The sequence below is a fragment of the Vibrio sp. 378 genome, from assembly GCF_033339435.1.
The window spans coordinates 230,686-288,356 of record NZ_JAWOUO010000004.1 but is presented as its reverse complement, the minus strand read 5'-3'; the positions used below and the strand labels follow the sequence as shown (position 1 = coordinate 288,356).

Sequence of the window (57,671 nt, the reverse complement as noted above, 5' to 3'; positions counted from 1 at the left end):
GAAGTAATTATGGCGTCTCCACAAACTGCAATTCATTCAAGCATTGCAACGCTGGCTAAAATGGCCGACGTTAGTGAGCCCACTGTAAACCGCTTCTGTCGTCGTCTGGACACCAAGGGCTTTCCAGATTTTAAGCTTCACTTGGCACAGAGCCTAGCCAACGGCACCCCTTACGTTAACCGTAATGTGGAAGAAGACGATGGCCCAGACGCGTACACCCATAAGATTTTCGAATCGACGATGGCGTGTTTAGATGTCGCTAAAAATAGCCTAGATCCAATGCAAGTGAACCGTGCGGTCGATTTGCTAACGCAAGCGAAGCGCATTTCATTCTTTGGCCTTGGTGCATCATCTTCTGTTGCCCGAGACGCACAAAACAAGTTTATTCGCTTTAATATTCCAATTACTTGTTTTGAAGATATTGTTATGCAGCGCATGAGTTGTATCAACTGCAGTGATAATGATGTTGTGGTTCTTATTTCTCATACCGGTCGAACAAAGAGTCAGGTAGAAATAGCGAACCTTGCTCGTGAAAATGGCGCAACGGTTATTGCGATTACAGCGAAGGATTCTCCTCTAGAAAAGGCAAGCTCGCTGGCCATCACGCTCGATATTCCAGAAGATACCGACGTTTACATGCCAATGGCAAGCCGAGTTGTGCAAATGACAGTGATTGATGTGCTAGCAACTGGCTTCACTCTTCGCCGTGGTACAGGTTTCCGTGAGAACCTAAAACGCGTAAAAGATGCGTTGAAAGACAGTCGCTATGACAAACTAAGCCAGTACTAAGCACTAAAGCTTAGTCAATACTTTATCTAGGGGAGCTCAAGGCTCCCCTTTTGTTTTAATGCAGCTAAGAAAGCAATCACCCTAAGTCGTTGACACTCGATAAGTCCGTTCTTGATTCCAGTACTTCAACAGAACTGACATGTTGTGCACTCTCAGCTGCGCACTCTCCGCTACAATCACAGACTTGCTGCAATATGTGTATCAAACGTTCCTGATTCAGGGGTAAAGGATTCCCTTTGATTGCCATTGATTTAAGCGCATCGTTCGCCACTTGCTCAAAAGAGGTTTGGCATACTCCAAATTGAGCCAGTAGCGGTAACGCTAACTTATCTAGCACCATATTTACCCAAAGAATTCCATCGTGTTCGTTAGCATTTACTCGCTCAGTGACTAATTGGGCCAGCTTGCGATAACGACTTATCACATCATTCCTACCCGCGAGTTTAGCGGCGTTAATGTTCTCCTGCATCACGTGCGGAGCTAGGCGAGCCGTAATAACGCTATGGGGGGCGTCTAACTTGCCTCCTAACGCCGATGCTAACCCATGAGCAGCACCTAATTTGGCATTAGTAATCGCCATACCACCAAGCAATGCAGCGAACGATAAATCAGAGCGCGCCTTATGATTATCTTGCTTACAAGCGGCAATCACTGAACGGCTTAAACGGCGTAGCCCCTCTTCGCAGACCATATCAGTAAGAGGGTTTGGCTCACCACACACATACGCTTCCATTAAATGAGTGAACGCATCCATTGCGCCACGTCCAGATGTGTATTGGTCGGTCCCGTAAGTAAGTGTCGGGTCTACAATGGCAACGTCTGCGAGCATATCAGGGCTTCGAAGACTCACTTTCACTTTATCTTGTCCAGATTTCAGCACAGCATTTCTGGTCACTTCTGAACCGGTGCTTGCTGTCGTAGGAATTGCAATAAAATGAAGAGGCTTTGCTTTTAAAGGGACGCTTCTTCCTACCACTTCTACGTAATCGTAAACATTGCCTTGATTGGGAATAATGGCAGCTAAGGCTTTGCCCATATCGATGACGCTGCCACCACCTATCGCAACCACCATATCAGGTTGGAATTTTCTACCGAGCACTGCGGTCTCTTCTACCATCGTGATGTATGGTTCTCCAACGATAGCTACGTGCTGGTAACGCATATTTTGAGCTTTAAGATATTGGATAATGGGGGCGGCTCGTTGGGTATCCTGCCCAGTAACCAGCAAAACACTGTAGCCAAATTGGTTAATAACGGATAATGAAGATTGAAGTGCACCTTCACCAAATATAATCCTTGTTGCAGTCATAAACTGAAACATACACACCCTCCCAAAAGAATATACCCAAATAACCTCTCGCCCTCTGATTTAACACTTATGTTAGAGTTGAAGTTATTTGCGTATAGCCAAAATAGATTGCTATTTTTTTAAACAAAAAAAATTGACCAATTCCACCTTGCCATCATTAACCCTTTAGAATGTATGTTTTTTATGCGTCACTTCACATACTTCAGAGCCGTAAAATAAGAACACGCGTTTAGTTTTTATTCGATAGATTTCACCTATAGAACCAAGAGGTAATTGCCGCTTTATTTCCGTATCTGGATCGGGCATAGTTACTCCAACAAAAGAAAGCGCACTCAGCCGCTATGTTTTGTACGCTTTCAAAAAAGAATAGATTTAGGAGAAATAAGATTATGTTCGTTGTTATCTTTGGTCGCCCTGCATGTCCTTTCTGTGTTCGTGCAAAAGAGCACGCAGAAACGCTAAAAGCAAAACGTGATGACTTCAACTACCGTTACGTTGATATTCACGCTGAGGGTATTTCTAAAGCAGATCTTGAGAAAACAGTTGGTAAACCAGTTGAAACCGTTCCTCAGATCTTTATCGACCAAGAGCACATCGGTGGCTGCGACGAATTCGAAGCATACGCGAAAGAGCACCTAGGTCTATTTGACGAGTAATAAAGACTGTTTTCAAAAAAGCCGCTTCATGCGGCTTTTTTATTATTTTTCAGCTGGTTATTACGTTAAGTCAACTAATGGTAAAACCTAAAAAAATTCACTTATCTTTTTGCTATATTTAGTTACAATTCACAGTTCTTAATCTTTTTTGGCACACACTCTACCGAGCCACACAGTGAACATAGACGTCGTATACCTTCTCGAGCAAAACCCTATCCTTCTAATCTTCGTCGTATTAGCCATTGGCCTTGCCATCGGAAAAATTCGATTTGGCAAATTACAATTAGGCAACTCTATTGGCGTTCTTATTACCTCTTTGGTAATGGGCCACCTTGGTTTCTCATTTAATGCAGAAGCTTTAACCATTGGCTTTATGCTGTTTATCTACTGCGTTGGCATTGAAGCTGGACCAAACTTTTTTGGTATATTCTTCAGAGATGGTAAGCATTATTTTATTTTAAGCATGACTGTTCTCGTGTCTGCGGTCAGCTTAACGTATGGCTTGAGTCACTATTTCGGCCTCGATTTTGGCTTATCCGCAGGTATGATGGCAGGCGCATTGACCGCAACGCCAGTACTGGTTGGTGCACAAGATGCTCTTAACTCTGGCCTTGCGACTATACCGCGGAATATGGAATTTTCTCTGGTATTAGAAAATCTATCCGTAGGCTACGCGATGGCTTATCTGGTCGGCTTAATTAGCATGATCATGTTTGCTAAATTGTTGCCAAAACTGCAAAAACAAAACCTTTCTGATTCCGCGCAGCAAATCGCACAAGAGCGTGGCCTTGGAAATTCAAGCCAGAGAAAAGTGTATTTACCCATTATTCGAGCTTACCGAGTGGGCCCAGAGCTAATTGACTGGACTGATGGTAAAAACTTGCGAGAACTGGGTATTTATCGTCAAACTGGCTGTTACATTGAACGAATCCGTCGCAATGGTATTCTCGCCCACCCAGATGGTGATGCTATCTTGCAAGAGGGAGATGAAATTGCACTGGTTGGCTTCCCTGACAGCCATGCTCGCTTAGACCCTAGCTTCCGTAATGGTAAAGAAGTATTCGACCGTAACTTGCTTGATTTGCGCATCGTTGAAGAAGAAATCGTCGTAAAAAGTGACGCTATCGCTGGTAAGCGTTTATCGGATTTGAATTTGTCTGAGTTTGGCTGTTTCTTAAACCGCGTAGTTCGCGCTCAGATTGAAATGCCTATGGACTTAGACATTGTGCTCGCTAAAGGGGACGTCCTTCAAGTGAGCGGCGAGAAAAGCCGAGTACATGGACTGGCGGAAAAAATCGGTTTCATCTCGATCCACAGTCAAATGGCCGATTTGCTCGCTTTTTGTAGCTTCTTTATTTTGGGTATTCTGTTTGGCCTCATCACAATGACATTCGGTCAGGTGTCTTTCAGTTTGGGTAATGCGGTGGGTCTTCTGTTATCCGGTATTACGCTTGGTTTTTTACGAGCAAATCACCCTACTTTCGGTTATGTCCCACAAGGGGCGCTGAATATGGTCAAAGATCTAGGGTTAATGTTCTTTATGGTGGGAATTGGTCTAAGTGCAGGTGGAAAGATGTTCGAGCACCTAACGCAAGTAGGTCCAAAAGTCATTGGTTTGGCATTTATTGTCAGTGTCGTGCCTGTAGTTCTGGCTTACTTAGTTGGCGCACACGTACTCAAGATGAACCGTGCCCTGCTCTTCGGTGCCATTATTGGCGCCCGTACTTGCGCTCCAGCTATGGATGTCGTTAACGACTACGCTAAGTCCACCATCCCTGCCCTTGGTTATGCGGGTACCTATGCGATTGCGAATATTTTAATGACGCTAGCTGGTACGATTCTGATAATACTAAGTTAATACTCACTTTGACTATGAAATACAAAAAGGCGCTCAATGAGCGCCTTTTGTTTATTGGTTATCTAGTCTGTGATTCGATTAGATTTGAATGAAGTCTGCTTCAACTGCTGGATTCACATCCGCTTCGTAATCTACGCCTTCAACGCCGAAACCAAATAGTTTCAAGAACTCTTCTTTGTACTCAACGTAGTCAGTCAGCTCTTTTAGGTTCTCAGTCGTAATTTGAGGCCATAGCTCACGACAGTGCTGCTGAATGTCGTCACGAAGTTCCCAGTCATCCAGACGTAGGCGGTTCATCTCATCAACTTCTGCCGCGCTACCGTCTTCTTTGTATAGACGTTGGCTGAACATACGGTAGATTTGTTCCATACAGCCTTCGTGTACACCTTCTTCGCGCATTTTCTTGAATACCATTGCGATGTACAGTGGCATAACAGGAATTGCAGAACTCGCCTGAGTTACAACAGATTTAAGTACCGCAACATTGGCACTACCACCTGTTGCTGCTAACTTGTCGTTTAGCGCTTTCGCTGCACGGTCTAGGTCCATTTTTGCTTTACCTAGTGCACCATCCCAATAAATTGGCCAAGTTAGCTCAGTACCAATGTAGCTGTACGCGACGGTCTTACAACCTTCAGCAAGAACACCAGCATCAGACAACGCATTGATCCAAAGTTCCCAATCTTCACCGCCCATTACAGTGACAGTGTCTTTGATTTCTTCTTCTGTTGCAGGCTCAACGCTAGCTTCGATGATCACATCTTTGTTGGTATCAACAGCCGTTGATGTGTAAGTTTCACCGATAGGTTTAAGAGATGAACGAACTAATTCACCAGTTTCTGGCATTTTACGTACTGGAGATGCCAGTGAGTAAACCACCATATCGATTTGACCTAAGTCTTCTTTGATCAGCTCGATAGTTTTCTGTTTCGCTTCATTTGAGAAAGCGTCGCCGTTTAAGCTTTTTGCGTACAGACCTTCTTCACGCGCTAGCTTTTCAAAAGCAGCGGCATTGTAAAAACCTGCTGTACCTGGCTTCTTCTCAGTACCTTCTTTTTCGAAGAAAACACCGATAGTTGATGCACCGCCACCAAATGCCGCAGCGATACGAGAAGATAGACCGTAGCCACTTGATGCACCAACAACAAGAACACGCTTAGGTGCGTTTTTGATTGGACCTTGCGCTTTGGTGTACGCAATTTGTTCTTTTACGTTAGCTTCACAACCAACAGGGTGCGTTGTAGTACAGATAAATCCACGAATTCTAGGTTTGATGATCATATTCAACTTCCTTTAAAAAACCTTGTTAGGATAAAAGTTTCGTTGGGATTTCGCATCTAATTTCTGTAAAAATGCTCTTAAAAGGCAAGTGGTTGGAGCACTATCCCACCATCCACTCCCCAAGAATACAAAAAAGCACCTCATTGAGGTGCTTTTCTTAACATTAGTTGTCTATTATGCCGCCGGATTCAACTGCGACTTTTTTGGGTTATGAGTTCGCACTTCAGAAAAGTCATGACTAAAGTGGTCAACTTGAATCGCCTTGTAGCGCAATTTATCTGCAGCCATGATTTGATCAATTTCTTGCTCAGTTAACACGCCTGCTTCAAATGCTTGCTGCAAACGGTCATGCAGCAAACCTTTACGAGCCACTTTACCATCCTTCGCAGCCTTCATAAGTTTACGCTCCAAAGGTTTAATGTCGTACATTGCAAGGAATGCATTCTCCATTAAGCCTACGCTGTCATCCTCTGATTTTCCGATGTAGCACAGATGCGTGAGGCGATCACGTTGCGCGCCTGGTGTCATCATCGCTTCAGCCAAATTCACACACAGCTCATCACTTGGCTTATTGAAATGATTACCAAGCGGGAACAATAGCCCCTTAAGCACACCGCCAACGTATTTCACAGGGAAGTTGGTGTAAGCCTCATTTAATGACTTAGAAGCGTTATACAAACAGTGTTGAACAGCGTAATGAACGAAGTCTAGATCGCCTTGTTGACGGCCTTCATCTTCATACTTTTTCAAGGCAGCAGATGCCATATATAGATAGCTTAATCCATCACCCAAACGTGCTGAGATCATTTCTTTACGCTTCAAGTCTCCACCTAAGGTTAACATCGCAAAGTCTGCACTTACTGCAAGTGCACGACTGAGACGAGTAATGTCTTTGTAGTATTGCTGCGTTGGGCCACTCATGTGCGCGTTAACAAATCGAGAACCAGTTAGTGCTGCACCAAATGCACCGAATGTATTACCGAGAGCGTGCTTGATGTGTTTAAAGAGTAAGTTGTCAAATTCTTTCGCACCTTGTTCAGAATCTGGATTCGCCGCGGCTTCCATTTCTTTTAGAACATATGGGTGACATCGAGTCGCACCTTGACCAAAAATCATCAGGTTACGAGTCAGAATATTCGCGCCTTCAACGGTGATAGCAACCGGGATACCAAGGTAATGTTTAGCAAGATAGTTCATTGGTCCATCTTGAATCGCACGACCCGCATGGATATCAAACGAATCATTTAGAATGGTACGCGCGATTTCCGTCATGTGGTACTTGGCAATCGCGGTTACAATCCCAGGTTTCTCTTTCATATCGAGAGAAGTCGTCGTTAGCGTACGCGTCGCTTCTAGTAGGTAAGTAAGACCACCAATGCGCCCCATCGCTTCTGCGACGCCTTCAAACTTACCGATCGACATTCCAAACTGTTTACGCACGTAAGCATAAGCACCTGTTGTACGTGTAGTAAGGTGACCAATCGCGGTGCCAAGCGCTGGGAGAGAGATACCGCGACCAGCAGAAAGACACTCAACCAGCATACGCCAACCTTTACCCGCATAATCAGCGCCACCGATCAACCAGTCCATAGGGATGAAGACATCTTCACCACGAGTAGGACCATTCATAAACGCAGACCCCAGAGGATCATGGCGTTCGCCTATCTCGACACCTTCATGGTCAGCGGGAATCAACGCACATGTAATGCCAACCTCTTTCTTGTCACCAAGTAGCCCTTCAGGATCCTGCAGTTTAAATGCTAACCCGAGCACTGTCGCAACTGGCGCAAGCGTGATGTAGCGTTTATTCCAACTAACTCGCACGCCAAGCACTTCTTTGCCTTCATGGGTGCCGTAACAAACTACGCCTTGATCAGGTATGCCACCCGCATCAGAACCCGCTTCAGGGCCAGTTAGGGCGAAACAAGGGATGTCTGTACCATCAGCTAAACGAGGCAACCAGTAATCTTTTTGCTCTTGCGTACCATAGTGCGATAGCAGCTCACCAGGACCAAGAGAGTTCGGTACCATTACCGATACCGCGGTACTGATACTTCGAGTCGCAATACGAGAAACAATGGTTGAGTTCGCCAAAGCGGAAAATTCACGACCACCATATGCTTTCGAGATGATCAAAGAGAAAAATCGCTCTTTACGTAGGTACTCCCATACTTCAGGCGGTAAATCCCTGTCTTCTTTGACAATCTTCTGGTCATCAAGCATTTCTAGCAGGGTTTCAAGCTCATTATCCATAAATGACTGCTCTTCTGCCGTCAGTGTAGGCGTTGGATAATGATGCAATGTTGTGAAGTTTGGCTTGCCTGAGAATAGTTCGGCATCCCACCATACACTACCCGCTTCCATCGCCTCTTTCTCGGTGCTAGACAGAGGTGGCAATACTTTTTTGAACACTTTAAAAGCCGGGTCACTAATCCATTTTCTTCGTAGAGAGCTCATAGTTCAGATCCTTTTGTTCACGTAACCGCTCGGGGTATAATCTTATTATTGGTTTAACTTTCTTATTTGTCTTATGCCAACTGCTTTGCTGACATTCCTGCTGACAAATATGGAATCAGTAAATCGACGACAGATTTCACATCGACTTCCTTTTCAAACTTACTTTCTGCCAGCTCCGAAAGAGCCTGGCTTGAAGCCATCGTAAATACACAGGTTCCTAACGTGAAGTGCAATCGCCAAAACAACTGTTCTTCACATAGTTCCGGGTTCGCCTTCATTATCGAGAAAGTGAAAAGGTTCAGTACCTCTTCGTATCTGGTGGTAATGAACCAGCGTAGATGACCTTGAACGTCTGTATAACCGCGGCCAATTAACAACATAAACAGCGCAGTACCATTTGGGCGTACATCATTTAATGTACGTAAAGGTAATCGCAATGACTCAAAGACATCGTCCATGTTGTAGCTATCGCGCGTGTTTAACTCAATTAATGAAGTCTTAATGCTCGGCATTAGTGCTTCTAAATACCTATCTAAAACCGCTCTAACCAGCGTTTTTTTATCGCCAAAGTGATAGTTTACCGATGCTAAGTTAACGTTAGCTTTACCTGTTATCGTTCTTAGCGAAGTATCATTAAAGCCATGTTCAGCAAAGAGTCCTTCTGCGACATCGAGTATTTTTTCTTTTGTTGATGTTCTCGGGGCCATTTTAATCACTCGTATTAAACAACTGTTTGAAAATATACTCCCGAAACTTAAGATTAACAAATGATTAACATCACACTTTAACCAATTGGTCTGACCAGACAGTAAAAGGTGTGATCTAATCTTTTGAAATTCAATCGAATACCCCAGTGAGGCTTGTCAGAAGAAAACGATCAAACTTCTCAGTCCATCGCAATTGAAATGCTAACAATAGCCTTGGCGGCTTGGAGTGAGCGACGAGAGTATGAAATACATCTTCGGTTCTAGGGGAGATAAAATGAGAAACACAGAAGTTAGTAACTTCGCCAAGTTGGTAATCCATCTCGATTTTTCTATTACTTTCGGATGTGTAAGAAGCTAGAAAGCATTAAGTAGAAATTTTTTGAAAAAAAATGGAACTGTTTAGAAAAGGCTCGGTCTGAATATACGTAACAGTTAGGGCATTTGAAGTTTCACTGGCCGTCAAACTTGTTTCCATCTAATTGTTACGTTGCTGCTTTTTTCTTATTAACTCCTATGTTTGTATCCGCCCAGTCAAATTTTCGGCTGGGCTTTTTTTCGCCTATAGATTTACCAAGCGCCTCTTTCGATGATTTGCCCCAACTCCATAAGCTAGACCTTAGTTGGTCACAAAAGTAACCACCCTGAAGTGGTTGATGTGCCGATCTGCAGACATAAAAAAGCCTCCCGAATGGGAGGCTTTACTAAACAGTGTGTATCTTACGCTTGCGCTTTCTTAGGCAAAGAAAAGTGCAGTAACGCGTAGCCAAGTAACGCGGCTGTCGTCGAGCCCATTAAGATGCCTAGTCGAGCATAGGTATCAAACTCAGGGCTTACATTTCCAAACGCTAAAGAGGAAATGAATATAGACATTGTAAAACCGATACCACACAACACAGAGACCGCAAAGATATGCTTGAAGTTAATGCCTTCCGGTAGCTTAGCTACACCCATTTTCACAGCAGCCCAACTAAAGGTGAAGATACCTAGAGGCTTACCAACCAGTAGCCCCAAAGCAATACCTAATGGCAGCATTGAAGTTAGGCCTGACATCGATACGCCTTCTAGCGAAATCCCCGCATTTGCAAATGCGAATAGAGGTAAGATACCAAATGCCACGTATGGATGAAGTGCGTGCTCCATGTGCTTAAGTGGGGAATGTTCGCCCTGTTTACCCTTAAGAGGAATAGCAAAGCCGATCACTACGCCTGCAAGTGTTGCGTGAACACCAGATTTAAGTACCGCAAACCATAAGATCGCGCCGACTATCATGTATGGCGTCAGTTTCGTTACTTCCTTCGCATTCAACATGAACAGGACACCAGTCATGATGAAGCCAACAAGCAGCGCCATGCTAGAAAGATCACCTGTGTAAAACAGTGCAATAATAACAACCACGCCTAAATCGTCGATGATAGCGAGAGCTAACAAAAACACTTTAAGGCTTACTGGTACGCGCTTACCTAGTAGCGCCATGATACCTAGAGCAAATGCAATATCCGTCGCAGCTGGAATGGCCCAGCCAGAAACCGCCTCTGGGTCGTTAGCATTAAACGCAACGTAAATAAGAGCAGGGGCTAACATACCACCAACCGCCGCAATAGCAGGGAAAATTGCGGTTTCTTTTGATTTTAGCGCTCCTTCAAGTAGCTCTCGCTTCACTTCAAGGCCAATAAGTAAGAAGAAAACAGCCATTAGGCCGTCATTAATCCAGTGAGAAACTGACATACCGAATACATAAGTATGCAGTACAGATTGATAAGTTTCGCCCAGCGGTGAGTTAGCAATGGTCATCGCAATTGCCGCTGCAATTACGAGAAGAATACCACCTGCTGATTCCATTTTGAAAAAGTCACGAATGACATCGTTCATGGTTTCGTCCTTATATTTATTATCTTAATAAACGATTAACAAAGAGTGATAAGAGTGTATAGCTGTCGAAAACTTTAGAATAATCGCTTCTTCAGAGTATAAACTTCGGTTTTTTCGATGTTAAGTTTACTATACATCGTATTTTCCAACATGACACTCAATTTTGATCGGAGATCGTATTTGTACTTGTCGCACCAAATATTTATCAAGATGATGAGAAAATCAGCATAACACGGCTTGTACCATCATGATAACCCCGTACTTTTGAGAAAAAGCTAGGAAGCTTCGCGCACTAAAAAACCACCCGTAGGGGGTGGTTTTCTTCACAACTCAATAGCCTGTCAGCTGCATAAAGCCCCAAGCCTCATTGGAGCCGGAAGCTAAAGTAGGCCCTTCCCAGTAAGGTATTACAAAGGGTAGCCACATATCTGACTTGATAATGCGGGTAGTCAAATTAATTTGATGCTTCGGAATATTGATAATCCACTGCAAAGGTAACCTTCTTCCATTGGATAAACTGGTCACTTGCATTGGTTTAATACTGATATCATCGTCTGAGAGGTTGATGACTTTACCTGAGCGTGTCGACAACGTGCCAAACACGTGCGGTGTTTGCCCATGGTGACGATAACGGCTAACAGTTAATGCTCGACCATCATCTAAATTGAAAACAAACCAATCCCAGCCTTGTTGCCCCTCACCAATTAAGCCGCTGCCCCACTCTTTTTGCGCCCAAGCAGAACCCGTCACTGAGAATCGCTTACCATTTAAGCTTAAGCTGCCTTTTACTTTTAAAAATGGAGCACTGAAGCTGAAAGAAGCAACAGATTGCAACGCATGTTTAACTTGGAAGCCTTTGTCTCCATTCACCACAAAGGGGCCGCTTGTCATGGTATTGAGCTCAAGTCCAAACGTATCAGTATTCACATTCAAGTTGCCCGGGAAAGGCGTCGCACCGAGTGATCGCCAAGTCCAATTATCAATCCATAACCTGAAAGGACGATTGATCATACCAGCTTGGCCTATCCCACCTCTAGCTACCCGTTGCTCTTTCCATACATGCGAGCCATGACTGACGACAACATGTGAAATGTACAATTGAGGGTTCTGCCAACCGCTGGTTTCTCGCTCGTCCGTCGCAACCCTGAAATAGCTCCATTGAACATTGTAGATCTTGCCTTGCTCATCTTTTAGTTTCGCAAAGTAGTGCCACCATTCATGCTGATACTCGGGATGAAAGCGAAAGTCTGAGGGTAAAGAGACATGCTCATTAGGTAGTACAGGCTCGAAAATCGTTTGATTTTCACGCGTTAAGATAGAATCAAGTTCGCCTTCTCGTGTTGCTGTCGCCTCTAACCAAAAAGTTGAGTAAAAAGCAGCCCCAGTCAGAAAAGCGAACGTAACAACAATGAGCGTTGAAACCAACAAGCGTTTTTTAGAGCCCACTTTTTTCATTACAACGCGTCCCTTAATGACTTCATCGGTGTACTTTTGATCATTCTAATAACTGGCAATGCGCCAGCAACCATGATGGCAAGCATCGCCCAAGCAATGGTTTGAGCATACTCCCATGGAATCGTTTGAAGCTCTAGAGACCAGCCAAATGATTGCTTAATGATAATATCAACGATCAAATGTGCGAGCGCCAAGCCGAGCGGCACTGCAATAATCGCAGAAATGGCTCCGAAGACGAATAGCTGCAAACCACCTAATACGACAAGTTCTTTTCCGGACACACCCATGCACCTTAATAAGGAAAAATGCCGCTGCCGTGAAAGTTCTCCTGCCAACGTCGCAAAGAATAAACCAAACACGGCAATAATCAGCGTGATATTGCCCAAGGTTCCTGCTATCGCAAAGGTATGATCAAACACTCTCATTGCTTGGCTATAAATATTACCGTTATCAAACACACGATCTTGCGGGAGACGGAATACATTCTCTAAGCGATTTTTCAGCCCTTCTCCATTGACGTTATCTTTTAATACTACGCCAAGACCAACATTACCCGTACCTGCAAATACATACAGCCAATTCCGGTGCGACATCATCACCTGGTTATATGGGTTTCCATAATCGTAATAAACGCCTACGACTTGCCAATCACCACCAAGCGGTTCTTGCAAGTTAATGAAATCGCCAGGGCGGATATCCAGCTTCAAGGCCATCGACTCACTGACCATTAAGCTCTTGGTAGCGTGCAGTTGATACCAGTAATTTGGGACACCTAACTTGACGGTAAGTGAGTCTAACTCACCTTCAGAAGAGCCCGTACTCACAACTTGCAGAGCACCATGCTCGGTCGGCATATCTTTTTCCCAGCGCCACCAAACCGAGTTCACCTCTGGCTGATTCTGGAGCCATGCGCTCATCCGAGCGGCTGAATTGTTGGTCGGATAGATGTACACATCAGCGGCTAATCGCTGATTTAGCCACTTATCGGTTGTATCTCGAAAGCTTCCGACCATTGTTTCTACACCAATGTTTGCCGCCAGCGCTAACATAAACGCCATCGTAGCCACACCGCGATAGCTCATGCTGGCTGCTGCATCAGCAAAAAACCAACGGACACGAACCCATCGCATGGTATAAGAAAAACTTTGGAACATATGCCACATAATAAATGGCATAAACAACGCCACACTAACCAACATCAGAGCAATAATAGCAAAGCCGGTTTCTTGTGTTTTCGGCGCCTGATATACCGCTATTGCAGCGACACAAAACGCACATGCCGCAAGCGCCTGCCATGAGAACTCTCTTCCAGCAAATCGCATTAGCGACAGTCGAGAAGAAAGGCGGATTGGTTGTGACTTCAACAAACGGATTAATGGCCACAAACACGATATCAACGCACCCATCGCTGCCATGATTAGGCTATATAAGCTAGATTGCCATGACCATCCTATGGTTAAACCTACGTTGGCATCATACAAATCACTCAGGCTCGAAGACACTGCTGGGATAAGTTCATTCGCTAAGATCAAGCCAAAAAAGTTACCACACGCCCACGCAATAAAGACGAGCAAAGACAACTCTAGCAATAAGGCTTGCGCTAACTGTGTTCCGTTAACACCAGTCTGTCTCAAAATACCGACCAAACGTTGTCGCTGAATGAAAGACAGAGACATCGCTTGATAAAAAATAAACAACCCGACCAAAAACGACAGCATTCCCATCGCGGTGAGATTCATATGGAATGCGTTAGTTAGCGACTCAAGCTCAGTACGCGTATTCCTAACAAGCGTCATTCCGTTTGGCAGCATGTTTTTCAGTGCTATTAGCTTTTCCTCTGGCATTTCACCACAAGAAATCGCAGACAAACCTGAGCTCCGCTTGAGCATACGCAACAACGATATATCAGTAACCAGCCGAGTACCCGAAAGCATCTTGTCCTTATCTACTTGAATAGGCCCAAGACGGCTTCCGTCATTCATCTCAATGAAGTCCCCATCCTGCCAACTCATGTAAGCGGCCAAATCTTGACTAACAAGAATAGGATAAGGAGGCTTCATTAGTGATAAAACAGGCATCTCACCTAGCGATTTTCCTTGTTGTAGTGGGATCATCGCGACAGGATCAATCCCCACCAACATCAGGCTCATATCGGTCTTGGCATCTAGATGAAGCACGTCAAACGGTGCACATTGGTTAAACCCAGCTCGACGTAACTGAATATAGAAACCTTGAGGAATTTTATTGGCAGAGTGCTTCGTTCGGATTCGGTATGGCAAAGGATTGGAGAAAAGCTTTTCCCCAGTAGCATAACTTTGTTTTGCATGCTGGTTGATAGAAGTAACACCAACAAGGAGGGACACGCCTAAAGTTAATCCCAGCCAGACAAGAATAATTTGTAGAGGGTAACGACGGTAATGACCGAGTAGTGCCTTAACTACGGGCCATAACATGTAGCTGCCCTCCTTGAAGTCGAATCTTTCCTTCCATATGGGCGGCCACTTTTTCACTGTGCGTCACTAACAGCAAAGTACACTCCAGTTGGCGAGCGAGACTCGTTAGTAAGCGCATTACTGCTTCTGCGTTTCGCTCGTCTAGGCTACCAGTTGGCTCATCAGCAAGCAGGATTTTTGGCTCCATATAGAGTGCACGAGCAATCGCCGCACGTTGTTGCTGACCACCAGACGCCTCTTCCGGATAACGTCCTAGCAATGGCATTAAGTCCAAAGCAGAAAGAATTTGACGCCACAACTCTTTATCTTCCGGCAGACCTTTTAACTGACGACAAAAACGAATATTGTCGGCAATATTAAGTGTAGGAAGCAGGTTGAATTGTTGGAAGATATTCCCAATATTGTTGCGGCGATAAAGGGTTCTTAAATGCTCCGGTGCTTCATGCATAGCAAAATTTGGAAACTGCACTTCACCAGAGTCAGCAGTATCTAATCCGGCGATTAAATTCAGCAGAGTACTTTTACCCGAACCACTTTCTCCCATCAGAGCAACTTGGTCGCCTTGCTGCAATGTTAATTCTGCCCCTTGTAATACAGGGTGAAACTCTCCCCCGTCTACATAGCCTTTACATAGGTCTGACAGTTTTAACATTGATTATGCCGCTCGGATGGTGTTTAAAAATTGGGATCAGAATCTACACTAAAATCCTGTTAGTAGAAAGTATTTTGAATGCTTGATCACACTATGGAAGTACAAATGCAACTCGATTCACTTTCTGTTGCTAATTTTGTTGACGTTTTGAGCAGATTTTTGCAGCCAAAATAAACTCTGTTCCTCCTTACTGGCCAATCAGGTTTTTCATCCATTTTCGGCTAACCATTCTTGGCAAGCAAATCGCCCACTTCACAACTTCTTCCGTCAAAAAGAGTAAGTAAACCCATTGTGGGTCCCAATTGAGATAAATCGCTGCAAATGCTGCGAGTGGAATCCCGATCACCCACTGCGCCAAGATGTCTTGATACAAACAAAACTTAACATCACCGCCCGCGCGTAATACACCAACAATCGCCATCATCGGCACCGAGCGTAACACGACACCCAACGCTAGAATCACCATAAACTGTTCAGCTAGCTCGCGAGTGTCTGTTGTCAGTGCACTAAACGCATTAAGGATCCATTGATTTGACACTATCAACAAGATGGCGACCACAAATGCGATAAGCACATTCAAAATGACCGTAGCCCATGCTTGATAATAAACGGGTTCAAAATTACGAGCGCCGAGCTGGTTCCCGACTAGAACTGCAGCCGCATTCGATAAGCCAATCATCATCGCCAATGCGATCGACTCAACAGGTGTCATTACGGAAAGTGCCGCCAAACCTTGTACGCCTGCTTGCCCCATGATGGCGTGATAAGCAAACAGCCCACCAGCCCACGCCAAGAAGTTAAATGTGGTTGGCAAAGAGAGGCTCAAGAAACGCGTAATTTTATCTAAGACCAATCCTGCGCGTATATCATCCCAACCAAATGCGATTATGTGTTTTTTCAACCATAGATAACCAAACAGGCAACCTACTTCGATCGCGCCACTGATTACCGTTGCGATCGCTGCTCCCGTAATACCCAGAGCAGGAAAGCCTAATTGACCAAAAATTAAAACCCAGTTAAGAAACACATTAGATAAAATGCCTATACCACTAAAAAAAGTGCTTAAGCCTGGTTGGTGCATCGCCCTTAGGCCCACCGACATACTGGCCACACATGCAACAGCAAACATGCTAACCGACGAAATAATGAGATAGCTGGCCCCTAGCTCAATCACTTCTTGTGAATCGGTAGTCAAACTCATGATGGGCTGTGGAAAAACAACAAACAAAGCAACAGCAATCGCAGCAAACATCATTGCGATCATCCATGTTAAAGCGGTACTGCGACGCACCCCAACTTTATCGCCAGCCCCCCAATATTGAGCGGTTAACAACGCACCGCCCGTTGTCACCCCAACTAACATGATGGTGGTGACGAAAGTCGCGCGCGCAGCAACTCCAACAGCGGCAATTTCTGCTTCACCAAGTTGACCAAGCATAAGAACATCGACGAGGCTTCGGCTTGAAAACATCATGCTTTGCAGTGTAATTGGTAACGCGATTGCAAATAAACGACGTAAGAATGCTTTATCTGCGTGTATTGAGAGTTGAGAAAGAAAAGTCACAAGCGCTCCAACGACAACTTATTGATAGAATGGGGAAAGTGTCTCATGATTATACTCTGTGGTGTTTATTCCACCAACGATAAAAGGACAGATAATGAAAAAGGTGTTGGTACTAGGCGCCTCGGGTTACATTGGCTCTCAACTTCTTCCGTTACTTTTAGATAAAGGTTACGCCGTCACAGCAGCGGCGCGACATATTGATTATTTAGAGTCAAGAACTCAGCCTCACCCTAATTTAACGTTAAGGTATCTCGACTTGGCTGACGCTGAGACCACGAAGGCTGTAGTGAACGATTTTGATTTAGTCTTTTTTCTCGTGCACGGGATGGCTCAAGGTGATGACTTTGTTGAGTACGAACTAAACCTTGCTTTGAACTTCAAATATGCGTTGGAACAAAGCTCCGTCGAGCATGTTATCTATTTGAGCGCCATTCAACCTCAAACCGGAAACTCTCGCCATTTAGCCGCTCGTAAAGCCACGGGAAAAATAATTCGACAGTCTGGTATTCCAGTAACTGAATTGCGTGCTGGCGTTATCATCGGCCCCGGCTCTGCCGCTTTCGAAATCATGCGTGACTTTGTCTACAACTTACCTATTTTGATCGCGCCTAAATGGGTCGACTCAAAAGCGAACCCTATTGCCTTGCCCAATCTCAACCACTATTTATTGAAGTTAGCAGAAGCCCCCTCTCCAGAAGAAAGTCACATTTATGAAGTTGGTGGGCCAGATACACTTAGCTACCGCGAACAGTTCAAAGTCATTTGCCGAATCACGAACAAGCCGTATCGGCTGTGGTCGACCCCGCTACTTACTCCGAAAATGGCATCGTACTGGCTAGGTTTAGTTACCTCAGTGCCAACTAGTATCGGTAAAGCATTACTTGCGGGCTTAGAGCACGACTACATTGCAGACTCCAAAGCGATTGAAGAACGATTTCCTCAAACGCTGATCAGCTACGAGCAAGCGGTAACTGATACCATTCAAGATGAAGGCACATTTGTACGCAGTAATGTCTGGGGGTTTGAACCCGCAGCGCTTCGTCGATGGCAACCAGGATATGGCTATTACCCAAAACAAGCTGGAGCGAGCATTAAAACTCATGCCTCCGCTGCGGCATTATGGAAAGTGGCGCAAAAGATCGGGAGTCGCGAAAAAGGCTATTACTTTGCCAACATCTTGTGGCGTACACGTGAATGGCTCGATATCTTTTTTGGTGGCGGAAAACCGATTCGCGTTTCTCCTCCTGGACCAGAGCTTAAAGTCGGTGATTTTATTGACTCTTGGAAAGTGATTCGCTGCGATAATAATCAGTTTCTTTCACTGTTTTTTGGTATGAAAGGCCCAGGCCTTGGGCGTTTAGAAATTACCATCAAAGATCTCGGTGACGAACGAGAATTGGATATTACCGCCTGGTGGCACCCGCAAGGGTTTCTTGGGCTGCTTTATTGGTTTGCAATGATGCCAGCCCATCTTTTCATATTTAAAGGCATGGTCAAAGCCATCGCGAAAGAAGCAAACCGTTTAGAAAACAAAAAGCCCCAATAACAGGGGCTTCTAAACACTCAAAATGTCACTTTAGTCAGCTTTGAACGAGAGTGGAATTTCGGCTAACTGGTTGCCTTCGTTTGCTGGAAAAATAAGGTACTCGCCATGGTATTTCACCATCGATTTGTAGTCTGTTACCTTATGTACCATAAAGCCCGCTTGCGCTGCTTTCTCAACAAACTCAGCATGATTGCCACGTACAAACCAACTCATTGGCTTTACGAGCAACTCGCCATCAAAACAGCTTTCGCATTGGTCTGCACATAACGCTAAAGAGTTTTGACCTTCAGTGAAGATTTGTACTTTGCCGCACCCAATCAGTTGCTCAGATGTTGAGACTTCCCAGCCTGCTTGCTCCATCAAATCAAGAAAAGACTCAATATCGGAATCTTTGAACACTTTGGAGTCTTCACCTTCAGGGAAGAATTGCGCATAAAAAGCAGAAATACGTTTAAAGATAAACAACAAACCAGCATCGTTCCCCTTTGAGCGACCTGCTTTTTGCCAACGCGTTAAGTCATCGCCTACCGTACGTCCGAAACGTTGTGATTTTAGCGCCTTTGTTACCCAACGCACTAAATAATGGTTATTCGCAACAGGGGCATTGGCTAACTTACCTGAGCGATGCTCTTGATCTAACTCTTCAAGTGCTGAGTTAACCAAGTTTTGAATTTCTTTGGTGTAATTCGACATTACGCCTTTCTTCCTAAAGTCCAATAAAACAGTGCTGAAAGCACAGAACAAGCAAACATCACGATGATCATCGGCCAAGCAACATTCCCGGGCAGTGATGCCACCAGCGCACCAACCAATGAACCGATACCGAATCTTAATGTCCCCGCTAGAGACGACGCCGTACCCGCCATTGATGGGTAACCACTTAAAAGCAGCGCCATCGCGTTACTACCTATCGTCGACAATGTACCGATAAACAGCACAACAAAAGGTACAATGCCCCATAATCCGAAGTCCATTAACCAACTTACGAATAAACCAATCCCCGCCAAAAGTTGCACGAACAACCCAAAACGAAGCATGGCATGGGAACCAACTTTCTTCACCAAGCGACCATTAATACTGGTCATGATGATCATCGCCACAATGTTCAAACCAAATAGGTAACCAAAGTGGTCTGGTCGAACACCATATAAATCAATATAAACAAACGAACCCGCCGTCAAAAATGCAAACATTCCGGAAAATGAAAACGCACCTGAGAGCATCAAACCGATCGCTTCAGAATTGGAGCATAATCTGGCGTAGTTTCTCAGCGTCGTGCGGAAACGAAGAGGCTGACGATTTTCAGGCTGTAACGTTTCAGGGATTTTCCAAAGTACGAGAAAAATCACAACTACAGCGAAAATAGCTAGTACCCAAAAAATGGAACGCCAACCAAACCAAATCGCGAGATGGCCACCGATCATCGGTGCCACCAACGGCGCAATAGTAATGACCAGAGTAACGAAGGACATTGCGCGTGCAAAGTCTTCACGGTCAAACATGTCACGCACGACGGCTTGGATAATGACCGCCGCTGCCGCGCCAGCAAAACCTTGTGCCGTACGTACATAGGTCAGCGCATCAATGCCATTTGTTGTCGCACTCACAACAGCAGCCAAGCCAAAGAAAAGCACACCCAAAATCAGTACAGGTCTACGGCCAAAACTATCGGCAAGCGGCCCGTGAATTAACTGGCCAATCGCAAAACCTGCCGTATAAGCCGTCAACGTAATCTGAACCGCGCCAGGCGCGACCCCCAAATCTTTCGCTATTGTCGGCATCGCAGGCAAATACATATCGATCGCCAAAGGCGTCAAAGCACCAATCGCTCCTAGTACCAGAAACAATAGAAAACTGATTTGGGATTGCGGAGCACTTTGAGCTTTTTCTGTCATTCTTTTACCTCTTGTTGGAGCCCTACCGTCAATACTTGCAGAACAAAGGAAAATAACGGAAGTTCTCATATCGCTGAATGTAGAAGCCAAAAACCTGTTCTATCCAACGTTCGAGAATCATAAGGGCAAATATGTACCAAGGTGTGACCTTGACGAACTCGACATAGAAAAGCATGTGAAAGCGAAATGTGTTTATGGGAAACAAACACAATGCAGTAAAAATGATGGCGTTGACACCATCATTCCATTCACCGTAGCCGAAGGCTTTGCAATAAGAGTATGCATGCATCAGCTAAATGCAAAGGCATATCACTGAGATGAGTAAGCACACCGGAATTGTCTAGGCACTAATTTTGGTAGGAAAATTTATTTTGAGCCAATTCCTACCAAAAGACTAGTTCCTATTAGGAACTAAAGAATTTCCCATGCCGACAATTAATTCCAAATAGAATCAATTTCTTCTTGCGTGAGGTAGCGATAGTCACCTGGTTCTAGTGCCTCATCAAGTTCGATAGAACCAATACGCTCACGATGTAAGTACTCAACTTTATTTCCTAACGCCGCGAACATACGTTTCACTTGGTGATACTTACCTTCCACGATAGTTAACAATACTTCATTCTCGGCCTCGTTCACGATTTCCAAACGAGCGGGCAATGTTGCTTCTGATTCATTGCGCAAAATGATGCCTTGTTCGAGCTTTTCCGCGTAATCTGGCTGAATAGCATCGACGAGCCAAACACGGTACGTTTTCTCACACTTATGCTTAGGTGAGGTAATACGGTGAGACCACTTACCATCATCCGTAATCAACACTAAACCAGTTGTGTCGACATCTAATCGGCCCGCAAAGTGAAGGTTTTCAATTTTAGGCTCATCAAGCAATGCGAATGCAGTTTGGTTGTAGCCATCTTCATGTGAACAAACAAAGTCAGCAGGCTTATACAACATAATGTAACGAGGACCAGGAGCACCAATAACACGGTCTTCCCACATCACTTCCGCACCTTTAGGTACTTTAAATGCACCACTTTTTTGAACCTCACCGTCAACGGTGATGTCTCCACTTTTGATGATCTTTGTTGCCTGTTTGCGTGTTGCACCCAGAGCGTCACACAAATATTTATCTAAACGCATGAATACCTCATTGAATTATACCCAAGTGACCTCTAAATCTTGGTTTAAAGGTCACTTGGGTATAAAAGTCAGGTATTATAGCGTTCCTCGTTCGAATAGTTGAGCAATTTCACATATTTTCATGTACACACTTCGTCCTTATCAAGCCGACTCGGTTAAAGCCGTTATTCATTACTTTCGTAAACACTCGACACCAGCAGTGATCGTGCTGCCAACTGGTGCCGGGAAAAGCTTGGTGATCGCAGAACTTGCTCGCCTTGCGAAAGGACGAGTGTTAGTCCTCGCCCACGTAAAAGAACTGGTCGAGCAAAACCACGCGAAGTATGAAGGTTATGGTTTAAAAGGTTCTATCTTCTCAGCAGGATTGGGACGAAAAGAAACTGACCAGCAAGTCGTGTTTGCTTCGGTTCAATCGGTCGTACGTAACTTAGATTCGTTCAAAAACCAGTTTTCTCTGCTCGTTATTGATGAGTGCCATCGTGTGCCAGATGACAAAAACAGCAGCTACCAAAAAGTTATTACTCACTTACGAGAACTGAACCCTGGCATTAAGGTGCTGGGACTAACTGCAACGCCCTATCGTTTAGGAATGGGCTGGATTTATCAGTATCACACCCGAGGTCAAGTGCGAACCGAAGAGCCTCGATTCTTCCGCGATTGTATTTTCGAACTGCCGATCCGTTACTTGCTCGACGAAAACTTCCTCACTCCAGCCCGCATGATGGATGCGCCCGTTTTGTCTTACGACTTCTCTCAGCTGAAGCCCGCTAACACCGGACGCTACAAAGAAGCAGAAATGGACATGGTGATCGATAAAGCCAAACGTGCGACTCCACAAATTGTTGAGCAAATCATGCAATATGCGAAAGAGCGCCAAGGGGTCATGATCTTCGCTGCAACTGTTCGACACGCACAGGAGATACACAGTTTATTGCCAGAAGGCGAAACTGAAATCGTCATTGGTGATACACCTACGCCGGAGCGCGATGCGATCATCCAAGCGTTCAAGAATCGTCAAATAAAATACTTGGTCAATGTTTCGGTACTGACAACCGGTTTTGATGCGCCGCATGTCGATTTAATCGCGATTTTGCGACCAACAGAGTCAGTCAGTCTGTACCAGCAGATAGTAGGACGAGGATTACGCTTATCAGACGGAAAATCAGAATGTTTAGTGCTTGATTACGCAGGCAACAGCTACGATTTATACCAACCTGAAGTCGGTGATCCAAAACCAGACTCTGACAGTGAAATTATCACGATTCCTTGCCCGGCTTGCGGATTCAATAACAACTTCTGGGGTAAGTTGGATAGTAACGGTTTCTTGGTTGAACACTTTGGCAGACGTTGCCAAGGTTACTTTGAAGATGAAGACACAGGCGAACGTGAACACTGTGGCTACCGTTTTCGTGCCAAATACTGTGGTGAATGTGGTGCGGACAACGATATCGCTGCACGAATTTGTCATGAGTGTGACGCGACGCTCGTTGACCCAGATAAAAAGCTAAAAGAAGCCCTTAATCTCAAAGATGCATTAATCTTTGAATGCACAGAAATGGACCTATCTGTATTTAAGTCCAGTGATGGTAAATCTCAGCTAAAAGTGACGTATTCTGGTGAACCATACCAAGGCGAAGGCAATGCGTTAGTTCATGAGTTTTGGTCATTGGGTACCAAAAAACAAAAACAAACGTTTAAAGATCAGTTCGTACGTCCCCACTTAGCAGACAAGCATCGCCCTTTTGAAGAGGCTTCACCGACACGCGTTGTCGCTAATCAACATCGTTTCCGTTTGCCTCAGTTTGTTATTGCTAGAAAATCTGGTCGCTTTTGGAAGCTGCGAGATAAAATTTTTGAAGATGAGTTGAAATAACATCGACAACACATGGCAAAACTTAATTAGCTGATTCACTCTCTGTTCATCTATCTCCGATATACTGCGGCTAACGCTCCAGAAAAGGTTTGACTATGTATAAAGCAACGACTTCTCTACATTCTGCGTTACTTTTCGGCCTTATCACGACATTCATGTGTGCACCAAGTTTTGCCAAGCATGGCAACGAGTACACATCACAAAATGGCCACGCCATCGTGCAAGATGTCGAAAAGCCAGGAACACGCATCGAATTCGATGAAGATCAAGATGAGGTCTATCGCGCGGTTCAACAAGGATATATACGACCATTTTCGGAACTTTACGCCGCAGTAGAAAACGACCTATACGGCCGCATCATCAAGGTCGAGCTTGAAGAAGATGAAGGTGCTTGGGTGTATGAATTGAAAATTCTGTACAACAATAGCGTCCTGAAAGTTGAGTACGACGCCGCCACGCTGGAAATGCTTGAGATCAAAGGTCGCAGCTTTAACAAAGCGTTAAAGCCGCAAAACAACTAAACTTGTCTAATGCGTAATCCAGACACGATGCGTAACTTACTTCGATAAAAATCCAAACATAATAAGAATCATCAATATGAAAATACTTGTTGTTGAAGATGATCCTCGTTTAGGCGAGCAAATCATCGAAACATTAGAAAGTACCGGCTGGGTACCAGAATTGTCCCAAGATGGCATAGACGCTCTGTATCGCGCGACTTCGGAAGAATGGGACGCCATTGTTCTCGACCTCGGCTTGCCAAAACTGGATGGTCTTACCGTCCTAAAAGGCATCAGAGATGAAAACATTAATACTCCTGTCGTGATTCTAAGCGCTCGCGACACCCTAACGCAGCGAGTTGAAGGCTTAAACGCAGGTGCAGACGATTACCTAACTAAACCATTTGAAATGGTTGAGCTTATCGCTCGTATTCGTGCACAGCTGCGAAGAGCCTCTGGTAATGCCTCTCCTGTGATGCAAATTGGCGACTTGAGCTTGGATACACGCACTTCTAAAGTCATGTGGCAAGGTCAAGCGGTAAGCTTGACGGCGCTAGAGTATAAAGTGGTCGCTTACTTTATGCATAACCCGGAAAAAGTGATTTCTCGAACCGAACTCGTCGAGCACATTTACAAACAAGACTTTGATCGTGACTCCAACACAATCGAAGTTTTTATCGGCCGAATTCGTAAAAAAATCGCACCAAAGATCATCAAAACTGTCCGAGGGTTGGGATACCAATTAAATGCCGAATAGAAACAGGCTACCGTTAAACGCAATAAAACGACTGAGTATCAAAAGTCGCCTCGTTTTAGCGGCGATCGTTTGGTTAACGGCAATGATCCTCGCCGCTGGTGTGACGATACCGACGCAGGTCTACAACTATATGGTTGATGACACTCGCTCACAGCTCAGCATTTTTATGGATGAAGTCGCCGCACAGTTAGAAGTCGATAACACCGGGCATCTTTCACTCACAGCTCAGCTATCAGACCCTCGATTTAACCGACCTTACAGTGGTTTGTATTGGAGTGCCTCTACAGAGGCAAGCCTCGAACGTTCTCGTTCTTTGTGGGACAAAAAAATCGAATACAAAGGTTTGGATAAAGATGCGTATGGAGCAAGAGGCGAAAAACTAATTACGCTAGAAAAAGCGCTGTATCTTCCTGATTACGATGGTTCTATTCACATTATTATTGGTATTGACGAAGAGCCCATTAAAAATACCCTTCAGACGTTAATCGGCCAACTTTGGCTTATTTTGGGTTTATTATTCGCGGGCGTACTTACCGTCATTTTACTGCAAATTGCTTGGTCATTGAGTCCGCTTACAAAGCTACAAAAAGAATTAGCCGAGCTGAAGTCTGGTAATAAAAAGAGTCTAGAAGAAACCTACCCAAAAGAGATTTCTCCTCTAATCTTCGACCTCAACGCTCTACTGTTCCATTACCAAGAATTACTAGAGAGAGCTCGCAATCATGCAGGTAACCTATCTCATGCACTTAAAACGCCACTTTCTGTTCTAAAAAATGAAGTTCAGACGTTAGAACCTGAGGCACAATCCCGTCTCCGAGCTCCAATAAATCAAATACAAGACCATATCGATTACCATTTGGGTCGTGCCCGTATGGCCGGATCGATGAACATATTGTCAGTGAAGTCGAACCCAGCAGATCGTGTGGATGCTATCTCAATGGCGTTTGATAAAGTGTATGCGAGCCGAAGCATTACCTTAATTAATGAACTTGATTCAGAGCTGAATGTAGCAGTAGAGCAGACCGATCTCGATGAAATGCTAGGTAACTTGCTAGAAAATGGCTATAAGTGGGCCAACAGCATGATTCGTGTACACTCCTCTCAGGATAAGGAAAATATACACATCATTATTGAAGATGATGGGCCAGACATCCCTAAAGAGAAACTGAGTCAAGTAATCAAGAGAGGAGTTAGATTGGATGAAACAACCCCTGGCTCAGGTCTTGGTCTAAACATAGTCAGTGAAATGGCACACAGTTACCGAGGTCAATTAACATTGGATACAAGCGCTTTAGGTGGATTAAAAGCATCTTTAGTCTTACATCTCAGCCGAACATAAAGCATATAACACATAAACTTTGTTCTTCGGACCATGATTAGTAAACCGATGAAAATGAAGTCGATGTGAACAAAATCCAAGCAAAGCGTTAAAAGGGATAACCTTCCACCCCGCTAAATCATACCTTTTTGTTGATTTGGATACGATTTGGGTTGCCCATTTATAAGTGGAATGATAGTATCCGCGCTCGCTTGAACAGTTCCTGTTTCAAGCTTTACCACGAACAACAAGGTCGCATTGTTGATTGTGAACATTTGATTTTTACTAATTTGAGAGTAAATACTATGAAATTCGAAGCAGTAGTACGTACTGAACTAGGTAAAGGTGCGAGCCGCCGCCTACGTCACGCTGGCAAATTCCCTGCAGTTGTATACGGCGGTGAAGAAGCAGCAGTAGCTATCGTTCTTAACCACGACGACATCGTAAACCAAATGGACAAGCCTGAATTCTACGAAGGCATCGTTCTAGTTATCGATGGCAAAGAAGTTAAAGTTAAGCCACAAGACGTTCAACGTCACGCGTTCAAGCCAAAAGTTGAACACATGGACTTCATCCGCATCTAATTCCCTACCAAGGAATTAATCGGATTAAATCCAAACCTTTTGCATAAAAGATAATCGGACTTACCAACCGAGACATCTAAAAATTTCAAAACCCCGGAGTCTTACCACCTCCGGGGTTTTACTATATTTGGCATATAACATTTGATTTATGAACGGGCAATATACTTCACTAAAGTGAGATCGGTCAGCGTCATACTCTCAATCACTTCCGACTCTTCCTCTCCAGTACGCACAAAACCACACTTCTTGTAAAAGTTAAGCCCCTGTTGATTAGTATCCAGTGCTTTCAAACTGATCTGCATAACTGACGTAGAGAGCAAACGTGTCTCTAACTCATCTAACAGTGCACTTCCTGCTCCTTGCCCATAATGTAGCGGCGTAACGTAGCAACATGTCACTAATGCCGTTTTATCTTCGCTGGTGTGGTTAGGTAACTCGTAACTTAAAAAGCCAACAATTTCTCCTTGCCTCTCAACTACGATCAATTGGGCCAGTTGCTCCGTCATCACTCGCGCCCACATCCTTTCTCGACGCTCAATCGTAAACTGCTCTATGTAGCTCTTTGGCATTAATCCTTTATACGCCACCTGCCAAGAATCAACGTGTATCTTGGCGATTTGGGCTGCTTCCTTTTTGAGTGCGTCCCTTACTGTGTATCTCATAAGCATCCTTTATTAGCGTTCACCACTTACAAATTTTTTTAACCCTACCCTTTAAACCAAAGCTCAAAGATAACAGCTACAGTCGCAACGCTTTACATTAATCCATTTCATTTTCATTAATTAAATGATAGTTCACATCATAATATTCGAAGAAGAACGATCCATTATTTACTTTTCATTTTGACTCATTAGATTGAATCTATTTGTTTAAACACTCGAGTGTCAAATGCGGAATAAGCACGATAAGGTATCGGATGAGGATAAATAAACGATGCTTAAAGCATAAGATTTCTAAACGATCGCAATTATAGTAAAGAGATAAATACAATTTTTGATAGAGTTAGGCAGAATAAAGCCATGATCAAATGAGTTTAAGTTCTGTGCTGTTCATTATGCATACAAACCGCCACCCCTCATCATTAGAGCGAAAATTTATAACGATTTGTGTCATACCTATTAGGAAAAACATAAACTTGGCAAAATAATCACCAAAATCAGTGTAATACTTCGCAGAAATGCGCACTGATTCACACAAACAACACACATTCAATTAACTACCTCACAAAAAATAGAGCTAGCGATATAAAATAAATACTAAATACCAATTCTGTTTATTTATAGACGTAGTTTGCAGGCTTATTAATTCATTTCTCCGATAGAAGTATAAATAAGAGATAGATCACTAAAGTTTCACATTAATTCCGTATATTTCACGCCGTAACAATAACAAAATCACAAAGAAAGGATCCCTTATGAAGTTTTCCAAATCTCTTTTGGTAGTGGCAGTGGGCGCTGCGCTAGCAGGATGCGGCTCAGACAGCGACAATTCTCCAGTAACCTGCGAGACTGCAGATTCTTGTACTAAGTTCACCGTTCTCCACACTAACGATAACCATGGTCGCTTTTGGCATAACAGCGACGGCGAATACGGCATGGCTGCGCGTCACACTTTAATCGAATCTATCCGCGCAGAAGTCGAAGCAAAAGGCGGTGAAACCATTCTGCTATCTGGCGGTGATATTAATACCGGTGTACCAGAATCAGACATGCAAGATGCGGTTCCAGACTTCGTAGGGATGAACCTACTTGGTTACGATGCAATGGCTGTCGGTAACCACGAATTTGATAACTCACTAGATATTCTCGATATGCAGGCCGAGCTAGCTGACTTCCCTATGCTGGCTGCGAATATCTATAAAAAAGATACAAACGAGCGTTACTTCGACCCTTACAAAGTATTTACTATCAACGGCCTTAAGATCGCTGTTATTGGTCTAACAACGCAAGACACTGCGAAGCTAGTCAATCCAGACAACGTATCAAACATCCACTTCGAAGACCCTCAAGTAGAAATCAAAAAGGTACTGAAGGAAATCGAAGAGAACGAAAAGGTAGACCTAGTATTTGCAACGACGCACATGGGTCACTACGAAGATGGCAAAAACGGTAGTGAAGCACCAGGTGACGTTAAACTCGCTCGCTCTCTTGAAGAAGGACAGCTAAACGCTATCATCGGTGGTCACTCACAAAACCCTGTATGTATGGAACCAGGTACCAATGAGTATGCTGATTTCAAACCTGGGGATGATTGTGCCCCAGACCAACAAAAAGGCACTTGGATTATGCAAGCGCATGAGTGGGGTAAATATGTGGGTCGTGCTGACTTCGAATACTACGACGGCAAGCTTCATTTAGCGAATTACGCACTGATTCCTGTAAACCTTCTAGACGAAAACGATGAAGTTATCGGTGAACGAATTCAACAAGATGCAACGGTAAAAGCGTTACTACTGCCATACCAACAACAAGGTCAAGAGTTATTAGATGAGAAGATTTCTAATACGACGGGTAAGTTAGAAGGTGATCGTAACGTAGTTCGCTCTCAACAAACTAACCTAGGTCACCTACTCGGCGAGGCATACCGTACTTACAAAACGGTAAATGCTGACTTTGGTGTGATGAACTCTGGCGGCGTGCGTGATTCAATCCAAGATGGTGATATCACTTACCGTGACGTACTAACGGTTCAGCCATTTGGTAACTTCGTGACTAAAGCAACTATGACAGGTAAAGAAGTTAAAGAATACCTAGACGTGGTTGCGACGAAATCTGCAGGTTCTGGTGCTTACGCTCAACTAGATAACATCACTTTAGATGTAAATTGTGATGCTGGCTCAGTAACCATTACCGATATTAACAATAAAGGCTTCGATCTAGACGCAACGTACACATTCTCTGTAATCAGCTTCAGTGCTGCTGGTGGCGATAACTATCCAATCATCGATGTTCAATCTACACAGCTAACCGATGCATACGTTTTGCGCGAGTTCTTCGTAAACAACCCACAAATCTCTGCGGATAACTACAACAAGAACTTAGAGAACATCAAGTACTTCAGTAATGGCCAACCAGTAAAAGGTTGTCCTGCAACTGGTAGCTAATACTCAACACCTTACCCCTGGCGCTAAGAGCTTTTACAAGCAATTTCGTCAGGGCTTTCCTTAAAACCGAAGCTTTGTGCTTCGGTTTTTTATTTTCGATAAATTACTGAAAACTCTCCACCTTCACAATATGTTCAAAAATTGTTCATTTGTGTTATTGACGCCCCTGTGTTGGGCTTCTATGTTTGATAAGGTCTTTTAAATATGCAGGTTCATCGGCTAAATTTCGCGAAACATTTTTAATCGCATAGTCAATGATTCTGAGAAAGATGTGAATGGCGTTACAAACACTGCTCTCAAACAATTTGTCTTTGGACTTCAAACGATGGTGATGTGCCTCCACGCGCACACTAATGAGCAGCGATCTGGACGTCAATGTATTCAAACTGCTGCCATCGAGTTCTGGAGGTCAAAAATGAAACGAGCCAGCAATAGCTACAGACTCCAAATGATCAAAGAAGTAGTTACCCGTAGAGAGCGTGAAGCTTGTACGGATCCTATGGCGAGATATATTCATCAACTGATGGATGAACGCCCAACAAGTAAATTAGATGTTGAATTCAATCATCGATTTTCAGGAAATCACTTCGACGAACAAGCGGGAGGCTGGGTTAGCGACCGTTGGTCGATGAAATAACGCCAATTACCGCTCTGTAGGGAAAATGGATAGGAGATTCCCGGTTCTTAAAGGACACCTTGCCGGACCGGGAATATGTAAAAGCCTAATCAGAACCGAAAGCGAAGGCGTAACCCCACAGACTGAACAAGAATTCTAGAATAAGTCTTGTTGAGGCGATGACTCATCTTGAAGCTGTTCTGGCTTCGTCTTCCCTGCCAACATCTTTCTTCTGTACCTTTGACGACACAACTTAATAACGTGCAACTGCTGAGCGGGGGTTAAGTTAAGCCAGTTAAACCTTTCCTCTCTCTTTCTCATACACCCCTTGCAATACCCTTTTTCATCGGAGGTACATACTCCAACACAAGGGCTTGGGACAGTAAAAAACTCCAGTTGCTCCATACTAAAACCGCTCTTTCCATATTAGGGCGTATTGGCCTAGTTTAAATAATGAGAAGATTAGTCAGCAACAAAACTTGCTATATACTTCGTTATGTCAAAAACATACGAAACCATAACCTTATGCTGACAAAAACAGTGTTTTATTACTTATACTTACCGCGTTTATAAAAACGGAGTCTATAAAATGAAGCTTAGCCTAAAAACGTTAGTTACAGCAATCTCTCTCCCTGTTCTTATGACTGCTTGTGCTAGCAACGGTGATAATGTGAAAGAAATAACGGCTCAAGATTTGCAGCACCACAACTGGGAACTTGTTCAAGTTGATGGCAAAAATATCGTTCTAGACGAACACCAAAAAGCGGCTCGCCTAGAAATCGGTGAAAATCTAACCGCAAACGGCAACGCAGGTTGTAACAACTTCTTCGGTCAAGCCGAGCTGAAAAACAACCAACTACGCATCGAAAAAATGGGCATGACCATGAAGATGTGTATGGAAGATCAAATGAAGATCGAAAACGCAATGACACAAACACTATCTAACTGGAGCGATATCACGCTAACTACAGATGGTCTTGTTCTGAAAAGTGCCGATCACGAATTGACGTTTACACTACGTGACTGGGTAAACTAATCCCAACTAAGTAAACCAGATAGTATCTTAAAGCAGCCAAACGGCTGCTTTTTTTATATCGATGAATCGTTAGTCATGCATGCCAAAGTCATTTAAATGGCCAACTTTCTTTCTCTTTTCGCCCTCAATTCCATGCTTTAAACATCAATTTTGCTCTGTAAAACAACCTATTCATATCTCTGGGGACAATAATTTTCAATTACTTGAAAGAATATCCTCAAACAAACGGTCCGCTCCTAAAATGACACCAAATTTGTCCTTTCTTCGTTTTGCTTCACATTGAGAGTAATTCTTTGAATCAATGAGTGATTCCGTTTGGCATTGGCATTGATAATAGAGAGAGATGAATTACTATCCTTGTAACAGAGCGGAACGACTTGCGAAAACGTCAATAGAAACGAAAGCAAGCACCAAAAGACATAACACGGAATAGATATGAAAAAGCTACTCAGCAGCATTGGCATTTTAGCCACGACTTTTGCGACACCTTCTTTTGCCGATTCATCAGTGAATAGCGAATGGCAAAAAATCGAACAACAAGCCGACGGGCAATCCGTCTACTTTCATGCTTGGGGCGGAAGCCAAGAAATTAATCGCTACATACAGTGGGCGAGTAGAGAGCTAAAATCACGTTATAACGTGACGCTAAACCACGTTAAAGTAACTGATATTTCTGAGACCACTACTCGACTTATCGCAGAAAAAGCGGCAGGCAAAAACAGCGGTGGCAGTGTTGATATGGTTTGGATCAATGGCGAAAACTTCAAATCAATGAAGGATAACCAATTGCTATTTGGTCCTTTTGTCGAAGGTTTGCCAAGCTGGCAATATGTGGATAAATCTCTACCAATTGATGTGGACTTCTCTGAGCCAACAGAAGGTCTAGAAGCACCTTGGGGAGTAGGACAATTAGTGTTTATCCATGACGAGCAAACCCTCCATAACCCTCCAAAATCATTCGCAGAAATGCTGAGCTATGCAAAAGCGTTCCCGAATCGCCTGACTTACCCTCGACCACCAGAGTTTCATGGCACAAGCTTTATCAAAGCATTACTCATTGAACTGTCTAACAACGCCCCTGAGCTGCAACAACCAGTTACCGATGACACGTTTGAGCAAGTCACTCAACCGCTGTGGTCTTATCTAGATGAGTTCCATAAAGTCGCTTGGCGCGGTGGTAAGCAGTTTCCAGGCGGTACAGCAGAAACCCTTCAGCTACTAGATGATGGTCAGACTGACCTGGCGATTACCTTTAACCCGAACGCGGTTTTCTCTGCGCAGTCGAGCGGTAATCTTGCAGAGAGCACCAAAGCGTACGCAATGGACGCAGGAGCACTCTCAAATATCCACTTTTTAGCGATTCCTTGGAACGCAACTGCCAGTGCTGGTGCACAAGTTGCGATAAACTTTTTATTGAGCCCTGAAGCACAGTCTCGCAAAGGTAACCTAAACATCTGGGGCGACCCTTCGGTACTAAGCAACCAATACCTAACTGGTTCGGCCAAAAACACTCAACAATTCAAATCTATCGCTGAGCCACATCCAAGTTGGCAAGCGGCGTTAGAAAAAGAATGGTTGAAACGCTACGGGAATTAGTAAGAATCCATGTTAAGAGCGCTGTATTTAGTCATTATCGCAGTTTGTATTTTGCCTACCATTCCGGGACTACTTGGAGTGGTGGTCTCTGCGCTCGGTTATGTACCTCCTATCGGTCTACACCACTTTTCTTTTGATGGCTTCAATGCCGTCTTTGATTGGGAAGGTGTTTGGACATCCATCGGGCTTACTTTCTACTCCGCCATTTTCAGTAGCTACTTGGCTTGCTTCATCACGTTTGCCATTCTACAGGCGTCTTGGGGCAGCAAGTTTTGGCGAAAAATTGAAGTTAGCCTTTCCCCACTTCTCGCTATGCCGCACGTCGCGTTTGCAATTGGCTTTGCGTTCTTGTTTGCCCCAACTGGTATGGGCGTTCGTGTTCTCAACCAACTGTTTGGTTACGACCAAAATGCACAAACGGTGAATGACTTAGCATTGCTGATTAAAGACCCACATGCACTCGGTTTGGTCATCATGCTTGCGATTAAAGAAGTGCCGTTTTTATTGTTGATGAGTATTCCGATCCTTCAGCAATTGAAAGTCGATAAGGTTGAAAAAGTCAGTCACTCGATGGGCTACAGTTCCGCGCAAACGTGGTGGAAATGCGTATTTCCGCAATGGTTAGCAAAACTTCGTTTCCCAATGCTGGCGGTATTGGCTTACAGTTTGTCCGTTGTCGATGTCGCCCTGATTATTGGCCCTACCAACCCACCGACGTTCGCGGTTTTGGTATGGCAATGGTTTAACGATCCAGATTTATCGCTCCTACCAAGAGCTGCCGCTGGCGCAGTAATACTGTTTGCGATCGCTAGCGTTTTGATTGGATTTGCACGCTTAATGGAATGGTGTATTACCAAAGGCTTCAAACGCTGGCAGTACTCTGGTCGAAACGGGTTTCGTTTACCCGGTAAAACCCTATTTTCACTGGTCGCGCTACTTGCACTTCTAATGATTCCACTCATGGTGCTGTGGAGCTTTGCCCAACGTTGGCGCTTTCCAGATTTGCTCCCAAGCCGTTACAGCCTGCGTTTTTGGGAATACGAATGGCACAGTATTCTAGGGACTCTAGAACAAAGTATGTCAATCGCCCTAATCAGCGCGACTGTCGCGCTAGTTCTTGCTTTAATAGCACATGAGTATCGTCTCCGTTATCGCTGGCAGGTGCCCGGTTACATCATCGCCATCCCAATGCTGATTCCTCAGCTATCCGTGCTATTCGGTATGCAAGTAGTGACGCTGTACTTAAACAGTAATGCGTATTTCTTTTGGGTATGTTGGGCGCATGTATTCTTTGCGTTCCCATTTATTTACCTCTCGCTAGACGGTCCGTGGCGCAGCTTCGATAACGGCTTAACTCGCGTCGCACTCAGCTTGGGTAAATCACCGATGCAAGCTTGGTTAAAAGTGAAACTGCCAATCCTCATGCCTGCAATTGCATTCGCGTGGGCTGTCGGTATTAGTGTCAGCCTGGCGCAATACCTACCAACATTGGTGCTAGGGGCTGGGCGCATTAGCACCATCACAACCGAAGCCGTTGCACTATCCAGTGGTTTTGACCGACGTGTCACCGCTATTTACGCCATTTGGCAAGCTCTGCTGCCATTCTTGTTCTTTTCTTTTGCGATACTGCTTAGCCACTTGCACAGGAAGTATCGCCGCTTGTCTATAAAAGGTTTACTACTGAATGAGTCTTTGTCTCGAAAACCTCGCCATCCGTAAAACCAATGGCGACGCGCTTTTTTCAGCGTTCAACATGACCGTAGAAAAAGGTGAAATCGTTACCCTGATGGGGCCTAGCGGTTGTGGTAAATCCACTTTGTTGGATGCCATTGCCGGGCACCTATCCGCCGAGTTCAACTACTCTGGATCCATTACGCTTGATAACGAAAAGTTGGATGCCCTCCCTGCCCATAAGCGTCAGGTCGGTATTCTATTCCAAGAAGATTTGCTCTTCCCTCATTTAACGGTGTGGGAGAACCTTGCCTTCGCGCTACCAAACTCAATCAAAGGTGAAGAGCGTAAAGCTCACGCTATGCAAGCACTGAAGAACATTTCATTGACCAAACTAGCAGAGTCCTTTCCTGACCAAATTTCGGGAGGGCAACGTGCCCGTATCTCATTGACTCGTATGCTGCTAGCAAAGCCAAAAGTTGCGCTACTTGATGAGCCCTATAGCAAGCTGGATAAAGACCTGCGCGTGCAATTTCGCAATTGGGTGGTCGAACAATTGCAGCAAGCGAACATCCCTACTTTGATGGTAACGCACGATGAAGACGATATTCCTGATGGCAGCAGCTGCCTAAACTGGCCGTGGGAGACAAATCATGCTTGATAGCCTGAGTATAAAGCTCATCCGCAAACCGCTGGCACTCAGTGCGACATATATCGATAAATGTGGTATCACTGCAAATCAGACGACAGTGTTTGGTTTTGTACTTGGCTGTTTTGCCCTGCCGGCTTTGATCACCGAACAGTACTTGTTGGCGTTGCTGTTTATTTTGCTGAACAGAATCTGTGATGGGTTAGACGGTGCACTGGCGAGGATTCAAGGCATTACCGATGCGGGTGGTTTTCTTGATATCAGCTTAGATTTTTTGTTCTATTCGTTGATTCCTTTTGGCTTTGTGCTTGCCAACCCAGAGCACAATGCCGTTGCAGGCGCATTTTTGATTTTTTCCTTCATCGGCACTGGTAGTAGCTTTTTGGCTTTTGCCATCATGGCAGGAAAACAAGGCATCGATAATCCGGTATATAAAAACAAATCGCTTTACTACATGAGCGGCTTAACCGAAGGTACAGAAACCATTGGCTGCTTGGTTTTATTTTGTTTGCTACCGCAACACTTTGCCGTCATCGCGTATATCTTTGGCGCGGCATGCTGGTTTACTACTTTTACACGTATTTATTCAGGGTTTCATACGCTTAACGATCATTAATACTGCTTAGACAATCGCGTTTCCTTAAGGGACAGGCCGCTAAGCCACTGTTTTATAAAGCACCAAAACGCAGGTTAAATTGGGGTATATACTCTTTGAATGAAGAAACCATTCGGAGGCTATATGAAAAAACAGATCAATTTAGGCATGTTGCTCACCATTACTTGTGCGCTCGTGCTTGGCGGCTGTAGCTCACCTAACTCGTACGGAGATGCATACGGCTCATCCGACACTCGCAAAGTTCAGCAGGTTTACTACGGCACAGTAGAAAAAGTAGAACCCGTAACCATTGATGCCTCTACCCAATCCAATGCCATTGGCACCATCGCTGGTGCTGCCGTGGGCGGGATCTTAGGCTCAAAAGTTGGGGGCGGTTCTGGCTCGGATATCGCTGCCATTGGTGGTGGTCTATTGGGTGGCTATGCAGGCAGCAAAGCGGCTGAAGCAACCGCGAAAAGAAATGGCGTGAATCTGACCATTCGTTTAGAGGACGGAAAGATTATCTCTATTGTTCAAGAAGCAAATCCAAACATGATTTTCCAACCAGGCCAAGCGGTCCAAATCAATGTTTCTGGTAATGACGCCAGAGTCGTTCCTCGTTAATTCGGACGAACCAAACCTTTGGCCTGCTTTAATTCAAACACCTAATCCGCGCAAGCTTACATCACTGGCTTGTTAACTTGCGCGTTTCTTTTCGTATCAAACTTGATCGTCGTCAATGGAACATCAATCTCCCACACCTTTCGATGTTCAAATGACATCAAGTTGCTAGCATGAGCCCATTCCAGATAACTTTGGGCTTGTTATGACTCCGACTGTTGACCACGTATTCCTTAATATCGCGCTAAACCTCAGCTCAAATCGCTCTCACGAGCAGCAATATCAAAATCTCATTGATGGGGTCGCGCAAGTATTCCCATGTGATGCGAGCTGCCTGTTTATCTTCGATGAGGATGGGTTTCTAACTCCTGTCGCGGTAAAAGGCTTATCCAGCTCGGTCTTAGGTCGTCGCTATTTCCCCAAGGCGCACCCTCGCTTAGATGCCATTATTCATAGCCGTGAACCGGTGCGTTTCGATGCCGATTGTTCACTGCCGGATCCTTTCGACGGCACACTATTAACTGAAGACCAATGCATTGATGTTCACGATTGCATGGGCTTTAGCTTGTATGTCGAAGGCCAACTTGTTGGCGCACTAACGATGGATGCACTAACGGTGGGCGCGTTTGATGGCATCGATCCTGTCGCTATCGAAACCTTTGCGGCTTTGACCGCTGCGACATTGCGTAACATTGCTCAGTTAAAAGCGCTCAAAGCGCAAAACCAGAAGCAAAAAAGCGTCACTCAAACCCTTATCCAGCAAGCCCGTTCTCAACATGGTGAAATGGTGGGTTTGAGTCCACAGATCAACCAGTTACGAAACAACATTGCGACCGTTGCTCAATCAGATTACGCAGTACTTATCACAGGAGAGACCGGTACTGGTAAAGAACTGGTCGCGCACTCGGTACACGCGCAATCTCATCGTAGCGATAAGCCGATGATTTACGTCAACTGTGCGGCCCTGCCTGAAGGTCTGGCTGAGAGTGAACTGTTTGGCCATGTCAAAGGCGCATTTACAGGTGCTAATAGCCACCGTGCCGGTAAGTTTGAACTGGCAGACGGTGGAACGATTTTCCTTGATGAAGTGGGCGAACTGCCTTTGATTTTGCAAGCAAAATTGCTACGTGTGATTCAACAAGGCGAGCTGCAACGTGTAGGTAGCGATCAGCATTTGATGGTCAATGTGCGCATCATCGCCGCGACTAATCGACAATTAGAAAAAGAGGTCGAAGCTGGCACGTTTCGAGTAGACCTTTTCCACCGTTTAAACGTGTTCCCAATCCAAGTCCCCCCACTGCGTGCCCGTGACGGAGATATTCCCGTTTTAGCAGGATACCTGTTAGAAAAAGTACGCCAACAATTTAATGCGCCCAACCTGCACGTTCACCCTAAGGTGTTGGCTCAACTGGAGTCTTCACCTTGGTACGGAAACGTACGCGAGCTCGAACACACTTTAACTCGCGCGGCTTTACACGCTATTCAACAAGGTGCAAGCACGATCATGCTTAACCATTTCGACACCTCATTGGCTCTCGGTGATGTAAAAAACACATCGCATTATTTACCCAAAGAAAGCCAACCAATGCGAGAACTGATAGAAAGCTATCAACGTGATTTAATTGAACATGCTTTAAGCCAAACTGGTGGCGTTTGGGCAAAAGCAGCGGAGTTTTTGCAAATGGATCGCGGGAACTTATATCGAATGGGTAAAAAGCTCGGGATCAATAAATAACCAACCACAAGAAGCTGATGTAATTAAGACATCATTTACGTTGTCTTAATTACATCACTCGCCCTATCAAAAACAAATAAAATCATTAAAAATCAACAAGATAATAATTGGCACGCATTCTGCTCTCTAGTGGTCAACATCACGACTATTAAAACAATCACTGGAGAACCCAATATGTTCTGTATTCAATGTGAACAGACAATTCAAACCCCTGCTGTTAAAGGTTGTTCTTTTGCACAAGGTATGTGTGGTAAAACTTCTGAAGTATCTGACCTGCAAGACGTGTTGGTTTACACACTGCAAGGGGTTTCTTTTTGGGCATCAAAAGCACTTGAATTCAACATCATTAACGATGAAATCAACCAATGGGCACCCAAGGCATTTTTCTCTACATTGACGAACGTTAACTTCGACCCTGAACGCATCCTAGAGTTAACTTCTCAAGCCGCAACGTACAAAGCATTGTTAAAAGAGCAAGTAATGTCTGCTGCGACTTTGTCAAACACCAACCTTACTGACATTCCTGCCGTTGCCAACTTCGATCTACCAAACAGCGCAGAAGCGATCTTAACTTTTGCTCCTCAAGTCGCGGTGAACCGTGGTAAGGACCAAGTACATGAAGATGTTATTGGCCTACGCCTACTTTGCCTATACGGACTTAAAGGTGCAGCCGCGTACATGGAGCACGCACGTGTTCTTGAGCAAACCAACAACGATATCTATGCCGAATACCATGAAATCATGACGTGGTTGGGCACAGACCCTGAAGATCTCGGCGAACTACTTGATTGCTCAATGCGCATCGGCCTGATGAACTACAAAGTGATGGAAATGCTCGACCAAGGTGAAACAATGACCTTCGGCCATCCAGAACCAACCACGGTGAACGTCAAGCCAGTAAAAGGTAAATGTATTCTTGTTTCTGGCCATGATTTGCATGACCTAGAAAAAATCCTGCAACAGACCGAAGGTAAAGGCATTAACGTTTACACCAATGGTGAAATGCTGCCTGCACACGGCTACCCTGAGCTGAAGAAATACCCTCATCTTGTCGGTAACTACGGCAGCGCATGGCAAAACCAACAGAAAGAATTCGCCAACTTCCCTGGTGCAATCGTAATGACGTCAAACTGCTTGTTGAATCCAAATGTGGGTCAATACGCAGACCGTCTATTCACCCGTAGCATTGTTGGCTGGCCTGGTGTTGCACATATCGAAGGCGATGATTTCAGCCAAGTGATCGAATGTGCTCTGGCGCAAGACGGTTTCCAACACGATGAAATCGAACACCACATCACGGTTGGTTTTGGTCGCAATGCACTGATGAACGCCGCCCCTGCGGTTATCGACCAAGTGAAGCAAGGCAACATCAAACACTTCTTCCTAGTCGGCGGTTGTGATGGTGATAAAGCGGAACGCAGCTACTACACCGATTTTACGACTGAAGCGCCAGAAGACACGCTCATCCTGACCTTGGCGTGTGGTAAGTTCCGCTTCAACAAGAACACATTCGGCGATATCAACGGCATCCCTCGCCTATTGGATGTGGGCCAATGTAACGATGCTTACTCTGCAATCCAGCTTGCACTTGCACTGGCGAAAGAGTTTGACTGTGACATCAATGAACTACCACTCACGCTTGTGCTTTCTTGGTTCGAGCAAAAAGCGATCGTTATCTTGCTAACACTATTTGCATTGGGCGTGAAAGGCATTTACACAGGCCCTACTGCACCGGCATTCCTAACGCCAAACCTAATCGCCATAATCCAAGAGAAGTTCGATATGCGCAGTATTGGCAATGTTCAGGATGATCTAAAAGCCATCCTAGCAGCTTAATAAACTTGCTTGTTCGCGCCTCCTTACGTGGAGGCGCTCTCTATTTCGAACTAAAAATAGCCACAACCAAAGAGATTGTTATGTTTTTTGAATGGCAAGGTAACCAACCCGTCACGCTCCGTTGCATCGACAAATACTTCGAAACACACGACACAGTCAGCATCAAATTGGCCGAACTAACCGAATCACTTCTGTTTCAGTTTAAGCCTGGCCAGTTTATTAACTTGGGCGTCGAAATTGATGGAAAAATGGAGTTTCGTGCCTATTCAATCAGCTCGATCAATGAAGACGATCACCTTCAACTCACCATCAAACGAGTATCTGGCGGTAAAGTATCGAACTACATCGTTGACTCGCTGCTGCTTGGTGATACCGTTCAAGCATTACCACCAGCGGGTGAATTTAACTGCATCGACCACCCACCCGTGTTACGTGATGGCGAAACAAAAGCCTTGCTTATCAGTGCAGGTTGCGGCGTCACGCCCGTATTTTCGATGGCAAAACACTGGCTGAGTAATCAAGATGAAAACGACAACGATGTAGACATCGCATTTCTTCATATCGCACGCAGCCCTGAAGAGACGATTTACTACGATCAGCTAGAAACATTCGACGCTGTGTATCCCAACTTCCATTTAAAGCTGTTGCTGAAAAACCGCGAAGGAACGTCACACTCACAAGGTCGTTTGAATGCCGACTGGCTTAAAGAGCTTGTTCCTGATTTCAAGCAACGCACCGTTTACCTGTGTGGTCCAAGCCAGTTTATGCAAGATGTTCACGGCTATTTGAATGACCTTGGTTTTGACATGACGAACTTCTACCAAGAGAGTTTTACGCCAGCGACTGGCGCAGAAACATCGGTCTCCGATGAAGTTGTTCGTGTTTCTGTTCCTGACTTTGCTCAAACCATCGATGCGCAAAAAGGTCAGGTATTGGCAGATGTGCTTGAAGACGCGGGCTTACCTCTCATCGTCGCATGTCGAAGTGGCATATGTGGGTCTTGCAAATGCAAGGTTCGTCAAGGCAACGTCTCTTCCACCAGCCTAGAAACATTAACGCCAGAAGAAATTGAACAAGGTTATGTGCTCGCCTGCTCATCAACCATCGAAGCGGATCTTGAAGTGCAGATCGGTTAATGCTGCTGGTATCGATCTTTTATTGTTTCCCGTCATTCCGACGAGCCTAGGCGAGATCAGGAATCTAATATCAGCGTGTTAGGAATAACTCACTCTGATAATAGACTCTGGATCACACTCGCGTCTCGCTATTCAGATTAACGGGGTATCGTGGAAATGCCAGCCGTACTCAAACGGCTGGTATTATAGATAGGCACAACTTTCGTTTCGTCGTCATTGCTTCTCGCTAAACAGCAACACTTTCAATGCTGCTTCGCTGTCTTCGTCCATAAACTCTGGTGGGTTATCCAGGCGCTCACGGAATGTCAACTCTGGCGCTTCTTCTTTCATGCTTTCAATCAAGAAGTCGCTTGTCACAGATGGTGAGTTCACACATGCCATCACTTGACCGCCTTCTGCCAACAAATCCGGCAATCGACGTAAAATCTTTTTGTAATCTTTAGTCAGCGCAAAGCTGCCTTTCTGGAACGAAGGCGGATCGATGATAATCAAGTCATACTGACCAGATTTCTTAATCTTACCCCACGATTTAAAGATATCGTGCCCCATAAAGCTTACCTGGTTGATGTTATGACCATTTAGCTTGTGGTTCTCACGACCTTTAGACAGCGACGCTTTTGCCATGTCGACGTTAACCACTTTATCTGCGCCACCCGCAATGGCAGCGACAGAAAAGCCACACGTGTAAGCAAACAAGTTAAGCACGTTTTTATGCTTCGCATTTTCCCGTACCCAATCACGACCGTAGCGCATGTCCAAAAACAGACCGAAGTTTTGGTTGCGGCCAATATCCAATTGGTATTTCAAACCGCTTTCTTCAACGACAGGGCGAGCGTCTAATTCACCGACAAGCACTTCTGAAGGCGCACCATCGGCATAACGGTGCTGAAGAACCATAGTACGACCTTGCTTGTCTGCCCACAGTGGTGATAGTGCCAACGCATTGAGGCCGCTTTTCAGCTCAGCGAGAAACGCGTCGTCGACTTCTTTAAACAAGTTGATGATCAACTGACCTTGTAACCAGTCACAGGTGATTTGCTCTAGGCCCTCAAAACGACGACCACGACCATGAAACAGTCGACGAATTTCATTCGGAGCTTGCGCGAGCTCGGTTTCTAGATGCTGAAAAAACAGCGAAAGTTGTGATGCTTGCATCGAGTTCTCTTATTAGTTTTCTTTGTGACGGTTATTTGATCGTAGGCCAGTTCAGTTCCCAAGGGGAAAGCCAAGTATCCAAACCCTGAGAGACGGTTTCACTGTGCCATTTGTTACCAAGCACTTTGTATTCTCGTGGATCGCAAACAAAGCGATATTGCTCATCTCGGTATTGGAAGCAAAGTGAAAATGCGTGCAGATAACCGCGATCAGCCTCATTGCCTGCATTGTAAATCGGGTCGCCAACAATACCTGAGCCAACCGATTTTAATGCCACGCGGATTTGATGCGTTTTACCAGTGTGTGGCTTACATAAAAATAGGCGCTCTCCAGGCTCTGCCGCAAGAGAGAAAAACTGGGTGACGGCTGGGTTATTTTTACTGTTGACCAGCTTCCATGATGAACGACGCGAACGCTCCATATCACCAACGACCAAACCTTGTTTCTTTTTCGGCTTTTTAGAGCCAATCGCCAGATAGAACTTTTCCACTTGGCGGTCAGCAAAAGCTTGTGATAACGCACTAGCCGCTTTGGCGTTGCGTCCGAGGAGCAGAATACCCGATGTCATTTTATCCAAGCGATGGATAAGATAGAGCTGCTCATCACCACTCTGCTTAGCCACTTCTTGCAGCAGCATTGTGTCGCCATCGTCTTTATGAACAGAGACGTTGGGATGCTTATTGATGATCAGAAAATCGGGATGGGTATGTAGAATATCGAACATAAAAAACTGGCTCCACGTTTGGAGCCAGCAGTATACATAAGTTACCGGACAAAGCTATCGAGGCTTGCCCCTAAGGTCTTTTCTAAAGCTTCTTCGAGAAAATGCCAGCAAGACCAATGATTGCGATACCCAGCAGCATGATTTCACCTTTGCCACTATCAAAGCCAGACTTAATCCCCATGAAGGCAACAATAGCAATCGCAACAGGAATCAGGTATTTAACTAGGTTGTACCACAATCCAAATAGCGGGAAGGATACTTCGCCGTCATTAGTGATCTCTTTTTCTAGCTCAGCACGGCTTAGGCGCCATCCAGCAAAGATACAAACCAACATACCACCAACCGCTAAGAAGATTTTGTCCGTTAGCAAGTCGAAGATATCAAAGGCACCGGTACCGAACAGCGTTGGTCCCATTCCACCTAACGATAGTGACGCAAAAATACATAATGCCGCCATAACTGCACTTGCAGACAGAACTGCGTTAGAGCGCTTCATGCCTTTCTCGTCGATTAGGTAAGACACGACAACTTCCAATAGTGATACTGAAGAAGTTAATGCCGCCACCGTCAAACCGATGAAAAATAGCAACGCGAATAGCAACCCAATCACACCGCCCATTTCAGCAAATAGCTGAGGAACGACAACGAATACAAGACCAGGGCCTGCCGCAGGCTCCATGCCAAAGGCAAACATTGCTGGGAACATAGCAACACCAGCAAGAATCGCTACACCTGTATCCATCGCAGTAACCATACCGGTTGTTTGAACTAGGTTCTCTTTCTTCTTCAGGTAAGAACCGTACGTCATCATACAACCCATACCTAAGCTAAGTGAGAAGAACGCCTGCCCTAGTGCAGCAAGAACCACATTGCTGTCGACTTTAGAAAAGTCCGGCATGAACAAGAACTCAAGGCCAGCCATTGCACCTGGCAGCATCAAGCCTTTAACAGAAACAACGATTAGGATTAAGAACAAAAGCGGCATCAGAACCTTACCGGCTTTCTCAATACCACCCGAGATCCCTTTCATCACAATCATGACGTTAAGGAACAGGTAAACACCCATCCACATTAAAGGTTGAATCGGATCTGAGATGAAACCGCCAAAGCTGTCGCCAATTGCTTCTGGCGCGCTGAGTAGACCACCACCCACTTTAAAGATGTAGGCCAATGCCCAACCACCAACCACAGGGTAGAAGCCCATGATCAAAAGACCACTGAAGACTCCCATAACGCCAGTGAACGTCCAGCGTCGGTCAGTTGTTTTGAATGCACCTACGGCAGAAAGACCTGTCTTACGACCAATAGCGAACTCTGTCAGCATCACGCTAAAGCCGATAAAAATTACAAAGATAAGATAGATAGCAACGAATGCACCGCCGCCACTCTCACCTGCTGTGTAAGGGAATTTCCATATATTGCCTAAACCGACAGCGGAACCCGCTGCTGCCATTACGAAGCCTAGTTTAGACCCCCACGTATCACGTGGTGCTGCTGTATTAGTTGTAGCCACGCTTTTTCTCCAAAATTAGTTTGTTGTGTATGCATAGAGATAGGCGTCTAAAAAGTTTATGTAAAAATTATTGTACACTTATAAAATAAGCGTTCGACGCACTATGTCTAGAAAGTAAAGCAGCTCCCCTTTAAAATTGGAACCCCAAAAAAGTACATTTATCGCACAAGTGTCGAGTTACGCAGGTTAAATGCTGCTTTTTTGTTCAAAAGTTAAAGAATGACCTTATTTTTCACATTAAAATAACAGAATCAGCTGTTATGAAATTCGTTCCTCATATAAGGTCAATCCCATGTCTAAATGGGAAATCTATTCCCCCAACCCACTTTTATGCTTAATATCCTAGAAGGGCATATTACTCTGAGCGTATATGGACAAGTTTTATCACTTTCTTACTTTAGCTGGCATCGGGCTATATTGGTTATTGGTCGCAGGTGTGACCATTCGTGTCGTTTTAAAGCGCCGTGCAGTGAGCGTGTCTTTAGCTTGGCTAATGATCATTTATATCCTTCCCGTTCTGGGTGTCGCGTGTTATTTCCTCTTCGGTGAACTGAACTTAGGCAGAAAACGGGCCGAACGCGCAAAAGAGATGTTTACACCATTTGAGAAGTGGTTCAGTCAGCTTAACGACTGTAACGCGCACAACCCAGAAACGATGGGAAGGCACATCTACCGAATTGATGAACTATGTAACAACCGCCTTGGTCTTCCCGCATTGAGCGGTAATACATTGTCGCTGCAACAGTCACCTAATGAGATTTTGCATTCCATTATTGAAGACATCGAAAACGCGCAGAGCAGTATTCGAATGGTATTCTACATTTGGCATCCAGGTGGTTTGGCTGACTCTGTCGCTTCTGCGCTTATTCAAGCGGCTAAACGCGGCGTAGATGTCAAGCTATTGCTCGATTCAGCAGGTAGTCCACGTTTTTTCAGAAGTCCTTGGTATCGAATGATGCAGGATGCTGGAATTGAAGTTATTCAAGCGCTAGAAGTGAAGATGTGGCGTATTTTCTTACGTCGTCTTGATCTTCGCCAGCATCGCAAGATCATCGTAATTGATGATGAAATTGCTTATACAGGTTCAATGAACTTGGTTGACCCGGCTTACTTCAAGCAAAACAGTGGCGTTGGGCATTGGGTGGATATCATGGTTCGTATTACAGGACCAACGGTAAACGTATTGAGTGCCATCCACTGTTGGGATTGGGAAGTCGAAACTGGCGAGCGTCATTTACCAAGACTACCTGAATGCAAGATCGATGAGAGTGAATTCCAACACCCTATTCAGGTTGTGCCTTCTGGCCCAGGTATGCCGGAATATCTGATCTATCAAGTATTAACATTGGCAATAAACCAAGCCAATCGCTCGGTACGAATCACAACACCATATTTCGTGCCCAATGCTGATTTACTCGAAACGTTAAAGATGACAGCACAACGAGGCATTGACGTTGAACTCATTATTCCCCATAAAAATGACTCTATGATGGTGCAATGGGCGTCACGCGCTTTTTATAGTGAGCTCTTGAGTGCAGGGGTCAAGATTTATGAGTTTTATGGTGGTTTACTGCATACAAAATCTGTCGTAATTGACGACCAATTCTGTTTAGTTGGCACCGTAAACATGGATATGCGCAGCTTGTGGCTGAACTTCGAAGTGACCCTCGCCGTTGATGACGAAGAGTTCACCAAGCAAATGTCTTGGTTACAAGATAGCTATATTAAGCAATCTCACACTGTTGTATTGGAAGAATGGGAGAAAAGGAGCCTATTTTCTCGGTTCTTAGAGCGAGTGTTCTATCTCTTCAACCCACTCCTCTAATACCTCAAATACACAGGCTAAAAAACCTCCAGCGCTACATGCATCCTGCTGGAGGTTTGTTCTTTTAGCTCCCTATCTACACGATACCTCTCGACATCATTACCTGTTCATCTTGGCTGTTATTGGCTGATAGTTGACTTTTCCCTTGCATAACCTACGTCGTCCATGTTTTAAATATTCCAAACCGCAATATTTAAGACAGGGAACTTTTATGTCAGAGGGAAAAAAAACCAAACTCATTACCGCTGGCCGCGATAAAAAGTGGACAAATGGTGTTGTAAACCCACCCGTTCAACGCGCTTCAACTGTGGTATTCAATACAGTTGCAGAAAAGAACCAAGCCACCATTAATCGTGCAAACAAAACGTTGTTTTATGGTCGCCGAGGCACCAACACGCACTTTGCTTTCCAAGACGCAATGGTTGAGATTGAAGGTGGAGCTGGTTGCGCGCTTTACCCTTGTGGAACGGCAGCAATTTCAAATGCCATCCTCTCTTTCGTTGAAACTGGCGATCACATTCTAATGGTGGACACTTGTTACGAACCAACTCGTGACTTTTGTAACACCATTATGAAAAAGATGGGCATCGAAACCACCTATTATGACCCAATGATCGGTGAAGGTATCCGAGACTTGATTCAGCCGAATACCAAAGTCCTTTTCTTGGAATCTCCTGGTTCAATAACCATGGAAGTCCAAGATGTACCTACATTAGCGCGCATTGCCCACGAGCAAGATATCATTGTGATGCTTGACAACACATGGGGAGCTGGCGTGAACTTCTCTCCTTTCGAGCATGGCGTAGACATTTCCATTCAAGCGGCGACTAAGTATATCGTTGGACATTCAGATGTCATGCTAGGTACTGCTGTGGCTTCTGAAAAGTATTGGGATCAGCTTCGTGAACAAAGCTACCTGATGGGTCAGTGCGTTTCTCCTGACGACGCATACCTAGGTCTTCGAGGTATTCGCACGTTGGATGTTCGCCTAAGACAGCACGCAGAAAGCAGTTTAAAAGTCGCTCAGTGGCTCGCTTCTCGCCCAGAAGTTGATCATGTCCGCCATCCAGCTTTAGAAACAAATCCTGGCCATGAGTTTTTCAAACGAGACTTCACAGGTGGAAACGGCTTGTTTTCATTTGTTCTCAAAACGTCTTATCCAAAAGCGACGACGGCTCTGCTTGATGGTATGAAACACTTCAGTATGGGTTACTCTTGGGGCGGTTATGAAAGCCTCATTCTAGCTAACGAACCTAAGAGCTTTAACAGCCTGAGAACCGTAGCTCACCCACACTTTGAAGGTACTTTGGTTCGTATTCATATTGGCTTAGAAGACGTAAATGACTTGATCGCTGATTTAGAGACTGGTTTTGCGCGTTATAACGCCTTAATGCTTGAAAAAGAAGTCTCCCTATAACAATGATTGAATCGCCCTGCATTGCGGGGCGTTTTTATAACCCCCTGACTTAATTAGAATTTACTAACATTCACCCACGCCATTAATTAATGTTAATCATTTGTGTTGTTTTTCAATTGAGCAGTCACAGAATGAAATAATGTGCTATAAATAGGCTTTCCAAATTTAGAGTTTCTCTCCTACTTTTTATCATTCATAAGAGGTCATACCACAAGGAGATAGTTTTGAAACTCAAATTTATAGCGCTAATGCTTTTTACCTTAATTACCGTCCCAATAACCTCCGTATACGCTGCAACAGGTTATACCCAAACCAAGTATCCGATTGTTCTGGTTCATGGATTATTTGGTTTTGATACCCTCGCAGGCGTAGATTACTTTTTCGGAATACCACATTCCTTAACAAAAGATGGCGCTACGGTTTATGTTGCACAGGTATCCGCGACCAATAGCAGCGAAGTTCGAGGGGAGCAACTGCTTGCTCAAGTAGAAACCTTACTTGCAGCAACAGGCGCAGAGAAAGTCAATCTCATTGGTCACAGTCATGGTGGTCCAACAACGCGCTATGTTGCCTCTGTCCGTCCTGACCTAGTCGCATCAGTTACGAGTATAGGAGGCGTTAATAAAGGGTCTAAAGTGGCAGATTTAGTTCGTGGCACCGTATCTGAGGGTTCGGGTAGTGAGCAGCTCGCGGTAAAACTGGCGCAAGGCTTAACTACTCTTATTAATCTTCTATCAGGTGGTTCTGATCTCGACCAAGACCCTTTAGCCTCACTAGCAGCATTAACCACGGAAGGATCATTAGCGTTTAACCAACACTACCCGGAGGGAGTCCCTACCAGTGAATGTGGTAATGGTGACTTGCTGGCTTCAAATGGCGTTTATTACTACTCATGGACCGGATCATCCACTTTTACAAACGTTTTCGATCCGACCGACGCTGCCATGATGGTACTTGGCTTAGCCTTTGATGGGCCAAATGATGGCTTAGTTGGTGCGTGCAGCACACATTTGGGCAAAGTCATACGTGATGATTATCAAATGAACCATTTGGATGAAATTAACGGCCTACTCGGTATTCATCATCTTTTTGAAACCGATCCAGTCACGCTTTATCGCCAACATGCAAATCGTCTCAAACTTCAAGGTTTATAAGAGGTCATCACAATGAAGAAAGTCGCTCTCACCACTTTTATCCTGCTCTCGATATTTGGCGTGGGAGCGCTTTCTCTGTTACAAAGCGACAAACAACAAGAGATAACCTCTAACCATTCGCCATCTCAGCAAGATATAGCCGCCGATGTCTCTTCCCCAAAAGACTTCTTCGAATATTCTCTTAGCCGGCTGGGCGAAGAAGATCTCGATACGATCAAAGCGGAAGTCAATGATGACACTTTAGCAAAGCAAACTCTGAATATTGATGCCACACTTTTTCAAGCCTACCTTTCCTACAAGCAAGCACTCACTGCATTAGAGCCTTTTGAGCACAACCACCTAACGCTTGAACAGTTAACCATGCTGAATGAAGCAATACTGAACTTACAGCTTCAATACTTTAACGAGGTGCAGATAACCCAATTGTTTGACGAAGAAAACCGACTTCGCCAACTTGCTTTAGAAAAGCTGACGATTAAAACACAGGCATCGGATATCGAGAGTCAAACACACCTTCTTAATCAAGCGTTATCAGAACAACCGGATTACATACGAGAAAGTGAACGCAATAACGCATTAGCAAAGCAGCTCGAGCAAGCTTCTCAGCTTGATTCACAAGACAAGTACATCGCCCGTGTTGCTCTGGTAGGAGATGCCGGAGCGCAGAGGCTGCAAAAGCTTGATGAGCAAAGAGCATCATTTGAGACTCAACTCGCCACTTACTTAAAGCAGCGTCAAAATATTCTGAATAGGGATTTTCTAGGGCAAGACGAAAAACAGGCAGAAATCATTTCTTTAAGAAAACAAAGCTTCGATGCCACTCAATGGCGTCGAATCGAAGCTTTGGAACGTATTCATGATAGCCAGAACTAACAACATTAGCTTAATCGCCAAACGTTACTTATTCTGCTTTTTAGGACATCCCACGATATGGTCATCCACCATGCCGACGGCTTGCATGAAAGCATAACAGATGGTTTCACCGACAAACTTGAAGCCTTTCTTTTTTAGGAATTTACTCATGGCTTTGGATTGCTCTGTCGAAGCTGGTACGTCACTCATATGTTGCCATTGATTGACGATTGGTTCACCGTCCACGAACTGCCACAACGCGTCTGATAAACTCCCGTATTCAGCAATTAACGCTTTGGCCGCTTTGGCATTACTGAATACCGAGTTAATCTTTCCGCGATGTCTCACAACATCGAAGTTTTCCACGATGTATTCAGCGCGTTCTTCATTTCTTTGTTCCAACGCATCTAGATCGTAATTCTCGAACGCTTCTCTGTAACCTTCGCGCTTTTTAAGGATGGTGATCCAACTAAGACCAGCTTGCGCACCTTCCAAAGTAATAAACTCAAACAGGACTTGGTCGTCATATACTGGCACGCCCCATTCGGAATCATGATATTCGCGCTCTAATGGGTGATTCATCGCCCACGCACACGTTTTTTGTTCTGTCATTATTCTTCCTTAAAAAGCGCCTCTAACTGATGAGCTAGAGGCGCGATATTTTTCATCGTTATATCAGTAGCACTAAGCCTGTTTCGGTACTGCCACTTTATGGAACAAACGATACAACACTGGCACGACAATCAGTGTCAGGACTGTCGCAAAACCCAAACCAAACATAATCGTAACCGCCATTGGTTTGAAGAAAATATCTGGCAACAGTGGGATCATACCAAGGATCGTCGTGATAGCAGCCATACAAACGGGACGGACGCGACTTACCGCAGCATCAACAACCGCGTCATAAGCCTCTTTACCGGACTTCATTTCAATTTCAATTTGGTCCAGTAATACGATGCCATTTTTGAGCACCATTCCCGATAAGCTTAAGAAGCCGAGCAATGCCATAAAACCAAACGGCGTGTTGAGTGCCAACAAACCTGTGGTGACGCCAATTAACGCCAGCGGCACGGTAAGCCAAACAATGAGTGGCTCTTTGATAGAGTTAAATAGGAATACAGTGATCAAGAACATGAACAAGTACCCCATTGGCATGGTAGTAAACAGCGACTCTTGAGCATCACCAGAAGATTCGTATTCACCACCCCACTCTAGTGAATAGCCAGGAGGCATTTGAATCGCTTCGATTTGGGGCTGTAAACGTTTTTGCAACGTCGATGCGGTTTCTTCACCTAGAATATCAGGGTCTGCCATCACAGTGAGCATACGCTTACGGTTCTTACGTACAATAATAGGATCCTCCCAACGCATGTCGTAACCCATTGTGACTTGTTGAAGTGGAATAAACTCACTCTGTGCTGGACTCCATATTTTCATGCCTTCGATGTTACGAATATCAATACGTTCATCTTCAGGTAAGCGAGCCACGATAGGCATGAGCGTCGTGCCGTCTCGGTAAAGGCCTATCGTCATTCCAGAGAATGACATAGACAAGAAGTCATCGACATCTGATTTTGTAATGCCATAGCGACGTGCCTGACTCTCGTTAAACTGCGGTTCAAGAACTTGGGTTCGTTCACGCCAATCATGCCTGATATTTGTTGCCTGAGGATCGGCGTACATGATGTCCTTGACCTGAGCGGCTATCGTACGAAGGACGGTTGGATCTGAACCAATAATGCGCGCTTCAATTTTTGCACCACCACCAGGGCCTAACTCAATCTGTTTGAGCTTGTAATTGATTTCTGGGTAGTTGGCTTTTAAATACTCTCGAAACTTCGCCATTAATGGTTTTAACGCTTCGTAGTTTTCCATACGAGTGGTTATCTCACCATAAGCCGCATAACTTTTCTCTGGCGCGTACGTTAACATGAAGCGCTGTAAGCCTTTACCCGCGGTCGTCGTGATATGGTCAACATGCTCTTGCTTAGCTAACCAACTTTCTAACTCTTTAAGCGTTGTGTTAGTTGCTCGAATATCAGTTCCTTCTGGCATCCATACATCTAACTGAAAAATCGGCGTTGTCGAAGATGGGAAAAACGCTTGCTTCACAAAGGTGAACCCGTAAACACTTGCCGCTAATCCCGCAATCAGCACCACAACGGTAAACCAAGCACGACGCATACAAAACTGAAGAAACTTTTTATAAATAACGAAAATAACCCCGTTATATGGATCATTTTCTTCCCCTTCACCTTGTTTAATCTTCTGGCCTTTAAAGAAGATGTCAGCAAAGAACGGTGTCAACGAGATAGCGGTAAACCAACTCAACATCAATGAGATCAGCAGAACCGTAAACAAAGTGCCACAGTATTCACCCGTCGAGTCTTCAGACAGTCCAATGGGCGCAAATGCAGTTACAGCAATCACAGTTGCCCCAAGTAATGGCCACTTGGTTTGGGTAACGATGTCAGTCGCCGCTTGGAGTCGAGTTCGCCCTTTTTGCGTACCAATCAAAATCCCCTCAACCACGACGATTGCATTGTCCACCAACATACCTAACGCGATAACCAAGGCACCTAATGAAATCCGCTGCAAATCTATCGCGAGATACTTCATGAAAATGAACGTACCCAACACCGTCAGCAGTAAAATTAAACCGATAAGCAGACCTGAACGTAGCCCCATAAAGAACAGAAGTACGATAATGACGATACCGACAGCTTGAGCCAAGCTGACAACAAAACCGCTAACCGATTTATCCACCTCTTTAGGCTGACTGTAAATTTCCGAGATTTCGATACCAACAGGTTGTTGGTACTTTAGCTCTGCAAGGCGATGATCAAACGCTTTTCCGACTTCAACGACGTTGACGCCTTCAGCAAAAGAAACACCCACGTTTAGTGCGAGGCTGCCGTTAAAATTAATAATATTATTCGGGACTTCTACATACCCGCGTTTTATTTCCGCCACATCTTTCAAGAAGATGAGCCCCTGAGCACCCGACTCAGTAATCAACAAATCACCCAGCTCCTCCACACTCTGGAACTCGCCAGTCGGCTGAATTCTGATGTACTCGTCACCAATTCTGATCGCTCCTGCGTCAGAAACCACGTTTTGCGTCGAAAGAAGATTAAACACGGTATCCGGAGCAAGACCTATACTGCTCAGCTTTTTCATCGATACTTCGATGAAAACTTGTTCTTGCTGTTGCCCGGATACCGAAACTTTACTCACACCATCAACCAGTTCGAGCTCTCGGCGTAAGTAATCGACGTAATCCAGTAGCTCTTTATAGCTATAACCGTCGCCAGTCACCGCTAACAAAATCCCGTAAACATCACCAAAATCATCGATCACTTGAGGTTCATTCACACCTGGAGGCAACGTCCCTTTAAGGTCGTTCACTTTACGGCGCAACTCATCCCAAATTTGTGGTAGATCATCAGGGCCATAATTGTTCTTCATCGTGACCGTGATTTGAGATAAGCCTCGGCTAGAAATCGAATTTACTTCATCAACATAAGTAAGCTGCTGAATCGCTTTTTCGATTGGGTACGTCACTTCTTCTTCGACTTGTTGCGGTGTCGCACCAGGGTAAGAGGTCACTACCATCGCATCTTTAATAGTAAAAGCAGGGTCCTCAAGACGCCCTAAACCAAAGAATGCGGCGATACCACCAATCAAAAATATCAGTGCGAACATCCAACTGATGACGCGATTTCGGATGAAGTACGCAGCAATACCGGTCACATCATCATCACTTTGAGGCGCTGATTTATTAAGATCGCTCATAGACCGGCCTCCTGCGTAGCCATTTCCTGTATCACTTCCACTTTCATGCCATCCCTTAATCGAGAAACACCGGCAATCACAACTTTGTCTTTGAGCATGAGACCATCAAGGATTTGAATGGACGTTTTAGATGCCTTACCTGCTCGCACCTGTTTGCGCGATACCGTATTGTCGTCATTCAGTACCCAAACAAATTTGTTTTCGCGCCCCAGCTCGTCACCATCCGCATTAAAAATGGCTTCGATAGGGACATTAATTCCTAGGTTGAGATCAAGCCCAACATTCTCGTCTTTAGACGTTACTTCAACAGCCATCCCATCTAGGATGTACTCTTCTTCCGGCATAGGAAGCGACAGTGTGACAGTAAACGTACCTGTTGTTGGGTCGGGTTCGGTTGTAAATTCTTTTACCGTCGCGTTATATTCGTTACCACTGGGCACGCGCACTAATGCTTTGATCGCGGTAAGCCTTTCTTCCGTTGGCGGTTGGTTCACATAGAGTCGGTCAGGAAGCTGAATCAACACTTCGACTCGCTCCAAGCTGTGAATATTAACGATATGCTGTCCGACTTGAACATTTTCGAATTGGTCGATATTAACTCGCGAAATAATCCCATCCACGGGCGCTTTTAAGGCAGTAAATGATAGACGAAGTTTGGCTAACTGAAGCTCAGCTAAGGCGATTTGTCGTTGTGCTGCAATTTCATCAAACTGAGACTTAGCTAATAGGCCTTTATCGACCAAAGGGCGTGAGCGGCGATACTGACTGTCGACAACAGAAAAACGCGCACTCGCATTATCTACATCCAACTCATAGTCAGTGGGATCTAGTGTTGCAATAACATCACCCTTCGTGACTTTGTCGCCCTCTTTTACCATGATGCTGCTGACTTCTCCTGCCACTCTGAAGCTCAAATGAGAGCGATCCGCTGCATTCGCAACCGCAGGGAAGTACAAGTTGTCATCCACCTTGCTTCCCGCTAATGACGTAACTCTAACTCGTGGCGTTTCGAGCTCTTTTTCTGGCGCCTTATCCCCACAGCCAACGAGAAAAAGCGTTGAAAGTAAAGTCGCTAGAGAGATGATTCCTTTCATATTACAACCCTCTTTCCTTAATCCACGCTCTTACCTTAATTCCGGGTTCAATTACACTGACACCCGAGATAATGATTTGGTCGCCATCGTTAAGCCCAGCTAACACTTGATTTTTGTCATTCATCTCAATTGCGGCTTTGGACACAATGCCTTGCTCATCGACACGCCAAACGTATGTTTTGCCGTTCTCTTCTAGCAACGCGGAGTTAGGAATCTTTGTCGCTCCTGCACTTTTGGACAGGAGGTAAGCATTGCCAGACATTCCCGGCAAAAGGCCTATTTCTGCTGGTCGCTCCATGACCATCGTGACTTTGTAACTGCCCGTTTTAGGATCGGCCTCTGTATCGATTTCCTGAAAGGTTAAATCAAAGGCTCGCTCGGGGAACGCATCAAATATCATTCTGGCAGAGACATCGCTCCCCTGCGTGTAACGATTTAGAAGATAGTCTGGGATTTGGAATATCACTTTGAGGAGTTGGTTGGACTGAATATTCATCACCCCTTCTTTCGCGGCAACATATTCATGGTTTTCTGCTGGAATGTACGAAATGGTTCCATCATATGGCGCGACAAGTTTGGTATACCTTAAGTTTGCCTTTGCTTGATTCCATTGAGCTTTTGCCGAGTTGTGGTTCGCTTTTGCCTCATCAAAATCTTGCTCAGATACTACTTGGTCTTTACGTAGCTTTTGGTATCGCTTGTATTGCACATCTGCGAGCAAAAAATTTGCCCGAGCTTGCTGTTCGAGCAGAGAATATTCATCTGGGTTTAATGACGCCAAAACATCACCTTTACTGACGACTTGACCTTCATTCACTTCTATCGTTTGAAGAAGCCCAGGAACTCGAAATGTCAGTACTGCTCTATCGCCAGCTTCCGTCGTGGCAGGAAAATGTCGCTCAAACTGGGCATTGCCAACAGATACTGTAAATAGCTTCGCAGGGCGCGATTCAGGTTCAGGAACAGGAGGAAGTTCTTTACCGCACCCCGACAAGACAGCCGAGATGGCAATAGGAATGAGCAATCTTCTCATTACATTCATCCATAAAAATTGGGGGATTATTTTTAAAGTAGATGAATTTTGAACGAACTTCCAGAGCGGAAAAGATTAATAGTGCTTTAAAATTAGTAATTTGTGATAAAAAAGCAGGCTTTATGCCTGCTTCAGTTAAATCTTCTTTGGATACAAAATGCCTAGAGCTTACTGAATTCTCTGTTCACCCTATATGTATCAGACGTAACATAAGCTTCCATGTTACGAATTTTGACATCAAGACGGTCAAAATCCCTTTCCAACACACTGAGCAGTTGATCAGGGCTTTGCCCTTTCTGCCAAGGCTTACTTTTGAGCGTATGCTCTTGCTGCGCTCTGATATTTTCAGAATACGTTACTGGTTGCTTTTCTAACATAAACGCCATCGCGATGTACGCTAACAATACCAAAAACGTACCACCTAACAGCGCTGCAGAAATCACTACAATACGAATCAACCAAACTTCTGCACCAAAGTAGTTGGCAATTCCGGCGCAAACACCGGAGATTTTGCCATTTACTGGGTCACGATACAGTTCTCGATTATTCATACTTTCGTCTCCATGTTGGTGACTCAGCATCCAAGATGCGCTCCAATGTATCAACTCGGGACTGCATCGCTTCCGCTTTTTCAGATAGTACCTGAAGGCGCTCTAAATCTTGGCTCGACAGTGCACTATCTGTTTTGCGTTTGCTGCGATAGTGTAAGAAGAGCCATAGTGGAGCGACAAAGATTAAAAAGACAATCACTGGTCCTGCTATAAAAAATGCCGACATAAATGGCTCCTTTCTTATTTATCTTTCGATGACATCTGTTCTTTCAGTTTTGCCAACTCTTTTTCAATTTCGTCTTGTGCCTGCAACTCTGCAAACTCTTGTTCTAGCGATTTAGCATTACCAGTTTGAGCATACAAGTCTGCTTCCGCTTCCATTTCATCCACTTTACGTGAGTACTGCTCAAATTTCGCCATCGCTTCATTAGTACGGCTAGTGTGCAGGTGTTTTTGCACATCACGACGGTTAGATGCAGTTTGGTTACGAATTGCTAGTGCTTGCTGTTTTGCGCGCGTTTCAGCAATTTTGCTTTCCAACTTACCAATCTCGCCAGTAAGCTTATCGATCGTTTCTTCCACTAAGGTTTGCTCAGTGTGGAGGCCCTTAATCACTTGCTCTAGCTTTTGCTTTTCAATTAACGCTGCACGAGCTAGATCTTCACGCTCTTTAACTAATGCTAAGCTCGCTTTTTGGCCCCATTCGCCAATTTGCTCTTCTAACGTTTCAACCTTACGAGCCAACTCTTTCTTGTCTGCAATCGCTTTAGCCGAGTTAGTACGCACTTCAACAAGTGTGTCTTCCATTTCTTGAATGATAAGACGGATCATTTTTTCAGGATCTTCCGCCTTGTCCAGTAATGCACTGATGTTTGAGTTAACGATATCTGCAAATCGAGAAAAAATACCCATAACGGAACTCCTCTTTTTTCCTATTAAAACTCGACAAGGTGGTGATTAACCTTGTGTCTCCCTGAATATATAACAAGTAACGTGCCAACTTATAATTTTCTTTTAAATCAGATTGTTATTCATTTTGTTGTCGTTACACACTATTGTGCTATGATGTTTTTCACCAACTGTTGGTGAAATTTACCAACTCTATCCCTGAATCATGGCTCGGCTGTTAAATAAGAAGGATTTTATGAAGCAAAACCTGATTGGTGAATCACCTGCTTTTCTCGCTGTACTAGATAAAGTATCACAACTTGCACCCATTGAGCGCCCAGTCCTCATCATTGGTGAACGAGGTACGGGTAAAGAACTCATCGCTCAGCGTTTGCATTATTTATCAAGACGTTGGG

At 44.7% G+C, this 57,671-nt stretch carries 49 protein-coding genes (2 of these 49 only partly in view); 25 read left to right on the top strand and 24 right to left on the bottom strand.

Translation table 11 applies throughout. The annotated features are described in order from the left end of the window. Window positions 1-789, top strand: the 3' portion of a protein-coding gene (locus tag R7Q48_RS10080) for a MurR/RpiR family transcriptional regulator (RefSeq protein WP_005378021.1). Its footprint begins 66 nt before the window's first position; only the last 789 of its 855 coding nucleotides appear in the window; its start codon lies beyond the left edge, outside the window; it ends in the stop codon at window positions 787-789. Between the two features lie 76 nt (window positions 790-865). Here R7Q48_RS10080 and R7Q48_RS10075 read toward each other — a convergent pair whose 3' ends face one another. Then, entirely contained in the window at window positions 866-2,110 is a 1,245-nt protein-coding gene (locus R7Q48_RS10075) for an iron-containing alcohol dehydrogenase (RefSeq protein WP_017820842.1), read from the bottom strand. Between the two features lie 377 nt (window positions 2,111-2,487). On the opposite strand from R7Q48_RS10075, the gene R7Q48_RS10070 reads away from it, so the two are divergent. Then, complete coding sequence (locus R7Q48_RS10070) at window positions 2,488-2,754, top strand: GrxA family glutaredoxin (RefSeq protein WP_005378026.1); 267 nt, start codon at window positions 2,488-2,490, stop codon at window positions 2,752-2,754. Between the two features lie 175 nt (window positions 2,755-2,929). Further along, window positions 2,930-4,612, top strand: coding sequence for an aspartate:alanine antiporter (locus tag R7Q48_RS10065; RefSeq protein ID WP_005378028.1), 1,683 nt, complete (start codon window positions 2,930-2,932; stop codon window positions 4,610-4,612). 78 nt (window positions 4,613-4,690) lie between these two features. On the opposite strand, the gene fabV is transcribed toward R7Q48_RS10065, so the two are convergent. The 8 genes from fabV to R7Q48_RS10025 all read right to left on the bottom strand — a co-directional run bounded on the left by fabV (window position 4,691) and on the right by R7Q48_RS10025 (window position 17,050). Beyond that, window positions 4,691-5,893 (bottom strand): enoyl-ACP reductase FabV, encoded by a 1,203-nt coding sequence (gene fabV, locus R7Q48_RS10060; RefSeq protein WP_005388648.1) that lies wholly within the window; start codon window positions 5,891-5,893, stop codon window positions 4,691-4,693. Between the two features lie 174 nt (window positions 5,894-6,067). Next, complete coding sequence (locus R7Q48_RS10055; RefSeq protein WP_137281874.1) at window positions 6,068-8,350, bottom strand: acyl-CoA dehydrogenase; 2,283 nt, start codon at window positions 8,348-8,350, stop codon at window positions 6,068-6,070. A gap of 71 nt (window positions 8,351-8,421) precedes the next feature. Then, the gene (locus R7Q48_RS10050; protein ID WP_005378033.1) at window positions 8,422-9,057 is read right to left on the bottom strand and encodes a TetR/AcrR family transcriptional regulator; all 636 of its coding nucleotides are present in this window, start codon (window positions 9,055-9,057) and stop codon (window positions 8,422-8,424) included. A 717-nt stretch (window positions 9,058-9,774) separates the two neighbouring features. Further along, window positions 9,775-10,926: a Na+/H+ antiporter NhaA gene (gene nhaA, locus R7Q48_RS10045; RefSeq protein ID WP_005378034.1), complete on the bottom strand. Its 1,152-nt coding sequence runs from the start codon at window positions 10,924-10,926 to the stop codon at window positions 9,775-9,777. A 330-nt stretch (window positions 10,927-11,256) separates the two neighbouring features. Further along, window positions 11,257-12,381 (bottom strand): lipocalin-like domain-containing protein, encoded by a 1,125-nt coding sequence (locus tag R7Q48_RS10040; RefSeq protein WP_005388656.1) that lies wholly within the window; start codon window positions 12,379-12,381, stop codon window positions 11,257-11,259. Then, window positions 12,381-14,834, bottom strand: coding sequence for an ABC transporter permease (locus tag R7Q48_RS10035; RefSeq protein WP_137281873.1), 2,454 nt, complete (start codon window positions 14,832-14,834; stop codon window positions 12,381-12,383). Before R7Q48_RS10035 ends, R7Q48_RS10040 begins: the two co-directional genes overlap by 1 nt. Further along, entirely contained in the window at window positions 14,815-15,486 is a 672-nt protein-coding gene (locus R7Q48_RS10030; protein ID WP_005378040.1) for an ABC transporter ATP-binding protein, read from the bottom strand. The genes R7Q48_RS10035 and R7Q48_RS10030 overlap by 20 nt, the downstream gene beginning before the upstream one ends. Before the next feature lie 187 nt (window positions 15,487-15,673). Next, window positions 15,674-17,050, bottom strand: coding sequence for an MATE family efflux transporter (locus tag R7Q48_RS10025; protein ID WP_104979009.1), 1,377 nt, complete (start codon window positions 17,048-17,050; stop codon window positions 15,674-15,676). A gap of 94 nt (window positions 17,051-17,144) precedes the next feature. On the opposite strand from R7Q48_RS10025, the gene R7Q48_RS10020 reads away from it, so the two are divergent. Next, window positions 17,145-18,596 carry a DUF2867 domain-containing protein gene (locus tag R7Q48_RS10020; protein ID WP_149191903.1) on the top strand — a complete coding sequence of 484 codons (1,452 nt, stop codon included), beginning with the start codon at window positions 17,145-17,147 and terminating at the stop codon, window positions 18,594-18,596. 30 nt (window positions 18,597-18,626) lie between these two features. On the opposite strand, the gene R7Q48_RS10015 is transcribed toward R7Q48_RS10020, so the two are convergent. The 3 genes from R7Q48_RS10015 to rsuA form a co-directional block, all read right to left on the bottom strand. After that, window positions 18,627-19,289, bottom strand: a complete 663-nt coding sequence (locus R7Q48_RS10015) for a DUF2913 family protein (RefSeq protein WP_005378053.1) — start codon at window positions 19,287-19,289, stop codon at window positions 18,627-18,629. Next, the gene (locus R7Q48_RS10010) at window positions 19,289-20,491 is read right to left on the bottom strand and encodes a Bcr/CflA family multidrug efflux MFS transporter (RefSeq protein WP_256902857.1); all 1,203 of its coding nucleotides are present in this window, start codon (window positions 20,489-20,491) and stop codon (window positions 19,289-19,291) included. Before R7Q48_RS10010 ends, R7Q48_RS10015 begins: the two co-directional genes overlap by 1 nt. Window positions 20,492-20,926: 435 nt before the next feature. Further along, entirely contained in the window at window positions 20,927-21,628 is a 702-nt protein-coding gene (gene rsuA / locus R7Q48_RS10005; RefSeq protein WP_005388670.1) for a 16S rRNA pseudouridine(516) synthase RsuA, read from the bottom strand. 121 nt (window positions 21,629-21,749) lie between these two features. Between rsuA and R7Q48_RS10000 the strand changes: the two genes are divergently transcribed. From R7Q48_RS10000 to rplY, 5 genes are all read left to right on the top strand, one after another. Then, complete coding sequence (locus R7Q48_RS10000; RefSeq protein ID WP_318132268.1) at window positions 21,750-23,501, top strand: DEAD/DEAH box helicase; 1,752 nt, start codon at window positions 21,750-21,752, stop codon at window positions 23,499-23,501. A 95-nt stretch (window positions 23,502-23,596) separates the two neighbouring features. Then, window positions 23,597-24,022, top strand: coding sequence for a PepSY domain-containing protein (locus tag R7Q48_RS09995; protein ID WP_025766855.1), 426 nt, complete (start codon window positions 23,597-23,599; stop codon window positions 24,020-24,022). Between the two features lie 76 nt (window positions 24,023-24,098). Beyond that, a complete protein-coding gene (locus R7Q48_RS09990; protein ID WP_005378073.1) occupies window positions 24,099-24,758 on the top strand; it encodes a response regulator transcription factor in 660 nt (219 codons plus the stop codon). Further along, complete coding sequence (locus R7Q48_RS09985; protein WP_318132267.1) at window positions 24,748-26,097, top strand: ATP-binding protein; 1,350 nt, start codon at window positions 24,748-24,750, stop codon at window positions 26,095-26,097. The genes R7Q48_RS09990 and R7Q48_RS09985 overlap by 11 nt, the downstream gene beginning before the upstream one ends. A 284-nt stretch (window positions 26,098-26,381) precedes the next feature. Further along, entirely contained in the window at window positions 26,382-26,660 is a 279-nt protein-coding gene (gene rplY / locus R7Q48_RS09980) for a 50S ribosomal protein L25 (protein WP_005378066.1), read from the top strand. Between the two features lie 146 nt (window positions 26,661-26,806). Here rplY and R7Q48_RS09975 read toward each other — a convergent pair whose 3' ends face one another. Continuing rightward, complete coding sequence (locus R7Q48_RS09975) at window positions 26,807-27,322, bottom strand: GNAT family N-acetyltransferase (RefSeq protein ID WP_017634886.1); 516 nt, start codon at window positions 27,320-27,322, stop codon at window positions 26,807-26,809. A 752-nt stretch (window positions 27,323-28,074) separates the two neighbouring features. Here R7Q48_RS09975 and ushA point away from each other — a divergent pair. Both ushA and R7Q48_RS09965 read left to right on the top strand, forming a co-directional pair. Next, complete coding sequence (ushA, locus tag R7Q48_RS09970; protein WP_005378064.1) at window positions 28,075-29,763, top strand: bifunctional UDP-sugar hydrolase/5'-nucleotidase UshA; 1,689 nt, start codon at window positions 28,075-28,077, stop codon at window positions 29,761-29,763. A 415-nt stretch (window positions 29,764-30,178) separates the two neighbouring features. Next, the gene (locus R7Q48_RS09965; RefSeq protein ID WP_005386686.1) at window positions 30,179-30,400 is read left to right on the top strand and encodes a hypothetical protein; all 222 of its coding nucleotides are present in this window, start codon (window positions 30,179-30,181) and stop codon (window positions 30,398-30,400) included. A gap of 135 nt (window positions 30,401-30,535) precedes the next feature. Here R7Q48_RS09965 and R7Q48_RS09960 read toward each other — a convergent pair whose 3' ends face one another. After that, window positions 30,536-30,784 carry a DUF1289 domain-containing protein gene (locus R7Q48_RS09960; RefSeq protein ID WP_005378062.1) on the bottom strand — a complete coding sequence of 83 codons (249 nt, stop codon included), beginning with the start codon at window positions 30,782-30,784 and terminating at the stop codon, window positions 30,536-30,538. A 184-nt stretch (window positions 30,785-30,968) separates the two neighbouring features. Between R7Q48_RS09960 and R7Q48_RS09955 the strand changes: the two genes are divergently transcribed. From R7Q48_RS09955 to R7Q48_RS09915, 9 genes are all read left to right on the top strand, one after another. Continuing rightward, window positions 30,969-31,415, top strand: a complete 447-nt coding sequence (locus tag R7Q48_RS09955) for an META domain-containing protein (RefSeq protein WP_017634889.1) — start codon at window positions 30,969-30,971, stop codon at window positions 31,413-31,415. 435 nt (window positions 31,416-31,850) lie between these two features. After that, window positions 31,851-33,011 (top strand): ABC transporter substrate-binding protein, encoded by a 1,161-nt coding sequence (locus tag R7Q48_RS09950; protein ID WP_256902855.1) that lies wholly within the window; start codon window positions 31,851-31,853, stop codon window positions 33,009-33,011. Between the two features lie 9 nt (window positions 33,012-33,020). Continuing rightward, the gene (locus tag R7Q48_RS09945; protein WP_256902854.1) at window positions 33,021-34,730 is read left to right on the top strand and encodes an ABC transporter permease; all 1,710 of its coding nucleotides are present in this window, start codon (window positions 33,021-33,023) and stop codon (window positions 34,728-34,730) included. Then, entirely contained in the window at window positions 34,696-35,343 is a 648-nt protein-coding gene (locus tag R7Q48_RS09940) for an ATP-binding cassette domain-containing protein (protein ID WP_065274385.1), read from the top strand. The genes R7Q48_RS09945 and R7Q48_RS09940 overlap by 35 nt, the downstream gene beginning before the upstream one ends. After that, a complete protein-coding gene (locus tag R7Q48_RS09935) occupies window positions 35,336-35,947 on the top strand; it encodes a CDP-alcohol phosphatidyltransferase family protein (protein WP_047100743.1) in 612 nt (203 codons plus the stop codon). Before R7Q48_RS09940 ends, R7Q48_RS09935 begins: the two co-directional genes overlap by 8 nt. A gap of 123 nt (window positions 35,948-36,070) precedes the next feature. Further along, window positions 36,071-36,550, top strand: a complete 480-nt coding sequence (locus R7Q48_RS09930) for a glycine zipper 2TM domain-containing protein (RefSeq protein ID WP_256902853.1) — start codon at window positions 36,071-36,073, stop codon at window positions 36,548-36,550. A gap of 202 nt (window positions 36,551-36,752) precedes the next feature. Further along, window positions 36,753-38,282, top strand: a complete 1,530-nt coding sequence (norR, locus tag R7Q48_RS09925) for a nitric oxide reductase transcriptional regulator NorR (RefSeq protein ID WP_167415136.1) — start codon at window positions 36,753-36,755, stop codon at window positions 38,280-38,282. 174 nt (window positions 38,283-38,456) lie between these two features. Beyond that, window positions 38,457-40,118 (top strand): hydroxylamine reductase, encoded by a 1,662-nt coding sequence (hcp, locus tag R7Q48_RS09920; RefSeq protein ID WP_318132266.1) that lies wholly within the window; start codon window positions 38,457-38,459, stop codon window positions 40,116-40,118. An 80-nt stretch (window positions 40,119-40,198) separates the two neighbouring features. Continuing rightward, a complete protein-coding gene (locus R7Q48_RS09915; RefSeq protein ID WP_253656939.1) occupies window positions 40,199-41,254 on the top strand; it encodes a hybrid-cluster NAD(P)-dependent oxidoreductase in 1,056 nt (351 codons plus the stop codon). 213 nt (window positions 41,255-41,467) lie between these two features. Here R7Q48_RS09915 and R7Q48_RS09910 read toward each other — a convergent pair whose 3' ends face one another. The 3 genes from R7Q48_RS09910 to R7Q48_RS09900 form a co-directional block, all read right to left on the bottom strand. Continuing rightward, window positions 41,468-42,409 (bottom strand): class I SAM-dependent methyltransferase, encoded by a 942-nt coding sequence (locus tag R7Q48_RS09910; protein ID WP_256902850.1) that lies wholly within the window; start codon window positions 42,407-42,409, stop codon window positions 41,468-41,470. Between the two features lie 31 nt (window positions 42,410-42,440). Next, the gene (locus R7Q48_RS09905) at window positions 42,441-43,133 is read right to left on the bottom strand and encodes a TIGR01621 family pseudouridine synthase (protein WP_256902849.1); all 693 of its coding nucleotides are present in this window, start codon (window positions 43,131-43,133) and stop codon (window positions 42,441-42,443) included. Window positions 43,134-43,215: 82 nt separating this feature from the next. Continuing rightward, the gene (locus R7Q48_RS09900; RefSeq protein ID WP_042522154.1) at window positions 43,216-44,586 is read right to left on the bottom strand and encodes a sodium-dependent transporter; all 1,371 of its coding nucleotides are present in this window, start codon (window positions 44,584-44,586) and stop codon (window positions 43,216-43,218) included. 430 nt (window positions 44,587-45,016) lie between these two features. On the opposite strand from R7Q48_RS09900, the gene cls reads away from it, so the two are divergent. The 4 genes from cls to R7Q48_RS09880 all read left to right on the top strand — a co-directional run bounded on the left by cls (window position 45,017) and on the right by R7Q48_RS09880 (window position 49,915). Next, window positions 45,017-46,471, top strand: coding sequence for a cardiolipin synthase (gene cls, locus R7Q48_RS09895; protein ID WP_005378105.1), 1,455 nt, complete (start codon window positions 45,017-45,019; stop codon window positions 46,469-46,471). A 211-nt stretch (window positions 46,472-46,682) separates the two neighbouring features. After that, on the top strand, window positions 46,683-47,888 hold the full coding sequence (locus R7Q48_RS09890; RefSeq protein ID WP_258457643.1) for a cystathionine beta-lyase: 1,206 nt from the start codon (window positions 46,683-46,685) through the stop codon (window positions 47,886-47,888). A gap of 248 nt (window positions 47,889-48,136) precedes the next feature. After that, entirely contained in the window at window positions 48,137-49,042 is a 906-nt protein-coding gene (locus R7Q48_RS09885; RefSeq protein ID WP_210405579.1) for an esterase/lipase family protein, read from the top strand. Between the two features lie 12 nt (window positions 49,043-49,054). Beyond that, on the top strand, window positions 49,055-49,915 hold the full coding sequence (locus R7Q48_RS09880) for a lipase secretion chaperone (protein WP_222716615.1): 861 nt from the start codon (window positions 49,055-49,057) through the stop codon (window positions 49,913-49,915). A 24-nt stretch (window positions 49,916-49,939) separates the two neighbouring features. Here the strand turns inward: R7Q48_RS09880 and R7Q48_RS09875 are convergent, their stop codons facing one another. The 7 genes from R7Q48_RS09875 to pspA all read right to left on the bottom strand — a co-directional run bounded on the left by R7Q48_RS09875 (window position 49,940) and on the right by pspA (window position 57,279). Further along, window positions 49,940-50,506: a DNA-3-methyladenine glycosylase I gene (locus tag R7Q48_RS09875; protein ID WP_005378109.1), complete on the bottom strand. Its 567-nt coding sequence runs from the start codon at window positions 50,504-50,506 to the stop codon at window positions 49,940-49,942. 72 nt (window positions 50,507-50,578) lie between these two features. Next, window positions 50,579-53,689: an efflux RND transporter permease subunit VmeI gene (gene vmeI, locus R7Q48_RS09870; RefSeq protein WP_262606120.1), complete on the bottom strand. Its 3,111-nt coding sequence runs from the start codon at window positions 53,687-53,689 to the stop codon at window positions 50,579-50,581. Continuing rightward, a complete protein-coding gene (locus tag R7Q48_RS09865) occupies window positions 53,686-54,783 on the bottom strand; it encodes an efflux RND transporter periplasmic adaptor subunit (protein WP_205460897.1) in 1,098 nt (365 codons plus the stop codon). Before R7Q48_RS09865 ends, vmeI begins: the two co-directional genes overlap by 4 nt. Before the next feature lies 1 nt (window position 54,784). Further along, window positions 54,785-55,816: an efflux RND transporter periplasmic adaptor subunit gene (locus R7Q48_RS09860; protein WP_213907831.1), complete on the bottom strand. Its 1,032-nt coding sequence runs from the start codon at window positions 55,814-55,816 to the stop codon at window positions 54,785-54,787. 161 nt (window positions 55,817-55,977) lie between these two features. Continuing rightward, window positions 55,978-56,367, bottom strand: a complete 390-nt coding sequence (gene pspC / locus R7Q48_RS09855; protein WP_017820868.1) for an envelope stress response membrane protein PspC — start codon at window positions 56,365-56,367, stop codon at window positions 55,978-55,980. Continuing rightward, window positions 56,360-56,593 (bottom strand): envelope stress response membrane protein PspB, encoded by a 234-nt coding sequence (gene pspB / locus R7Q48_RS09850; RefSeq protein ID WP_005378117.1) that lies wholly within the window; start codon window positions 56,591-56,593, stop codon window positions 56,360-56,362. The genes pspC and pspB overlap by 8 nt, the downstream gene beginning before the upstream one ends. Before the next feature lie 14 nt (window positions 56,594-56,607). Beyond that, entirely contained in the window at window positions 56,608-57,279 is a 672-nt protein-coding gene (gene pspA / locus R7Q48_RS09845; protein WP_005378119.1) for a phage shock protein PspA, read from the bottom strand. A 232-nt stretch (window positions 57,280-57,511) separates the two neighbouring features. On the opposite strand from pspA, the gene pspF reads away from it, so the two are divergent. Next, window positions 57,512-57,671, top strand: partial view of a phage shock protein operon transcriptional activator gene (pspF, locus tag R7Q48_RS09840; RefSeq protein ID WP_017820869.1) — the start only. 848 nt of this gene lie beyond the right edge of the window; only the first 160 of its 1,008 coding nucleotides appear in the window; its start codon is at window positions 57,512-57,514; its stop codon lies beyond the right edge, outside the window.

Coding starts and splice junctions, on each gene's coding strand:
- R7Q48_RS10075 (WP_017820842.1), bottom strand. CDS start 2,110: ATGTTTCAGTTTATGACTGCAACAAGGATTATATTTGGTGAAGGTGCA.
- R7Q48_RS10070 (WP_005378026.1), top strand. CDS start 2,488: ATGTTCGTTGTTATCTTTGGTCGCCCTGCATGTCCTTTCTGTGTTCGT.
- fabV (WP_005388648.1), bottom strand. CDS start 5,893: ATGATCATCAAACCTAGAATTCGTGGATTTATCTGTACTACAACGCAC.
- R7Q48_RS10055 (WP_137281874.1), bottom strand. CDS start 8,350: ATGAGCTCTCTACGAAGAAAATGGATTAGTGACCCGGCTTTTAAAGTG.
- R7Q48_RS10050 (WP_005378033.1), bottom strand. CDS start 9,057: ATGGCCCCGAGAACATCAACAAAAGAAAAAATACTCGATGTCGCAGAA.
- nhaA (WP_005378034.1), bottom strand. CDS start 10,926: ATGAACGATGTCATTCGTGACTTTTTCAAAATGGAATCAGCAGGTGGT.
- R7Q48_RS10040 (WP_005388656.1), bottom strand. CDS start 12,381: ATGAAAAAAGTGGGCTCTAAAAAACGCTTGTTGGTTTCAACGCTCATT.
- R7Q48_RS10035 (WP_137281873.1), bottom strand. CDS start 14,834: ATGTTATGGCCCGTAGTTAAGGCACTACTCGGTCATTACCGTCGTTAC.
- R7Q48_RS10030 (WP_005378040.1), bottom strand. CDS start 15,486: ATGTTAAAACTGTCAGACCTATGTAAAGGCTATGTAGACGGGGGAGAG.
- R7Q48_RS10020 (WP_149191903.1), top strand. CDS start 17,145: ATGAAAAAGGTGTTGGTACTAGGCGCCTCGGGTTACATTGGCTCTCAA.
- R7Q48_RS10015 (WP_005378053.1), bottom strand. CDS start 19,289: ATGTCGAATTACACCAAAGAAATTCAAAACTTGGTTAACTCAGCACTT.
- R7Q48_RS10010 (WP_256902857.1), bottom strand. CDS start 20,491: ATGACAGAAAAAGCTCAAAGTGCTCCGCAATCCCAAATCAGTTTTCTA.
- rsuA (WP_005388670.1), bottom strand. CDS start 21,628: ATGCGTTTAGATAAATATTTGTGTGACGCTCTGGGTGCAACACGCAAA.
- R7Q48_RS10000 (WP_318132268.1), top strand. CDS start 21,750: ATGTACACACTTCGTCCTTATCAAGCCGACTCGGTTAAAGCCGTTATT.
- R7Q48_RS09995 (WP_025766855.1), top strand. CDS start 23,597: ATGTATAAAGCAACGACTTCTCTACATTCTGCGTTACTTTTCGGCCTT.
- R7Q48_RS09990 (WP_005378073.1), top strand. CDS start 24,099: ATGAAAATACTTGTTGTTGAAGATGATCCTCGTTTAGGCGAGCAAATC.
- R7Q48_RS09985 (WP_318132267.1), top strand. CDS start 24,748: ATGCCGAATAGAAACAGGCTACCGTTAAACGCAATAAAACGACTGAGT.
- rplY (WP_005378066.1), top strand. CDS start 26,382: ATGAAATTCGAAGCAGTAGTACGTACTGAACTAGGTAAAGGTGCGAGC.
- R7Q48_RS09975 (WP_017634886.1), bottom strand. CDS start 27,322: ATGAGATACACAGTAAGGGACGCACTCAAAAAGGAAGCAGCCCAAATC.
- ushA (WP_005378064.1), top strand. CDS start 28,075: ATGAAGTTTTCCAAATCTCTTTTGGTAGTGGCAGTGGGCGCTGCGCTA.
- R7Q48_RS09965 (WP_005386686.1), top strand. CDS start 30,179: ATGAAACGAGCCAGCAATAGCTACAGACTCCAAATGATCAAAGAAGTA.
- R7Q48_RS09960 (WP_005378062.1), bottom strand. CDS start 30,784: ATGGAGCAACTGGAGTTTTTTACTGTCCCAAGCCCTTGTGTTGGAGTA.
- R7Q48_RS09955 (WP_017634889.1), top strand. CDS start 30,969: ATGAAGCTTAGCCTAAAAACGTTAGTTACAGCAATCTCTCTCCCTGTT.
- R7Q48_RS09950 (WP_256902855.1), top strand. CDS start 31,851: ATGAAAAAGCTACTCAGCAGCATTGGCATTTTAGCCACGACTTTTGCG.
- R7Q48_RS09945 (WP_256902854.1), top strand. CDS start 33,021: ATGTTAAGAGCGCTGTATTTAGTCATTATCGCAGTTTGTATTTTGCCT.
- R7Q48_RS09940 (WP_065274385.1), top strand. CDS start 34,696: ATGAGTCTTTGTCTCGAAAACCTCGCCATCCGTAAAACCAATGGCGAC.
- R7Q48_RS09935 (WP_047100743.1), top strand. CDS start 35,336: ATGCTTGATAGCCTGAGTATAAAGCTCATCCGCAAACCGCTGGCACTC.
- R7Q48_RS09930 (WP_256902853.1), top strand. CDS start 36,071: ATGAAAAAACAGATCAATTTAGGCATGTTGCTCACCATTACTTGTGCG.
- norR (WP_167415136.1), top strand. CDS start 36,753: ATGACTCCGACTGTTGACCACGTATTCCTTAATATCGCGCTAAACCTC.
- hcp (WP_318132266.1), top strand. CDS start 38,457: ATGTTCTGTATTCAATGTGAACAGACAATTCAAACCCCTGCTGTTAAA.
- R7Q48_RS09915 (WP_253656939.1), top strand. CDS start 40,199: ATGTTTTTTGAATGGCAAGGTAACCAACCCGTCACGCTCCGTTGCATC.
- R7Q48_RS09910 (WP_256902850.1), bottom strand. CDS start 42,409: ATGCAAGCATCACAACTTTCGCTGTTTTTTCAGCATCTAGAAACCGAG.
- R7Q48_RS09905 (WP_256902849.1), bottom strand. CDS start 43,133: ATGTTCGATATTCTACATACCCATCCCGATTTTCTGATCATCAATAAG.
- R7Q48_RS09900 (WP_042522154.1), bottom strand. CDS start 44,586: ATGGCAGCAGCGGGTTCCGCTGTCGGTTTAGGCAATATATGGAAATTC.
- cls (WP_005378105.1), top strand. CDS start 45,017: ATGGACAAGTTTTATCACTTTCTTACTTTAGCTGGCATCGGGCTATAT.
- R7Q48_RS09890 (WP_258457643.1), top strand. CDS start 46,683: ATGTCAGAGGGAAAAAAAACCAAACTCATTACCGCTGGCCGCGATAAA.
- R7Q48_RS09885 (WP_210405579.1), top strand. CDS start 48,137: ATGCTTTTTACCTTAATTACCGTCCCAATAACCTCCGTATACGCTGCA.
- R7Q48_RS09880 (WP_222716615.1), top strand. CDS start 49,055: ATGAAGAAAGTCGCTCTCACCACTTTTATCCTGCTCTCGATATTTGGC.
- R7Q48_RS09875 (WP_005378109.1), bottom strand. CDS start 50,506: ATGACAGAACAAAAAACGTGTGCGTGGGCGATGAATCACCCATTAGAG.
- vmeI (WP_262606120.1), bottom strand. CDS start 53,689: ATGAGCGATCTTAATAAATCAGCGCCTCAAAGTGATGATGATGTGACC.
- R7Q48_RS09865 (WP_205460897.1), bottom strand. CDS start 54,783: ATGAAAGGAATCATCTCTCTAGCGACTTTACTTTCAACGCTTTTTCTC.
- R7Q48_RS09860 (WP_213907831.1), bottom strand. CDS start 55,816: ATGAGAAGATTGCTCATTCCTATTGCCATCTCGGCTGTCTTGTCGGGG.
- pspC (WP_017820868.1), bottom strand. CDS start 56,367: ATGAATAATCGAGAACTGTATCGTGACCCAGTAAATGGCAAAATCTCC.
- pspB (WP_005378117.1), bottom strand. CDS start 56,593: ATGTCGGCATTTTTTATAGCAGGACCAGTGATTGTCTTTTTAATCTTT.
- pspA (WP_005378119.1), bottom strand. CDS start 57,279: ATGGGTATTTTTTCTCGATTTGCAGATATCGTTAACTCAAACATCAGT.